We start from the raw sequence: 55891 nt of genomic DNA on the forward strand, positions 1-55891 counted from the left end.
CCTCGGTGACCTGGTGTTTTGCTCGTATTGCTCGCACGTCAAGACCTTGTTAACGCGAGTTTCGGCCACCTAACGTCACCTCGACCGCCATCCCGGCGGGTGTTCAAGGGCGAACGTGAGGTTTCCCGTGCTGACAATCCTCGGATTTGTCATGATCGCCACCTTCCTGGTGCTGATCATGATGAAGAAGATGTCGCCGATGGCGGCGCTCGTACTCATCCCCGCGCTCTTCTGCGTACTCGTCGGAAAGGGCGCGCACCTGGGCGATTACGTGGTCAAGGGGATCGGCGACCTGGCGCCGACGGCCGCGATGCTGATGTTCGCCATCGTCTTCTTCGGCGTGATGATCGACGTCGGGCTCTTCGATCCGATCGTCCGGGGCATCCTGCGGTTCTGCAAGGCCGATCCGCTGCGCATCGTCGTCGGTACGGCGGTGCTCGCCGCGATCGTCTCGCTGGACGGCGACGGCTCCACCACGTTCATGATCACGGTCTCCGCGATGTACCCGCTCTACCGGCGCCTGAAGATGAGCATGGTCGTCCTGACCGGCGTCGCCGCCACCGCCAACGGCGTGATGAACACCCTGCCCTGGGGCGGCCCGACGGCCCGCGCCGCCACCGCGCTGAAGCTGGACGCCGGCGACGTCTTCGTCCCCATGATCCCCGCCCTCGCCTGCGGCCTCGCCGCCGTCCTCGTCCTGGCGTACGTCCTCGGGCGCCGCGAGCGCAAGCGGCTGGGCACGGTCACCTTCGACGGCGCGCACGCGGTGGCCGAGGCGGCGGAGAGCGAGCAGGTCCTGGCCGGTGCGGGCACCGCGACCGGCGGCGGCGCGGCGGCCCGTACGGCACCGGTCTCCGGCGGTACGGACGCCGACGGCACCACCGACGACGGCACCACGGACGACGGTTTCCAGGGCCTGGACCCGCACCGCGCCACCCTCCGCCCCAAGCTCTACTGGTTCAACGCCGCGCTCACCGTCGCGCTGCTGACCCTGCTGATCCTCCAGACCCTGCCGATCCCGGTGCTCTTCCTGCTCGGCGCGGCCCTCGCCCTCACCGTCAACTTCCCGCGGATGAACCTCCAGCGGGAGCGCATCGCGGCGCACGCCGAGAACGTCCTGAACGTCTCCGGCATGGTCTTCGCCGCCGCCGTCTTCACCGGCGTCCTCACCGGCACCGGCATGGTCGAGCACATGGCCCGCTGGCTGGTCGGCAACATCCCGGACGCGATGGGCCCGCACATGGGCCTGGTCACCGGTGTGCTGAGCATCCCGCTGACCTACCTGATGTCCAACGACGGTTTCTACTTCGGCATCGTCCCGATCCTCGCCGAGGCCGGGGCCGCCCACGGCGTCGACCCCGTCGAGATCGCCCGCGCCTCCCTCGTCGGCCAGCCGCTGCACATGTCCAGCCCGCTGGTCCCCGCGGTCTTCGTCCTCATCGGCATGGCCCGCGTCGAATTCGGCGACCACACCCGCTTCACCATGAAGTGGGCCGCCCTCACCTCGCTCGTGGTGCTGTGCGCGGGCCTGCTGATCGGCATCATCTAGCCGGTACCCGTAAGCCCGCGCGGGCGGGTCCGCGTCCCGGACCCGCCCGCGCCCCCACCACGCAGAACGGAGACGGCGTCCCGTGACGGAACCCGCGAGGCCCGGCCGGGGCTGGCTGCTGCGGCTGGTCCTCACCTTCTCCTGCGCCCAGGGAGCGGTGAGCATGGCCCGGCCGGCCGTCTCCTACCGGGCCCTCGCGCTCGGCGCCGACGAACGCGCCATCGGCGTCATCACCGCCGTCTACGCCCTGCTGCCGCTGCTCGTCGCCGTACCGCTGGGGCGCCGCACCGACCACGGGCGGTGTGTGCCGCTGCTGGTCACCGGCGTCGCGCTGATCACCGGCGGCTGCGCGCTCAGCGGTCTGGCCGCATCGCTGCCGGTGATGGCCGCCTGGAGCGGGGTGATGGGTCTGGGCCACCTCTGCTTCGTCATCGGCGCGCAGTCGATCGTCGCCCGGCGCAGCGCCCCCGAGGACCGCGACCGCAACTTCGGCCACTTCACCATCGGTGCCTCCCTCGGTCAGCTCGTCGGGCCGGTCGCCGCCGGGCTGCTCATCTCCGGGCACTCCGGCGCGATGGCCGCGACCAGCGCCCGGGCCCTGCTGATCTCCGCCGCCGTCGCCGCCGTCTCCTACGGGGCGCTGTGGCGGCTGGAGCACCGCCCCGCGCCCGGCGGCGCGCCCGCGACGGCGGACCGGCCGGCGCCCGTCCCGGTCCTCGGCATCCTGCGCACCCGGGGCGTCGCGGCGGGCATCTTCATGAGCCTCGCGGTCCTGTCGGCCACCGACATCCTCACCGCCTACCTCCCGGTGATCGGCGAGGACCGGTCCATCGCCCCGACCACCATCGGCCTGCTGCTGAGCCTGCGGGCCGCCGCGACCATCGCCTGCCGCCTGGTGATGACCCCGATGATCCGCCTGCTGGGCCGGACCACGCTGATGGCCGGGAGCTGCGCGCTCGCCGGACTGCTCTGCGGCGGTCTGGTGCTGCCGGTGCCGGTGGCGGCGCTGGGCGTGATGCTCACGCTGCTCGGCTTCTGCCTGGGCGTGGGGCAGCCGCTGTCGATGACCACCGTCGTCCAGGCCGCGCCGGACCGGGCCCGCTCCACCGCGCTGGCGCTGCGGCTGACCGGCAACCGTCTCGGCCAGGTCGCCGCGCCCGCCGCGGCCGGTCTGCTCGCCGGACTCGCCGGTACGGCCGCCCCGTTCGTCATGCTCGGCGCCCTGCTGCTGGCCTCCGCGGGCATCGCGGGCCGTCCGCCGAAGTCGGAGAAGACCGCCGGCGCGGGCACCGGCCCGTTCGCGCCGCCCGGTACGGACCGGCCCGCCGGCGCCCCGGCGCGGGAGGAGCACCGGGGCTGAGGGCGGGCGTCCGCCGGGCTCAGACCGCCACGGCGGTCTTCGCCCCGGCGCCGTCCACGGCATCGGCGGGCGCCGCCGCGCCCACCCGCCGCAACCGCGGGAAGGTCGGTGCGGCGACCAGGAAGACCAGCGAGACGAGGACGAACGGCCAGGTGAAGGTGTGGCCGCCGGACGGGGCGAAGAGCGCCGCCATCGCCGAGCTGAGGCCGGTCGCCGCGGCCGCCGCGGCCACCGCGTAGCCCAGGCTCCAGGCGTCGGCGACGAGGAACACCCCGCACAGCGCCATCGCCACCAGCACCGCGTTGTACCCCATGGTGCCCTCGGCGACGTCGACGGCGGGTGCGCCCATCGCCCAGGCGGTGAAGATGCCCACCGCGCTGCCGACGCAGGCCATCACCCCGGCCCGGCGGCTGGCCACGAAGATGCCGACGAGGAAGATCAGGCCGACGTACCACTGCGGCATGAAGAAGATCTGCGCGAAGTCGGCGAAGAAGGCGTGCCACAGATCGGTCCAGTTGAGCGTGGTGGGGCCGCCCGCCGGGTGGGTCAGCGCGGCGAGCCCCTCACCGTTGTGCCAGATGTGCTCGAAGCCGGGCGCCGCGATCGTCATGGAACTGGCCATCAGGCAGTACGGCAGCGTGAACGTCGGCAGGTCCCAGGTGGCCAGGACGCGGGCGGCGGCGCCGGTGACGACGGTGACCACCGCGCTCCCGGCGAGCGCGAGCAGCATGGTGGAGAGGTGGTCGGCGCCGAGGAAGACGGCGAAGCCGACCGCGACCAGACAGGCGTTGAAGCCTTCCAGACCGGCGGTGATCCGGTCCCGGTCGACGCCCAGCAGCCGCGCGGTCGCGGTGCCCACCGCCGTGCCGAGCAGCCCGTAGACGCCGTACCGCCAGCCGGAGGCGAACAGTGCGGCGGTGAAGAACGCACCGGTGAGGGCGCTGGGCAGGAAGTCGACCTGTGCCTGGCCGCGGAGCACCGCCAAGGCGAAGTTCCACAGCCGCTTGCCGGGGGCGGCCGTGTCCGGTTGCGGCGCGGTGCCCTCCCTCGTGCTCTGCTGGCCCACCATGCCTCCAGATGACCGGAATGCCCCTGCCGGTCAGAGGCGGGTGCACTCTACATCTAAAGGCTGTGCGGGACGGGTGCGGGTGCGCGGGTGAACCCGCCGGTCACGGACGGTGCGGAGCGGGTCGCCCATGGTGCAGCGCCAGCCCGTCGACCAGCGCCAGCAGTCCGGCCTCGAACGCGCCCTCGTCCACCCGCCGCTGGTGCTCCGCCAGCAGATGCGCCTGCCCGAGGTGCGGATAGGCGTCCGGGTCGTACGCGCCCGGATCGTCGACGAAGCCCCGGGCGAACGAGCCGAGCGCGGACCCGGCCACGAAGTAGCGGACCATCGCGCAGACCCGGGTCGCCTGCGCCGGGGGCCAGCCCGCGTCGACCAGCCCGCCGAACGCCGCGTCGGCCATCTTCAGGCCCGCCGGGCGGCGCCCCGGACCCTGCGCGAGGAACGGCACGATGTGCGGATGCGCGGCGAGCGCCGCGCGGTAGGAGCGGGCCCAGCCCAGCAGCCCGCCCCGCCAGTCGCCGTCCGCGAAGGCGGAGACGTCGACCTGCGCGATGACCGTGTCGGCGACCGCGTCGAGCAGTTCGTCCTTGGTCGCGAAGTGGTTGTAGAGGGACGGGCCGCTCACCCCCAGCTCGGCGGCGAGCCGGCGGGTGGACAGCGCCGCCAGCCCCTCCGCGTCGATGAGCGCCAGCGCCGCACCGACGATCCGGTCGCGGCTCAGCAGGGGCTTGCGGGGACGGGCCATGCCCACATCGTAGAGGCCGCCCCACCGCTGATCAGCGGCGCGGACGGCGGTACGGACGGCGGTACGGACGGAGGAGCGGGCCGGGGCGCGGCCCGACCGATGGCGTCCGTCCGGGCGGTCCCGCGAGGCCCCGCGGATATGTGCTAAGCGTCCGCTCACCCGCGCGGTAAGGTGTGCGGTCCGTCCGTGGAGGGTCCGTGGCGGAGGAAGAACGGGGTGTGCGATGGGCACCGAGGCACGGGAGGCGGCGGGCACCGGCGACGAGTGGGCCGATGTGGTCCCGGACGCCGCACGGCGCCTGGTCCGCGCCGCCGTGGAGGCGTTCGCCGAACGCGGCTACCACGCGACCACCACCCGCGACATCGCGGGCCGCGCCGGAATGAGCCCCGCCGCGCTCTACATCCACTACCGCACGAAGGAAGAACTCCTCTACCGCATCAGCGGCATCGGTCACGAGAAGGCCCTCGCCATCATGGCCGAGGCCGCCGCCGCGGACGGCAGCGCCGCCGAACGGCTCGCCGGTGCCGTCCGCACCTTCGTCCGCTGGCACGCCGAGCACCACACCACCGCCCGGGTCATCCAGTACGAACTCCAGGCGCTCGGCCCCGAGCACTACGCCGAGATCACCGCGCTGCGCCGCCGCACCGACCGGCTGCTGCGCCAGATCATCCAGGACGGCGCGGACTCCGGTGAGTTCCGCGCCGAGGACGTGCCCGGCACCACCCTCGCCGTCCTCTCCCTCTGCGTCGACGTCGCCCGCTGGTTCACCGCCGACGGCCGCCGCACCCCCGACGAGGTCGGTGTCCTCTACGCCGGGCTGGTCCTGCGGATGGTGGGCGCGGGGGAGAGCTGACGGAAGGCGGGCACGGCACGCGCGCCCGCCTTCCGTACGCCGTGGTCAGAAGGTGAACCGGCTCACCGACTCCGCCACGCACACCGGCTTGCCGCCGCCCTCACGCTCGATCGTCACCGCCGTCGTCAGTTGCACCCCGCCGGGCACCTCTGTGACCTCCGCGATCCGCGCGGTGGCCCGCACCCGGGACCCGACCGGTACGGGTGCGGGGAAGCGGACCTTGTTGGTGCCGTAGTTGATGCCCATCGCCACGTTGTCGACGCGCATGAGCTGCGGGACGAGGGCGGGCAGCAGCGACAGCGTCAGATAACCGTGCGCGATGGTGGTCCCGAACGGACCGGCCGCCGCCTTCTCCGCGTCCACATGGATCCACTGGTGATCACCGGTGGCCTCGGCGAATTGATCGATCCGCCGCTGATCGATCTCCAGCCAGTCGCTGGGACCCAGCTCCTCGCCGACCGCGGCCCGCAGCTCGTCGAGCGATCCGAACACCCGGGGCTCAGCCATCCCGTCCGCCTCCTGATTTTTCCCGCGCCGCCCGGTCACGCCCTCCCGGACGCCCGTCGCCGCTGACCGTGTACTGGTTGCTCCCTGCGCTAAGCGCTTGCTCAGCATGCGGAGTGGCGATGCCGCTGTCAACGGAGTGGGGCCGGGGCCGGCGGTGGGGCGCGATGGGTTGCGGCGGGTTGGGGGCCCGGTCTGGCGGGTGGTCCGGGCTTGGGGGCGGTCCGGGCTCGGGGGGCGGTCCGGCCTGGCGGATGGTTCGGGCTTGGGGTGGCCCGGTCTGCGGGTGGTCCGGGCTCGAGGGTGGTCCGGCCCTGCGGATGGTTCGGGCCTGAGGTGGCCCGGCCTGCGGGTGGTCCGGCCCTGCGGATGGTTCGGGTCGGCGTACGGCCTGCCCTGGTGGGCGTGGCGGGTGAACCGGGCTGGTGGGCGGCCCGGGCCCCGGGGTGGCCCGGTCGGTGGACGGCCCGGCGGTCGGTGGGCCGGGGGCCGGGTCCTAGGGTGGGCCCGTGCCTCAGCTTCCCTTCAAGGTCCACGAACTCACCGTCGGCCAGCTCTCCGCGCGCAGCGGCGCCGCCGTCTCCGCGCTGCACTTCTACGAGACCAAGGGCCTGATCAGCAGCACCCGCACGGCCGGGAACCAGCGCCGCTACACCCGCGACACCCTGCGCCGCGTCGCCTTCGTACGTGCCGCGCAGCGGGTCGGCATCCCCCTCGCGGTGATCCGCGACGCCCTCGCCGAACTCCCCGACGGCCGCACCCCCACCCGCGACGACTGGGCCCGCCTCTCCGAAGCCTGGCGCGCCGAACTCGACGAACGCATCGGCCAACTCCTCGACCTGCGCGACCACCTGACCGACTGCATCGGTTGCGGCTGCCTCTCCCTGGAACGCTGCGCCCTCTCCAACCCGTACGACAACCTCGGCCAACAAGGCCCGGGCGCCCAGCGCTTGCGGGTGGACCGGGGAAGGGCCGAGCCGGCGGATGCGGCGGACGACTGCGCGAAGGGGGGCCCGGGACCGTGCGAGCCGGGGGCGGGGGAGGAGCGGTGAGGTGGCTCCCGGAGGCGGTGCGCTGAGCCCCGGCGTCCTCGTGGAGTGAAGGAAACCTCTGATCCGATAGGCAGGACCGCTGGTCAGAGAGGGTGCGCCCCGTGTGTGCGGGGGTGGTCCCGGTGCCGTCGGGGTCAGAGGCTCGGACGCGGAGTGCGCCCCGTGTGTGCGGGGGTGGTCCGACGAACGACGCCGTGTCCGTGTGGTACGACGCGTGCGCCCCGTGTGTGCGGGGGTGGTCCCCTCTCCGCCTTCCGCAACACACCCGCCGACGGGTGCGCCCCGCGTATGCGGGGATGGCCCGGGTGCTCAGAGTGTGAGCACCCCCGGTGGTGAGTGCGCTCCGCTCCGCGGAGGTGGCCCCAACCAGGGCTTCGGCCCGGTGGTTGTCGACTGGTGCGCCCTGCGTGTGCAGGGGCCTCGCCCCCTTACTGCTGAAGGCTCCGGTATTCCCCGCCACCGGATATGGACTCCCGCGCGTCCGCCGAGGCACCCCCGGCTCCCCGGGCCGCCCCCGGCGGAACCCCTCCCGCCCCCAACTCCAGCGCGGCCGCGACGAGTTCGGCGTTGTCCCGTGCCGGGGTCCCGTCCGGCAGCAGCAAGGTGTCCTCGATGCCGATGCGGGTGGCCAGGCCCAGACGGAGGGCGAGGCGCAGCACCGGCCAGGTGCCGCCCTCCTCGCCGTGGAGGAGTACCGGGCGGCCGTGGCGGGCGGTGCCGAGTGCGGCCAGCAGGCGCCGGGCCGTGGCCGGGGCCGTCGTCGCGTCGGTGTCGGTGACCTCGGCCAGCACCCGCAGCACCCGGGGGCGCAGCGGTGAGCGGGCGAAGCGGGCGGCGCCGGTGGTGCCGGACCATATCCCGGCCTCCACCGCCACGCCCCGGGCGAGCAGGGCGGCGGCCACCTGCTCGGCGCCGGGCTCGTGCCAGTTGACCGAGGCGTGGTCGGGCAGCAGCTCCCAGGAGCGTATCCGCGCCACCCGCCGCGCCGGGTCGGGCTCGGCCCACGCGCCCGTCGTCACCCCGACCGGGACGGACACCGCCGCGCGCAGCGCCTCCAGGACGGGGGCGACCACCCGGGGCGAGAGGGAGTCCCGCCCGCAGGGGGTCTTGGGGTGGACGTGGACGGAGGTGGCCCCGGCCGCGACCGCCTGCCGCGCGGCCTCGGCCAGCGCGGTCGGCGACAGCGGCACCGCGGCCGAATCCGCCGCGGTGCGGGCTCCGTTGAGAGCGACCTGAGTCATGCCCCGATGCTGGCACAGGGGTCTGACAACGCCGCCGCGAGGGACGGAGCCCGTACGTGCGGACAGCCGTTCAGGCGGCTATCGAGGCCCCGAAGCGCACCCCGGGCCCGGCCACCGCACCGGCCGCCGTCCCCGTACCGGCGCCCGTACCGGTGGCGCCGGCCGCGCCGGACGTGCCGCGCCGGGCCGCCGCCAGGGTCTCGCGGGTCAGCAGGGCGGCGGGGGTGATCACGCCGCAGTCCGCGCAGACCGGGCCGGCGGCGCGGCGGTCGGGGTCGGCGAGCGGGTGGAAGCGGGTGGAGCCGCACACCGGGCAGTCGTGCCGGGGGCGTCCGGACTCCATCGCCGCGATGACGGTGCGCAGTACCGCCGCGAGGGGGGCCGCCGGGTGGCGGTGCGGCGCCGCGCACGGCACGATCTCGCAGCCGCCCCAGGTGCGCCGGTGCCAGGCGTCGAGCGCGCCGGGCTGCCGGATGCCGTCCCGCTTCTCCCGGCGGCGCCGCGTGGTGCACTCCGCCTCGTACGCGAGCCACAGGGCGCGCGCCTCCTCCAGTTCGGCGAGGGCGGCCAGCAGGCGTGCCGGGTCGGGGTCGCGGTCCTGCGGGGCGATACCGGCCCGGGTGCACAGGTGGTGCCAGGTCGCGCGGTGCCCGTAAGGGGCGAAGCGCTCCAGGCATTTGCGCAGGGCGGTGCGGCGCCGTGTGGTGAGGAGCCGCGGATCGCGGACCTGCGTCGCGAAAGCTCTGAAACCGGCCATATTCATCCCACCTCCGTGGGGAGGACCCGACTGGACACGGAAGGGACGCGGCGGAAGGCCGCCCGGATCCATCGAATTTCCTTGCGGATGCCGGGTGCGGGGGCAAAAAGGGCAGGGGTTGTCCGGTGACCCGCGAGGGATACGAAAAGGTGACTGTTGTTCATCTTCCCGGGAGGAGGTAACCGGCGGTAACGTCCGGCCCACCCGCCTCCCGAGGAGCAGGAATGCGACGACGTACCGGAAGGCTCAGGACCGCCGCCGCGGCAGCCCTGTTGGCCTTGGGTGCCACGCTCTTGGCACCGCCCCCCACCGCCATCGCGGCCGACGGCCCCGATGACTCCGACTACTGCCAGGGTCAGTGCGCCGACATCCTGCCGCCGGGCGCGACGGGCAACGCGACCCTCGCCGAGATCCTGGCGAGCAAGGTCTTCGGCACCCACCCCGCGCACTCCGACGACCAACTCGCCCCGTACGGCGCCCTGGCGAGCGGCTACCCGTCGCTCACCGACGACACCCTGACCGACTTCTTCAACGACGCCTCCTTCGGCGTTCCCGAGGGCCAGGTCGCCAAGGTCACCGCACCGCGCGACGACGTCACCATCACCCGGGACAAGAAGACCGGCACCCCGCACATCAAGGGCACCACCCGCTACGGCACCGAGTTCGGCGCCGGGTACGCGGCGGGCCAGGACCGCCTCTGGCTGATGGACCTCTTCCGCCACATCGGGCGCGGTGAGCTGACCTCCTTCGCCGGCGGCGCCCTCGCCAACCAGGGCCTGGAGCAGGAGTTCTGGCCGCAGGCGCCGTACACCGAGGCCGATCTCCAGGCGCAGGTCGAGCGGATCCGGGACACCAACGGCGCCCGCGGCAAGCAGGCGATGGCCGACGCCCAGGCGTACGTCGACGGCATCAACGCCTACCGCGAGCAGTCGAAGAAGGGCCGCTACTTCCCCGGTGAGTACGTGCTGACCGGGCATGTCGACGCGGTCACCAACGCCGGGGAGATCCAGCCCTTCAAGCTCACCGACCTGATAGCTCTCGCGTCCGTCGTCGGCGGTCTCTTCGGCAACGGCGGTGGCGGCGAGGTCCCGTCCGCCCTCGCGCTGCTGTCCGCGCAGCAGAAGTACGGCGTCGAGAAGGGCACCGCGCTCTGGGAGTCCTTCCGCGAGCGCAACGACCCCGAGGCCACCAAGACCCTCCACGACGGCCAGAGCTTCCCGTACGCGGTCAAGCCCGCCAAGGCCGAGGGCGTGGCGCTGCCCGACCGCGGTTCGGTCACCCCCGAGCAACTGGTGTACGACCGCACCGGCGCGGCGGGCGACAAGAAGCCCGCCCGGGAGCCGGTCCAGGCACCCGCCAAGTACCGGAAGCTGGAAGGGCTGTTCAAGGACGGTGTGCTGCCCAAGGGGAGCTTCGACGTGACCCAGCACCGGGGCATGTCCAACGCCCTGCTGGTCTCCGGCAAGCGCACCGCCAGTGGCCATCCCGTCGCCGTCTTCGGCCCGCAGACCGGCTACTTCGCCCCGCAACTGCTGATGCTCCAGGAGATCCAGGGGCCGGGCATCAGCGCCCGCGGCGCCTCGTTCGCCGGCGTCGGCATGTACGTCCAACTGGGCCGCGGCCAGGACTACGCCTGGAGCGCCACCTCCGCCGGCCAGGACATCACCGACACCTACGCCGTCGACCTGTGCAACACCGACGGCTCCCCGGCCACCAAGGACTCGGTCGCCTACCGCTACCACGGCACCTGCGTGCCGATGGAGAAGCTGGAGCGCACCAACTCCTGGAAGCCGACCATCGCCGACCCGACGGCCGCCGGCTCGTACCGGATGCAGGTCTTCCGCACCAAGTACGGCACCGTCACCCACCGCGCCACCATCGGCGGCAAGCCCGTCGCCTACACGGCGCTGCGCTCCACCTACCGCCACGAGGCCGACTCCATCATCGGCTTCCAGATGCTCAACGACCCCTCGTACGTACGCGACGCGGCGACGTTCCAGCAGGCCGCGCAGCACATCGGCTACGCCTTCAACTGGTTCTACGCCGACTCCCGCGACATCGCGTACTACAACAGCGGCCTCAACCCCGTCCGCAATCCGAGGACCGACCCGGCGCTGCCGATCAAGGCGGCACCGGAGTACGAGTGGCGCGGCTACCGGCCGGAGAACAATCTCACCGACTACACGCCGCCCGCCGAGCATCCGCAGTCGGTCAACCAGGACTACTACGTCTCCTGGAACAACAAGCAGGCCGCCGACTACGACTCGGCGGGCTTCGGCAACGGCCCGGTGCACCGCGCCGACCTCCTCGACGACCGGGTCGCGGCCCTCACCGCCGAGGGCGGCGTCACCCGCGCCGCGCTGACCCGGGCGATGTCCGAGGCGGCCGTCACCGATCTGCGCGGTGAGGACGTACTGCCGGAGCTGCTGCGGGTGCTGCAGAGCGCGCCGGTCACCGATCCGCAGCTGAAGAAGGCGGTGCAGCGGCTCGATTCGTGGCGCCGGGACGGCTCCCAGCGCCGGGAGACCGCCGCCGGATCACACACCTACACCCACCCCGACGCGGTCCGGCTCATGGACGCCTGGTGGCCGCTGCTGGTCGAGGGGGCCTTCGCCCCGGAGCTGGGCGGCGATCTCTACAAGGCGCTGCGCGCCAATCTCGCCGTCGACGAGTCGCCGTCGGCGGGCCACGGCCCGACCGGTGCGCACGCCGGATCGGCCTTTCAGTACGGCTGGTGGAGCTATGTCGACAAGGACCTGCGCTCGGTCCTCGGTGAGAAGGTGCGGGCGCCGCTGGCCCGCCCGTTCTGCGGCAAGGGCGACCTCTCCGCCTGCCGGGACACCCTCCTCGACACCCTGCGCGAGGCGGCCGGGAGGACCGCCGAGCAGGTCTACCCGGGCGACGACACCTGCAAGGCCGGCGACCAGTGGTGCTCCGACGCGATCATCCACCGCGCCGTCGGCGGCCTGACCCACACCGCGATCAGTTGGCAGAACCGCCCCACCTACCAGCAGGTGGTGGAGTTCCCCGCACACCGCTGACCGGCGGACGCACGAAGCACACGAGCCGGTCCGGGGCACCCGCCCCGGACCGGCTCGCGTCGCGGCGGGCTCAGCCCAGTTCGCGGGTGCGGGTCTCCGGCAGCGCCAGGACACACAGCAGGGACACCACGGCCATCGCGCTGACGTACCAGCCGACCGACGCGGAGCCGAACGCCGACTGGAGCCGGGTGGCGACCAGCGGGGCGACGGCGCCGCCCAGCACCCCGCCCAGGTTGTAGGCGAGCGAGGCGCCCGAGTACCGCACCGTCGTGCCGAACAGCTCGGGCAGATACGCGCCCATCGGCCCGTACACCACGCCCATGCAGAACAGCGCGCCGCCGATGCCGAGGGCGATCAGCGCCGGCTGTCCGGTGTCCAGCAGCGGGAAGAGCACCAGGCCCCACACCACGGCGAGACCCGTACCGGCGAGGACCAGCTTGCGGCGCCCGAAGCCGTCCGAGCGGGTCGCGGCCAGCCACGTCCCCGCGGCGAGGAAGAGACAGGCGACCAGCGACAGCCCCAGCATCGTGTTCCGGGAGACGCCGAGGGTGCCGGTGGTGTACGAGAGGCAGTAGGTCGTCGCGGTGTAGAAGAGGCCGTACGCGATGATCATGCCGCCGGAGCCCAGCAGCAGCTCCTTCGGATGGCGCTTGAAGACGTCGAGCGCCGGGACCCGTCCGGCCTCCTGCGCGGCCCGCACCTTCGCGAAGACCGGCGTCTCACTGATCTTCAACCGGACGAAGAGGCCGACGCCGACCAGCAGGAACGACAGCAGGAACGGCACCCGCCAGCCCCAGGACCGGAACGCCGCGTCGTCCAGGACCGCGGACAGCAGCCAGAACACGCCGGTCGCGGCGAAGAACCCGACGGACGGGCCCAGTTGGGGGAACGCCGCGTACAGCCCGCGGCGCCGCTTCGGCGCGTGCTCGACGGCGAGCAGCGCCGCGCCGCCCCATTCACCGCCCAGCCCGATGCCCTGCACGAAGCGGAGCAGCACCAGCAGCAGCGGTGCCCAGATGCCGAGCGTGGCGTAGCCGGGCAGCAGGCCCACGAACGCCGTCGACAACCCCATCATCAGCAGCGACGCCACCAGGACGGACTTACGGCCGACCCGGTCGCCGAAGTGCCCGAAGATCAGCGAGCCCAGCGGCCGGGCGGCGAACGCCACCGCGTAGGTGGAGAACGACGCGAGGGTGGCGTTCACCGGGTCGAGCCCCGGGAAGAACGCGTCGTTGAGGACGAGGGCGGCGGCGGTGCCGTAGATGTAGAAGTCGTAGAACTCGATGGCCGTGCCGATGAAGGAGGCCACCGCCACCCGGCGCAGGCTCTCCCCGCCGCCCTCCGCGGTGGCCGCGGCATCCGCCGTTCCCGGCCCGTTCTTCGCTGGTGTCGTATCGGTTTCCACGAGCCGCATGCTCTTGGCCGGTGAGCGGTGCAGTCAATGGGTGGGACGCTTCGTCTCGAAATGCGAGACATGGAAACGTGATCCCCGGCCGCGCCCCTACGGATACCGCAGGTAGCGGCGGCGTACGGCGCGGAAGCGGGCCAGGTCGCGCTGCCAGGCGCCGACCACCTCGTCCGTCCCCGCGCCCCGGTCGATCATCGTGCGGACGGTCGCGGAGCCGGTCAGCCGGTCGATGCCGTGATCCGGCCGCCAGGCGAAGCCGCCCCACACCCGTTTCGCCGTCACCAGCAGCGCGATACCGGTCCGTACCGGGTCGAACGCCGCCCGGTCCGTGATGTGCAGTTGCACCCCGCCGACCGTCCGCCCCGCGAACTTCGAGAACGCGGGCGCGAAGTACGCCTCCCGGAACCGCACACCGGGCAGCGCGAGCCCGTTCGCCGCCGCGGCCCAGCGGTGGTCGACGCCCTCCGCGCCCAGCAGCTCGAACGGGCGGGTGGTGCCGCGCCCCTCGGAGAGGTTGGTGCCCTCGAACAGGCAGGTCCCGGCGTAGACCAGCGCGGTGTCGGGCGTCGGCATGTTCGGGCTCGGCGGTACCCACGGCAGCCCCGTCGCGTCGAAGAAGTCACCGCGCCGCCACCCGGACATCGCCACCGTCTCCAGCCGCACCGCCCGCCCCGCGTCCGCCGCCACGAACTCCCCGTTGAACAGCCGAGCCAGCTCCGTCACCGTCATCCCGTGCGCCTGCGCGATCGGTTTGCGCCCGACGAACGACGCGTACGCCGGATCGAGCACCGGCCCCGCCGCGTCCCGCCCGGTCACCGGATTGGGCCGGTCCAGCACCACGAACCGCTTGCCCGCCAGCGCGGCGGCCACCATGCAGTCGTACAGCGTCCAGATGTACGTGTAGAACCGCGCGCCGGCGTCCTGGATGTCGAAGACGACGGTGTCCACCCCGGACGCGGTGAAGATCTCCGCCAGCTCCCCGCCGCTCTTCCCGTACGTGTCGTAGACCGGCAGTCCGGTCGCCGGATCGTCGTACCGGCCCTCCGAGCCGCCCGCCTGCGCGGTGCCCCGGAAGCCGTGCTCGGGGCCGAACACGGCGCGCAGCCGCACCCGTGCGTCGGCGTGCAGCACGTCGACGATGTGGCGCAGCTCGGCCGTGACGCCGGTCGGGTTGGTGACGATGCCGACGGTGCGGCCGTCGAGGAGGCGGTAGCCGTCGGCGGCGAGCCGGTCGAAACCGGTCCGCACCGGGCGGCGGACGGGGCCGTCCGGTGGCGCGGCGGAGGCGGTGGCGGGCGCCGCGCCGGCGGCTCCGGTCGCGGCGAGACGGCCGAGCAGCAGACGTCGGGACAGGGGCATGTGCGGCCCTCCGGGAACGGTGAGCGGACAGGGTCCGTGCCGAGCGCACCGTAACCCGCCCGCGCGCCCCGGGGAACGCGCCGGACATGGCGCGTCCGGCTCTTCCGCTGCCACATACCGACTGGTTAGTCTCCTCCCGGGGGAGAGCCGAACGACGGTAGGGAGAGCCAGCGTGGAAGCCGTACGGGACAAGGCAGTTGTCGTCACCGGGGCGGGCGGGGGGATCGGAGCCGCACTGGCCCGCCGCTTCGCCGCCGAGGGTGCCCGCGTCGCCGTCAACGACCTCGACGCGGCCAAGGCGGCGAGGACCGCCGCGGAGATCGGGGGCACCGCCGTCCCCGGGGACGCCTCCGCCGTTGTCGCCGCCGCCCGTGAGGCGCTCGGCGGCGACATCGACATCTTCTGCGCCAACGCCGGCGTCGGCACCGGCGGCGGCCCCGGGGCGCCCGAGGAGGACTGGGCCCTGGCCTGGGACGTCAACGTCATGGCGCACGTCCGCGCCGCCCGCGACCTGCTGCCCGGCTGGCTGGAGCGCGGCGCCGGGCGCTTCGTCTCCACCGTCTCCGCCGCCGGCCTCCTCACCATGATCGAGGCGGCGCCCTACAGCGTCACCAAGCACGGCGCGTACGCCTTCGCCGAATGGCTGTCGCTGACCTACCGCCACCGCGGCGTCGCGGTCCACGCCATCTGCCCGCAGGGCGTCCGCACCGACATGCTCGCCGCGACCGGAGCCGCCGGGGAACTGGTCCTCACCCCCACCGCCGTCGAACCGGAAGCCGTCGCCGACGCCCTCCTCGACGCGATGGCCGAGGACCGCTTCCTCGTCCTGCCGCACCCGGAGGTCGCCGCCTACTACACCGCCCGCGCCACCGAACCCGACCGCTGGCTCGGCAGCATGAACCGTCTCCAGCAGAAGCTGGAGCAGACCGAAGGCAGGTAGCCGCCCCGGGCGCACGGCCACCCGCCACGCGCCCCCTGCCGACCGGGCCGCCCCGCGCGGCCCACCCCAGGGCGGCCGACCGCCGCCCCGTCCCTCCCCGCACGGCATCCGGCACCGGCCGGTCCCCGTACGCCACCGGCCCCGGGCCGCGTACGGCGGATCCGGTGCCCAGGACGAAAGGGCCGCATCCGATGACCTCCTACCAGGACAAGCCGTGGCTGGCGCAGCTCACCGAGGCGCAGCGCGCGCCCGCCGACCCGCCCGCCTCCCCGCTGCACGCCTTCCGTGACGCGGTCCGCCACGTACCCGAGCGCACCGCCCTCGCCTACTTCGACGCCCGCCTGACGTACGCCGAGACCGACGCGCTCTCCGACACCGTCGCCGCCCACCTCGCCGCCCGCGGCTTCCGCCCCGGCGACCGCGCCGTGGTGATGCTCCAGAACACCCCGCACTTCGTCCTCGCCGCCCTCGGCGTCTGGAAGGCCGGCGGCGTCGCCGTCCCCGCCAACCCCATGTACAAGGCGGGCGAGATGGCCCATGTGCTCTCCGACGCCGAGGTCACCGCCGTCATCTGCGCCGACCACACCTGGGACGCCTTCCTCCGCGACACCGCCGCCGCCCAGCCGTCCGTACGCATCGCCCTGACCGCCTGTGAGGCGGGGCTCCAGACCCGCGACGACACCCGGGTGCTGCGCCCGGAGCGCCTCGGCCCCCGGGAGGGCGCCGACGACCTGCTGACGGTCGCCCGCGGCGCCGCCGCCGGGCCGGTGCCCGCCCCCGGCGGACCGGCCGCCTCCGACCCCGCGCTGATCAGCTACACCTCCGGCACCAGCGGCACCCCCAAGGGCGCCGTCAACACGCACGGCAACCTCGCCTACAACGCCGAGCGGCAGCGCACCGGCCTGGGCCTGCCCGCCGGTTCCACCTACTTCGCGCTCGCCCCGCTCTTCCACATCACCGGCATGGTCACCGAACTGGCCGCCTCCTGGGCCAACCACGGCACCCTCGCCCTCACCTACCGCTTCGACCCGGGCACCGTCCTGGACGCCTTCCTGGAACACCGCCCGGCCTTCACCGTCGGCCCCGCCACCGCGTTCATGGCGCTGCTCGCCCACCCGGGCGTCACCCGCGACCACTTCTCCTCCTTCGCGATGATCGCCTCCGGCGGCGCCCCCGTCCCGCCCGCCCTGGTGGAGGCGTTCCGCGCCGGATCCGGCCGCTACCTCCACAACGGCTACGGCCTGACCGAGACCTCCGCCACCCTCTCCACCGTCCCGCCCGGCCGCGAGGCGCCCGTCGACCCGGAGTCCGGCACCCTCGCCGTCGGCGTGCCCGGCCCCGACGCCGTCGTCCGGATCGTCGACGAGAAGGGCGCCGACGTCCCGTTCGGCACCCACGGCGAGATCGTGGTCCGCGGCCCCCAGGTCGTCGCGGGCTACTGGCGGCAGCCCGACGCGACCGCCCGCGCGATACCCGGCGGCGAACTGCGCACCGGCGACATCGGCTTCATGGACGCCGGCGGCTGGCTCTACGTCGTCGACCGCAAGAAGGACATGATCAACGCCTCCGGCTTCAAGGTCTGGCCCCGCGAGGTCGAGGACGTCCTCTACACCCACCCGGCGGTGCGCGAGGCGGCCGTCGTCGGCATCCCGGACTCCTACCGCGGGGAGAGCGTCAAGGCGTACGTCAGCCTGCGGCCCGGCGCCACGGCGGACCCGGCGGAGCTGACCGGACACTGCCGTGAGCGGCTCGCCGCGTACAAATGTCCCCGGGAGGTCGAGATCCTGCCCGAGCTGCCGAAGACCACCAGTGGGAAGATCCTCCGGCGGGAGCTGCGTGACCGCACCCGCCCCGGCGGCCGCTGACCGGCTCCGGCTCCCGCGAACGACCCGCGCGACGACGAAGGAAACAGGTGACGGCGATGGCCGCAACGAAGGACGGCGACGGCACGAAGCCGGTGGCGCAGCGGTTGCTGGCCACCGCCACCCGCCTCTTCGCGGAGCGCGGCTACGACCGCACCTCCGTCCAGGAGATCGTCGACGCGGCGGGCGTCACCAAGGGCGCCCTCTACCACTACTTCGGCTCCAAGGAGGACCTGCTCCACGAGGTCTACGGCCGGGTGCTCCGCCTCCAGCAGGAGCGCCTGGACCACTTCGCCGGGGCCGACGCGCCGGTGGAGCGGCGGCTGCGCGACGCCGCCGCCGACGTCGTCGTCACCACCCTCGAAAACCTCGACGACACCAAGATCTTCTTCCGGTCGATGCACCACCTCGGCCCGGAGAAGGACAAGCAGGTACGGGCCGAACGCCGCCGCTACCACGAACGGTTCCGCGCCCTGATCGAGGAGGGCCAGCGCACCGGCGTCTTCGCCACCGACGTCCCCGCCGACCTCGTCGTGGACTACCACTTCGGCTCCGTCCACCACCTCGGCACCTGGTACCGCGAGGACGGCCCGCTGACCCCGCAGGAAGTGGCGGACCATCTGGCGGAGCTGCTGCTGAGGGCGTTGCGGCCGTAGGCCGTGTCCTGTGCGGTGAGTTTGCGGAGCCGTTTGCAGCGGCGGAGGGTTGCGGCGAGGCCGGGAAGGCGAGGTGGTTGCGGGCCCTGTAGCGGGGCCCACCGGATGGCCTTGACCTGCGAGTTTGCGCGCCTCGTGCGGGCCGGCTTCGTCCCGGGACGGCCCTCGCCGGTCAGCCGGCCCGGGGCCGGCACAGCGGTCGGTGTCCGCCGTGCCGGCCCCGGGTGGTGCTGAGGTCCGCGGTTGGTGGAGGTCAGGTCTTGTAGCGGGCGGCGGCGAAGTTGAGGTGGTTCGTCGTCGCTCCGCCCACCAGGACGATTCTGTTGGCTGTCTGGAGGGTGACGGCACGGCCGCCATCGCCCAGACCGGCGAAGTCGGTGCGCACAGCGCCGCCGATACCGAAGGTGGTGTCGGGTGTCCCGTTGGTGTTGAGCCGGTAGACCGCGAAGTCTCCGGCCACCGGGTCGGCGAAGCTCGCCAGGCCCGTGGTCTCGCCGATGAAGCCTCCTGCGACGATCTTCCCGTCGCTCTGGAGGACCAGGCCGCGCACCCCGTCGCAGAGCACCGTGGGGTTGATCTGCGTCTTGCCCGCGGTGCCGAATGCGCTGTCGAGGGTGCCCGCCGAGTCGTAGCGCGTCCAGCCGGCCTTGACGTCTCCGCTGATTCCGACGGGGTCGGTGGAGTCGGTGTCCCCGCCGAGGACGATCTTGCCGTCACTCTGCACGGTCATGGCGAACGCCAGGTCGTTGAGCCCGTTGAAGTCCGTGCGCACGAGCCCGGAGCTGCCGAATGTGCTGTCCAGGCTCCCGTCCGCGTTGAACCGCGCAAGGAGGAAGTCGTCCTGGGTGAGGGCGGTGCTGTCGAACCCGGCGACCAGGAACGCGCCCGTGCTCAGCAGGGACAGGGCGAAGAGGTGTCCCGCGTTGCCGAGGGACACGGCCTCCTTGCCCGCACCGCCCGCGAAGGTGGTGTCCAGGCTTCCGTCGGGGTTGAGCCGGATCAGGCCGGCGTTGGCGCCGGCCGCTCCGACGCCGAGGATCTTGCCGTCGGGCTGGAGGACCATTCCGCGGATGGCGTCCCCGGTGGGGCCGCTGATGTCGTAGATGGCCACGCCGCCGGAGCCGAAGCCGGCGTCGAGGGTGCCGTCCGGGTTGAAGCGGACCACCGCGATGTTGCCGGCCGCCTCGGAGCCGGCGAAGCCGCCCACCACGATCTTCCCGTCGCTCTGGATGGCGACGGCACGTGCGACGTCCTCCGCCGCGCTGAGGGAGAGGGTGACCTTGCCGCCGGTGCCGAAGGTGGTGTCCAGGCTGCCGTTACGGTTCAGCCGGGCCACTCCGAAGTCTCCGGTGCTGGCATCACCGACCCGGCCCGCCAGTACCAGCTTCGCGTCGCTCTGGAGCGCGACCGCGTTGGCGATGGAGACCGCACCGAAGTCGATGCTGACCTTGCCGCCCGTCCCGAAGGACGGGTCCAAGTCACCGGCAGCCATGGCGCACCTCATGAAATGTCATGAATATGGATCTCACAGCGAACTCCTCTTCGTCGTGTCATGCCGTGTCAGGCCGCCCCTGCGTGCGTACCGGTCGCGTAGAGCTCTGTCGCCGCGTCACCGCACACACGCGGTTCCAGAGACTGGAATGCCCGCGGTGGTGATCCTGGTGTGGTGCGGGTGCCGACGCTGCCCGTCCAGGCCGGGTGGGCCCGGAAGCGCCGTGTGGGGCGGCTGGTCATGCGGATATGCCCGCATGTCTGATCGCTAATCACCACAATCACGCAGCAAACCGCCGCAAACGCCGCCCGTTTGCGAGCGGTACATGCCAAGGGCACTGGTCGTTGGCCTTTGTGAGCCCTGGCTTCGCCGGCTTCCCGGAACGGCATTCACACGCTCAAACCGACGACCGGCGGTTCCGGGGCGTCAGCACGCGCTCGGCGGCTTCGCCGGCCTTGCCGGGGGGACGCACGCTGCCCCGGCCCTGGCTGACCCCGCGGTGGCCGGCGCCGGAGCGTGCGACCCGGGCCCTGCGACTGCTGGAAGCCGGCCGGGCGGTGCTGCTCGGCCAGGCCCTGAATGCCCGCGGTGATCTCACCGGCCTGAACCGGAAGCACCCCGATCCGGCCGCCCGGTTCGTCCGGCTGCGCGACCAGCGCGACCAGCCCGCAGACGCTTCAGATCCCGCTGACAGGGGCGAAGGCATCAACGCCCTCGCGGCGCGGCGGGAGGGCGCCGTGTGCGACCGGCGCCGACTGGCCCGCGACTTCGCCCAGAGCCCGGCTGGGCCGCCGCCGGTCGTGGAGAGCGGTGTCCTGGCTGAGCGGCTGCGGACGCCTCCACCGACGCCCCGAAGACAAGGCGGAACACTTCCTTGCCTTCGCCGGCACAGCCGCAGCCCTCATCGCCTATCGCCGCCTCACCAAATGGAACAGCGTCTTGGGCCGTGTCCTGTGGTGAGGGGAGCGTCGGCCGCCATCATGGGGCGGGGTGCGTGGAGTTGGGCCGTCCCGGACGGGGTGTGGGAGATCGCCGAGCCGCTGATCCCGCCGTCGAAGGTGCGGCCGCAGGGCGACCCGGTACTTCAAGCCCAGCGCCTGCACGCCGACACGGCGTACGAAGCCTCTCACCCGCGCAGACGGTTGGGGGGCAAGCGCGCATCGTCTGTGGCAGTCATGGGTCCCGCGGCCGTCGCGCTTCCCGCTGCCGTAGTGCCCCCACAGATGTCACAGGAACACCGGCGCTCCGCCCGGCGTTGTGGCCCCGCAGGGGGCGCATCCGACCCCTACGGAATCCGTTCGACCCCGCCCTACGGGTGGTCCGGCGCGCCCGCCCTCATGACACGCCGCACTCCCGCGCCGGCTCCGCTCCCTCCAGGAACGGCCCCGGTGCCACCGCCCCCTACAGGTACCGCTTCAGCTCCCGCCGGGCCAATGACCGCTGGTGTACCTCGTCCGGGCCGTCCGCCAGCCGCAGGGTGCGGGCCGCGGCCCACAGTTCGGCCAGGGGGAAGTCCTGGCTGACGCCGCCCGCGCCGTGGAGCTGGACCGCCTTGTCGAGGATGTCGACGACGGTGCGCGGGGTGGCGATCTTGATGGCCTGGATCTCGGTGTGCGCGCCCTTGTTGCCGACGGTGTCCATCAGCCAGGCGGTCTTGAGGACCAGCAGCCGCAGTTGTTCCACCGCGACCCGTGCGTCCGCGATCCACTCCTGTACCACGCCCTGCTGGGCCAGCGGCTTGCCGAACGCCTCGCGGGAGACCGCGCGGCGGCACATCAGCTCGATGGCGCGCTCCGCCATGCCGATCAGCCGCATGCAGTGGTGGATCCGGCCGGGGCCCAGCCGTGCCTGGGCGATGGCGAAGCCGCCGCCCTCCTCGCCGATGAGGTTCGCCGCGGGCACCCGGACGTTCTCGAAGAGCACCTCGGCGTGGCCGCCGTGGTAGTGGTCCTCGTAGCCGTAGACCTGCATGGCGCGCTTGACGGTCAGGCCGGGGGCGCTGCGGGGGACGAGGATCATCGACTGCTGGCGGCGGATGTCCGCGCCGTCCGGGTCGGTCTTGCCCATGACGATGAAGATGCGGCAGTCCGGGTGCATCGCGCCGGAGATGTACCACTTGCGGCCGTTGATGAGGTAGTCGCCGGAGCCGTCGGTGGCCTTCTCGATGCGGGTCTCGATGTTCGTCGCGTCCGACGAGGCGACATCCGGCTCGGTCATCGCGAACGCCGAGCGGATCTCCCCGGCCAGTAGCGGCTCCAGCCACTCCTTGCGCTGCGCCGCGTCGCCGAACTGCGCCAGTACCTCCATGTTGCCGGTGTCGGGCGCGGCGCAGTTCAGCGCGGTCGGCGCGAGCTGCGGGCTGCGGCCGGTGATCTCGGCGAGCGGGGCGTACTGGAGGTTGGTGAGCCCGGCGCCCAGTTCCGCGTCGGGCAGGAAGAGGTTCCACAGCCCCTGCCGCCGCGCCTCGGCCTTCAGCTCCTCCACCACCGGCGGCGTCTGCCACGGCGAGGCCAGTGCGGCGCGCTGTTCGTGTGCCGTCGCCTCCGCGGGCAGGACGTGCTCGTCCATGAAGGCCAGCAGCCGCGCGCGCAGCTCCTCGGTACGGGCGTCGAATGCGAAGTCCATGGGTGCCTCAGCCTTCCTTGAGGGTGGTGAGTCCGTGGTGGATGAAGACCGGCACGAGTTCGCCGATCCGGTCGAACCCGGCGCCGACGGTCTGCCCGAGCGTGTACCGGTAGTGGATGCCCTCCAGGATCACCGCGAGCTTGAACCACGCGAACGCGGTGTACCAGGCGATCGCGGAGGTGTCCCGCCCGGAGCGCTCCGCGTAGCGGGCGATCAGCTCCTCCGGCGCCGGGTGGCCGGGCGCGCCGCTCGTGGTGGAGACCGGCGATTCGGCGAGCCCCAGGTCGGAGCTGTACATCGCCAGCAGTCCGAGGTCGGTCAGCGGGTCGCCGAGGGTGGACATCTCCCAGTCGAGGACGGCCGTGGGGGCGTCGTCCGCGCCGATCAGTACGTTGTCGAGCCGGTAGTCGCCGTGGACGACGGCGGGCGCGGGCGAGGCGGGCAGTGCCCGGCCCAGCCCCTCGTGCAGCGTCTCGATGCCCGGCAGGTCGCGGCCCCGGGAGGCGGCCAACTGCTTTCCCCAGCGCCGCAGTTGGCGTTCCAGGAAGCCGTCCGGGCGCCCGAACCCGGTCAGTCCGACGGCCTCCGGGTCGACGGCGTGCAGCTCGACGAGGGTGTCGACGAGCGACAGCACCACCGCCCGGGTCCGCTCGGCGCCCAGCGGCCGCAACTGCTCCGCGGTCCGGTACGGCACGCCCTCGACCAGCTCCATCACGTAGAACGGCGCGCCGATGACGGACGCGTCCTCGCACAGCAGCAGCGTTGCGGGGACCGGTACCGGCGTGGGGTGCAGGGCGCTGATCACCCGGTGTTCGCGGGCCATGTCGTGCGCGGTGGCGAGGACGTGGCCGAGCGGCGGGCGGCGCACCACCCAGGAGGAGGTGCCGTCGGTGACGCGGTAGGTGAGGTTGGACCGCCCGCCCTGGATCAGCTCCGCGCGCAGCGGGCCGGCCGTCAGGCCCGGCCGTTCGCGCTCCAGGTGGCGGCGGAGCGCCTCCGGGTCGAGTCCGGGCGGCGCCTGCGCGTCCGTGCCCGGCGGGGGAGGGGTGCCCTTGCTCATGTGGCCTCCATGCGGAGTGGACGGTTGGTCAGGCCCTCGCCGGTGAGGTCGAGGATCCGGCGGTCGGACGGTGCGGTGCGGTGGCGGCGCCGGGCGTGCCCGGGGGCCGTCGCCGGGCACCCGCGTACGATCATGCCGACTAGTCGGTATGGAGTCCAGTGCCCCGGCGTGGGGGATGGGTCACGCGCCACCGAGGTGGCGGAAAAGCACGGCCCCGGCACACGGACGGCGGGGCGCGGCCGGTACCGGTCGGCCGGGCCCGGACCGGCGACCCCCGGCACACGGACGGCGGGATACGACGGGGGCGCGGGGCAGTACGCCCCGCGCCCCCGGTCGCCTCCCGCGCCCCCGGTCGCCTCCCGCGCCCCCGGTCGCCTCCCGCGCCCCCGGTCGCCTCCCGCGCCCCCGGTCGCCTCCCGGCCCCCGGTCGCCTCCCGCGCCCCCGGTCGCCTCCCGGCCCCCGGTCTCCTCCCCGGCGTGCCCCGGTCACCTCCCGGCGCGCCGCCCGCTCAGGCGTGGCAGGCCACCGGCACCCCGCCGTTCATCACCGTCATGTCACCGAACCCGGCCCGGACGTCCAGCGGCGCACCGGGCTCGGCGCCCTCCAGCTCCGCGTACGCCCGGTGCAGATTGGCCACCAGCCGCTCGCTCTCGGCCAGCTCCGCGAACGGCCCGAGATCGGCGCCGCGCGCCGCCTCCAGCGGGGTCAGCCCGGCCGCGTGACTGCGCCGCGCCAGCTCGTCGGTGAACCGCAGGTACGCCTCGACGGTGTCGTACACCTCGGGTCCGGTCACCGGCCCGTGGCCCGGCACCACCGTCGTCGCGTCCAGCGACCGCAGCAGCTCCAGCGCGCGCAGCGACCCGGCCAGCGACCCCATGAACACGAACGGTGTACCGCCGTTGAAGACCAGGTCGCCGGTGAAGACGGTGCGCTGCCGCGGCAGCCACACCACCGTGTCGCCCCGGGTGTGCGCGACGCCCGGGTGGATCAGCCGCACCTCGGTGTCGCCGACGTACAGCGTCAGGCTGTCGGTGTACGTCAGCGACGGCGGCGTCAGCACGATGTCGCCGAAGTCGGTCTGCGGCCACACCGCCTCCAACTGGTGCCCGGCCGCGAGGAGTTCGCTGCGGCACTCGGTGTGCCCGATGATCGTGGCCGCCGGGGCGAAGACGGCGTTGCCGTAGGTGTGATCGCCGTGGTGGTGGGTGTTGACGACGGTACGCGGCGCGGGCGCCCCGCTCTCCGCGATCCGCCGGGCCAGCAGCCGCGCCCGGCGCTCGGTCGCGGCGGTGTCCACCAGCAGCGTCGTGGCGCCGTCGGTCACCACCCCGGCGTTGTTCAGGCACCAGCCGCCGTCCGGCTGGATGAACGCCGAGACACCCGCGGCCACCTCGGTCAGCCCCGGCTCCTCGGGGACGGCGTCGGACACGGGACGGGAGGTTCGGGACATGGAAGGCTCCTCGGTATGACGGATTCCGCCGCCGCCCGGAGACCCGGCACCGGACCATGGCACCCCCTCCGGTACGGCGGCCGCGTCACCGTACCGCCGCACCTCAGGCCCCCGGCCCGCCGCCCACGCGCAACGCCACGACCTGACGCAAGGGACGGGAGAGCGCGCCGGACCTGGCCGTTCTTCCGCCTCCGACCCGTACGGAGCGAGGCCCCGGCCGCCCGGCACGAGCCCCGCCCGGCGCGGCCCCCTCACCCTCCGCCGACCACCACCCCGCCCAGCACCGCCACCGCGACCGTGCACAGGGCGGCGAGGCCCGCGCAGCGCGCGTCCAGGGCCGCCGGGCGGCCGGTGGCCAGTGCCCGCATCCGGCGGTGTGCCGTCAGGCCGAAGAGCAGCCAGGCCACTCCCGTCAGCGCCACGGCGCCGATCGCCGCCGCGCCCGGTGCCGTGCCCTGGGCCAGCCGCCGGACGGCCAGCGCCACCACGACCGTGCAGGAGAGCGTGGTGCGCCGCCAGGCCAGCCGGGTGCGTTCCGGCTGGAGCCCGGGGTCCCGCGCCGCGCCCCCGCTCACCGCGTCCAGCCGACCGCGACCAGCACCACCATCGCGGCGGCCAGCGCCCCCACGACCAGCGCCAGCAGCGACGGGAAGCGCGTCATCGGCAGATCCTCGCCGCGCCGCATCGCCCGCTCGCACCGCACCCAGTGGTGCACCGCCCGCACCCCGCACAGCGCCCCGGCCGCCAGCAGCACCACCGTGAACGCCGTCCGCAGCCCCGGATGCAGCCGCGGCAGGAACTGATCCACCGCGAAACCGCCGCCGACCAGCGCGAGCCCGGTCCGCAACCACGCCAGCAGGGTCCGCTCGTTCGCCAGCGAGAAGCGGTAGTCCGGGGTGCGGCCCTCCGCACCGATCCGCGCGGGCGACCACCACAGCCGCACCGCCTCCCGCACCGGCCGCCCGCCGCCCGGCCCCGTCGCTCCGCCCCTGGACTCCCCGACCTCCGCCATCAGCGGCCCCCGCCGGCGCGCCACTCCGTGAGCCGCCGGTACGCCGCGAGCCCGTCCGGTGTCCACTGCCACTCGGTCAGCCGCCGCGTCAGCTCCTCCTCGGTGACGAAGGCGTGCCAGGCCACCTCCGACTCCTGCGGCGCCACCGGCAGCGCGCACCGCACCTCGTACACCGCAGACCACCACTGGCCGCCGTCCCCCTCGTAGAGGAACGAGAAGCGGTGCTCGGGCCGGTCGAGCCCCCGGACGCCCAACTCCTCCTCGGCCTCCCGCAGCGCCGCGTCGTCGTAGCTCTCCCCGGCGCCCACCACCCCGCCGACGAACATGTCGTAGAACCCGGGGAAGACCAGCTTCCGGTCCGTCCGGCGGTGGACGAAGATCCGGTCCTCCAGGTCCCGGACGAGGATGAACGCGCAGCGGTGCCGCAGCCCCCGGGCGTACACCTCGCCGCGTGGCGCCCGGCCCACCACCCGGTCCTGTTCATCGACGATGTCGAGCACTTCGTCCGCGTCGAGCGGTTGCTGATCGGTCATACCGCCATGCAACCACCGGCCCGCCGCCTCCGGGCCGCCGGGCCCGCCGCCTCAGTGCGGTGCGAGCGTCCGCGCCCGGGGGTGCGGCCCCGACCCCGGCGGCATCGCCGGATGACGGCCGATCAGCACGATCCCCACCACGATCGCAACGATCCCGGCCGCCTGCCAGGCCAGCGCGCCCGGCGTCATCCGCAGCCGGTCGCCGAGGAACCCGACCCCGCACGCGATCCCGGCCAGCGGCTGCGCCGCCGTCAGCGCCGGCAGCGACAGCCGCAACGGCGCCGTCTCGAACGCGCTCTGCACCAGCACCAGCGCCGTCACCCCGAGCGCCACCACCGCGTACGGCTGCCAGCTCGTCGCCACCGCCGCCCAGCCGCCGGCGGTGAACCGGTCCCCGCTCATCCGCGTCAGCGCGTCCTGCAGCCCGTAGAGCAGCCCCGCCGCGGTGCCCAGCAGCGCCGCCTCCAACGCCATCCACACCCGCTTCGCGACCGCGGTCAGCAGCAGCGCCGTACCCAGGACCACACCGATGATCAGCCACTGCCGCAGCGGATCGGCGGTCGCCTGCCCGCCGTGCGGCCGCCCCGCCACGATGAACGCGGTCACCCCGCCCGCCAGCAGCCACAGCCCGGCCCACCCGCTGCGCCCCAGCCGCTGCCTGGTCAGCCACCGCGACAGCGCCATCGCGAACAGCAGATTGGTCGCCAGCAACGGCTCGACCAGCGTGATGTCACCCATCCCCAACGCGACCGCGCCCAGCGCCATCCCGCAGACCATCAGCCCGATCCCGGCCAGCCAGCGCGGCATCCGCGCCAGATCGAGCAGCAGCCGCAGTGAGAGGAAGTCCTTCATCGGCGCGTGCTGCGCCGCCGCCTGCTGGAAGACGAACCCCAGCCCCAGACAGCAGGCCGCACCGACGGACAGCACGATCACAGTCACGGACAAGGACATACACCTCATATCAGGCGGCATGGAGGTGAACCCGAGGATATCCACCCACCCCCGCCCCCGCCCCGGCCTCGGCCCCACCGACCCCCGCGCGCCGTTCCATCCGGCCCGCCCCGAGCCCTCCGCAAGCCCCGCCCGTCCCCGTACGACGCACGCGGACGCTCCGCCCCACCGCCCTGCCGCAAGCCGCCGCACTCGGCCCGCATCCGCCTAAGCTCCGCCCGTCCCCGTACGGGACCCGCACGCGGAAGCTCCGGCCCGCCCGTACGCACCACCCGCCCCGGCTCGCCCCGCCAACCCGCCGCACATCGTCCGCACCGGACCGGCCCCTCCGCGAGCCCCGCCCGTCCCCGTGCACCCCGCCCGCAGGCACCCCGCCCCCGGCCCCGCACCGCCCCCACCCTCCGTGCTGACCGGTCGGTAGGACTGTTGACGCCCGTACCGGCCTGCGCGGAGGATCGGATCACCACGGCGTCCGGGGCGTCCGGCACGCCCCGGTGAGGAGAGCTGACGATGGCGTACGACGCTGATGTGATCGTGATCGGAGCGGGCCTGGCCGGCCTCGCGGCCACCGCGGAACTGGCCGACGCGGGACGGAAGGTGATCCTGCTCGACCAGGAGCCCGAACAGTCCCTCGGCGGTCAGGCCCACTGGTCCTTCGGCGGCCTCTTCCTCGTCGGCTCACCCGAGCAGCGCCGCCTGCGCATCCGCGACAGCCACGACCTGGCCTGGCAGGACTGGCTCGGCACCGCCGGATTCGACCGCCCCGAGGACCACTGGCCCCGCAAATGGGCCGAGGCGTACGTCGACTTCGCCGCCGGGGAGAAACGCTCCTGGCTGCACCGGCAGGGCGTCCGGTTCTTCCCCGTCGTCGGCTGGGCCGAACGCGGCGGCTACGACGCCACCGGCCACGGCAACTCCGTCCCGCGCTTCCACATCACCTGGGGCACCGGGCCCGGCCTCGTCGCCCCCTTCGCCCGCCGGGTCCGCGAGGGCGCGGCCCGCGGCCTGGTCGACCTCCGCTTCCGCCACCGCGTCACCGGCCTGACCAGCACCGCGGGCGCCGTCGACACCGTCAGCGGCGACATCCTCGTCCCCTCCGACGCCGAACGCGGCACACCCAGCAGCCGCGAGACCGCCGGCACCTTCACCCTTCGCGCCCAGGCTGTGATCGTCACCTCCGGCGGCATCGGCGGCAACCACGACCTGGTCCGCGCCAACTGGCCCGAACGGCTCGGCACCCCGCCGCGCCACATGCTCTCCGGCGTCCCCGCCCACGTCGACGGCGCGATGCTCGGAGTCGCCGAGAAGGCCGGCGCCCGCCTCATCAACCGCGACCGGATGTGGCACTACACCGAGGGCATCGACAACTGGAACCCGATCTGGCCGAAGCACGGCATCCGCATCCTCTCCGGCCCGTCCCCGCTCTGGCTCGACGCGACCGGCAAACGCCTGCCGGTGCCGCTCTTCCCCGGCTTCGACACCCTCGGCACCCTCGACCACATCATGCGCACCGGCCACGACCACACCTGGTTCGTCCTCACCCGCAAGATCATCGAGAAGGAGTTCACCCTCTCCGGCTCCGAACAGAACCCGGACCTGACCGGCAGATCCATCCGCGACGTCCTCGGCCGCGCCCGCGGCGGCACCCCCGGCCCCGTCCAGGCGTTCCTCGATCACGGGACCGACTTCCTCACCGCCCGCACCCTGCCCGCCCTGGTCCGCCAGATGAACGACCTGACGGGCGAACCGCTGATCGACGAGGCCGCGCTCACCCGCGAGGTCGTCGCCCGCGACCGCGAGATCGCCCACCCCTTCACCAAGGACCTCCAGGTCACCGCCGTGCGCGGCGCCCGCAAGTTCCTCGGCGACCGCCTCATCCGCACCGCCGCCCCGCACCGCCTGCTCGACCCCAAGGCCGGCCCGCTCATCGCCGTACGGCTGCACATCCTCACCCGCAAGACCCTCGGCGGCCTGGAGACCGACCTCTCCTCCCGCGTCCTGACCGACGACGGCACCCCCCTGCCCGGCGTCTACGCGGCGGGCGAGGCCGCAGGCTTCGGCGGGGGCGGCGTCCACGGCTACCGCTCCCTCGAAGGCACCTTCCTCGGCGGCTGCCTCTTCTCCGGCCGCACCGCGGGCCGCGCGGCAGCACGCGCACTCGCCTGAACGGACCCCTCCCGCTGCGCCCGCCCCGGCCGGTGACAGGCCCGCTCCGAGGCGCTCCGGCCGGGGGCGCGAGCTTTCCCGAACGAGCCCTCCCGGCGCGCCCGGCGGCCCGGCGGGCCCTCTCCGGAGCCCCGGCCGGGCCGCGGCACGCACCGTCCTGACCCGCGGATACGTGACGGGGCCGCACCGGCTTCCCGCCCGTACGGCCCCGTCGCGTATCCCCGGCGCACACCGTCCTGAACGGCGCCGCCGCAGCGACGGAACACGCGGTACGGAGCGGAGCACCGGGCGCGGACGGGGCCTCCGGGAAGGGCAGGCCGCCGAGCCTCCGGACGAGGGCGGCCCTCCAGGCCTCCGGGCAAGGCCGCCCGCCCCGCTCACTCCTCCAACGCCGCCCGTACCCGCCGCGACACCGTGAACGTGTACAGATCGAGCACCCCGGGCGGCTCGGCCAGACCGGGCCCGCCGGCCCGTATCCACGCGGCGATGTCCGCCAGCGCGTCCTCGTCGTTGACCAGCCCCAGCCACACCGGACGCCCGCCCGCCGCCCGCCCGGCGGCCGACGGCTGCACCACGACCACGTTCGCCTGATCGCAGACGTCCAGGCACTCCGAGGCCCGCACCGGCGCGGCGCCCCCGAGCGCCGCCCGCAGCCGCGGGATCTGCCCGGCATGATCGACGCCGGGAACCTTCGCCCCGTCACCACAGCAGCAACCACGGCAGACGGTGACCCGGCACGGAGTCTCGGCGGCCACCCGCCCGGAACGCTTGGAAGTCATCCGGCTCATGCTACGTGCGCCCCGGACCGCGGCCCCGGCCCCACCGCCCCTTCCCGCACGCACCGCCACCGGGCGGCACCGGACAACCTCGGACGGAAGGGACCGGAACCGCACTCCGAAGCCGCTCACCGCACCGCCACCGGCGGCACCGCACCACCTCGGACGAACGAAGGCCGGAACCGTGACCCCGAAGCCGCACCGCCACCGGGCGGCGCCGCACACCCCTGGACGAAGAGGGGCCGGAACCGCACCCCGACGCCGGTCACCGCACCGCGGACCCGCTCAGAAGTGCCGCACCAATTCCCCGAACGCCCCGAGCCGCAGCACCTTCCCGTCCGCCGGATCCAGCTCCGCGTGCTCCAGCACCCACGTCCGGTCGTGCGGGATGAACACCGCGTTCAGCCCCGCCGACCGGGCCGGAAGGATGTCCGACCGCGGCGAGTTGCCGATCATCCACGCCTCCTCCGGCGCCACCCCGTACTCCCGCACCAGCCCCGCGTACGTGGCCGCCTCCTTCTCCGGCACGATGTGCACGCCCCGGAAGTGCCCGCCCAGCCCGGACGCGGTGACCTTGCGCCGCTGCTCCTCAGCCTCGCCCTTGGTGAGCAACAGCAGCTCATGGCGTCCGGCCAGCTCCGCCAGCGTCCGCTCCACCCCGTCGAGCAGCTCCACCGTCCCGCCGTCGAACGCCGCCGCCCACCCGGCGATCCGCGCCGCCTCCCGCGCGTTCGCCTCCCGCCCCCGCAGCCGCGCCAGACACTCCCCGAGGCTGCGCAGAAAGACCTTGCTGCCGTACCCGTACGTCACCGCGTTCGCCGCCTCGATCCCGTCGAGCACCGCCCGCACCTCGTCCCGCCCGAGCCCGGGACGCTCCATCCAGTCCAGGAACTCCTCGATGACCCGCTCGAAGATCACGTTGTTCTCCCACAACGTGTCATCCGCATCAAAGATCAGCACCCGCCCACCCTTCCCCGCACCACTCCACCAACGGCGCGCAGGTTACGGGGGCGGGCCCTGCGGACGCATCGGAATTACCCGGGTGCGCCCGCACCGCCGTCACCGCCCGGAAAAGCAAAAAGACCCCAGTTGAACTGGGGTCTTAGCTGGTGTCCGAGGGGGGACTTGAACCCCCACGCCCGATAAAGGGCACTAGCACCTCAAGCTAGCGCGTCTGCCATTCCGCCACCCGGACAAGGTGTCTGCCGTTGCGACCTGGGCCGTTCCGACAGAGAAAACAATAGCAAACCTTTCGGGGTGCTCGATCACCCTCATGCCGCACCCGGCGCGCGCCTGTGACCAGGGCATGTCGGCAGCATTGCGGCCTTGGGCGGAGCCCGGCCGGGGTGGAGGATGGCGGTGGACCCCGCCGCGGGCGGCTCCTCGGGGGAGCGCGCCGCGGCCGCGAACCCAAGGAGGCAGCGTGAGCGAGTCACAGCCGGCCCGTACGGTCACCGGCGAGGACGAGGTCGTCGACCTGTGCCGGGACCTGATCCGGATCGACACCAGCAATTACGGCGACCACTCCGGCCCCGGCGAGCGCGTCGCGGCGGAGTACGTCGCGGAGAAGCTCGCGGAGGTCGGGCTGGAGCCGCAGATCTTCGAATCCCACCCGGGCCGGGCCTCGACGGTCGCCCGTATCGAGGGTGAGGACAGCTCCCGCCCGGCCCTGCTCATCCACGGCCACACCGACGTCGTCCCGGCCAACGCCGACGACTGGACCCACCACCCGTTCTCCGGCGAGATCGCCGACGGGTGCGTCTGGGGCCGCGGCGCCGTGGACATGAAGGACATGGACGCGATGACGCTGGCGGTCGTCCGCGACCGGATGCGCTCCGGCCGCAAGCCGCCCCGCGACATCGTCCTGGCCTTCCTCGCCGACGAGGAGGCCGGCGGCACCTACGGCGCCCGTCACCTCGTCGACAACCACCCCGGCCTCTTCGAAGGTGTCACCGAGGCGATCAGCGAGGTCGGCGGCTTCTCGTTCACCGTCAACGAGAACCTGCGGCTCTACCTCATCGAGACGGCGCAGAAGGGCATGCACTGGATGAAGCTCACCGTGGACGGCACCGCCGGCCACGGCTCGATGATCCACCGCGACAATGCCATCACCGAACTCTCCGAGGCCGTCGGCCGGCTGGGCCGTCACGAGTTCCCGGTACGCGTCACCAAGACCCTCCGCCACTTCCTGGACGAACTGGGCGACGCGCTGGGCACCGAACTCGACCCGGAGAACATGGAGGACACCCTGGCGAAGCTCGGCGGCATCGCCAAGCTCATCGGCGCCTCCCTCAAGAACACCGCCAACCCCACCCAGCTCGGCTCCGGCTACAAGGTCAACGTCATCCCCGGCCAGGCCACCGCCCATGTCGACGGCCGTTTCCTGCCCGGTTACGAGGAGGAGTTCCTGGCCGATCTCGACCGGCTCCTCGGCCCCCGCGTCAAGCGCGAGGACGTCCACGCCGACAAGGCCCTGGAGACCAGCTTCGACGGAGCCCTGGTCGACGCGATGCAGTCGTCGCTGCTCGCCGAGGACCCGATCGCGAAGGCCGTGCCGTACATGCTCTCGGCCGGGACCGACGCCAAGTCGTTCGACCGGCTCGGCATCCGCGGCTTCGGGTTCGCGCCGCTGAAGCTGCCGCCGGAGCTGGACTTCGCGGGCATGTTCCACGGCGTCGACGAGCGGGTGCCGGTGGACGGGCTGAAGTTCGGCGTCCGGGTGCTGGACCGCTTCATCGACGCGAGCTGAGCCCCTCTCAGATAGGGGGAACTGCCCAACATCTAGGGGTTTTTCGCTGGAAAGAGTGAATGCTGTGCCTTGTTCGTAGCTTGACCGCCCTCCATCTCGTTGCAGGCTGTGCGGTCCGCGGCTGGGATCGCACTGCCAACGTAGGAGGATTTACATGATCAAGAAGGTCGTCGCTGCCGCGGCGCTCACCGGTGGATTCGTGCTCGCCGGCGCGGGCCTGGCCGTTGCCGACTCGGGAGCCAAGGGTGTCGCCGTCGGCTCCCCGGGCGTGGTTTCCGGCAATGTGATCCAGGTGCCGGTGCACATCCCGGTGAACGTCTGCGGCAACACGGTCTCCGTGATCGGGCTGTTGAACCCCGCCTTCGGCAACACCTGCATCAACGACTGAGGTCGCATCTGCACCCGTAAGGGTCCGATCCGGTCGGCTCCGGAACGCCTTCCGCGTTCCGGAGCCGCTGGGGATTTCGGCGGGCGGTGCGCTCCCGCGTCCGTCCGCATCCGCAAGGCACAAGGCAGGGGAACAACCTATGAGACAGGTCGCACGCAAGGGCCTGATCACCGTGGCGGCCGCAGGCGGCATCCTGGCCGCCACCGTCGGCTACGCACACGCCGACGCGGGCGCTCAGGGAGGCGCGGCACGCTCACCCGGTGTCGCATCCGGCAACTCCGTGCAGGTCCCGGTCCACGTACCGGTCAACGCCTGTGGCAACACCGTCAACGTCGTCGGTCTGCTGAACCCCGCGATGGGCAACAGCTGCGTCAACGGCTCCGGTGCCCACGGCACTTCACCGGGCGCCGGCCAGTCCGACCAGGGCGGCAAGCCCGCAGGTCAGGGCGGGGAGCAGGGCAACGGGCACGGCAGCCCGTCGCATGGCTCGTCGGCCGAGGGCGGCGCCACCGGTTCGCCGGGTGTGGCGTCCGGCAACAACGTCCAGGTGCCGGTCGACATCCCGGTCAACGCCTGTGGCAACAGCATCGACGTCATCGGCGCGCTCAACGGCGCGTCCGGCAACGAATGCGGCAACGACGCGGTCCCGACCCGGCCGGCTCACCCGGCCGAGCCGGGGACGCCGGAGAAGCCGTCGCAGCCGTCGGAGCCGCAGCACCCCGGTGAGCCGGTGAAGGAGCACCCCTCCACGCCGGGACCGCGGCCGCAGACGGAGTCGCACGCCAAGATCGTCACCACTCCGGGGCCGGTGCGTGAGCTCGCGCACACCGGTGCCGGATCGATCGGGTACGCGGCCTCGGCCAGCGCCGGGCTGATGCTCGGTGGCGCCCTGCTCTACCGCAGGGCACGACGCGCCGCACGCGACTGAGCAGCGTCTTCACGGCATCGCAGAACGGAGCGGGCCCCGCCACACCGGCGGGGCCCGTTTCGTATGTCCGTCAGCGCTCGCGTGTCCGTGAGCGGTCGCGCGGCGCCGTTGTGTCCGGCCGGCGCGCGGGGGTGGGGGCGCAGCCCGTAGGGCGGCCCGGCGCGTCCCGGTGGGCGCGGCGTAGCGGCGGTGCGCACCGTCACCGGGCCGTGGGCGCGGTCACCAGGTGGCCCGGAGCTGGCGGATGATCCGGCGGCGCAGCCGCACCTTGCGGCTGCCGTCGGGGTTCAGGCGCAGGCGGTCCAACTCCCAGTGTCCGTACTCGGCGTGGTCGGTCAGCAGGCGTGTGGCGGCCTTACGGGAGACCCCCCGCGGCACGTACACATCGCAGAATTCGTATTCCGGCATCGCATCTATTGTGCGGGACCGGCCCCGGTACGGATAGCGTCTGCCTCATGTCTGATGCTGCGCAGCCTTCCGCTGCCGAGGTACGTGCCGCCGCCGAGGCGGTCAAAGCCGCACTGGACCGTCACCTCGACGCGGTGGAACGCCGCTCGGGGCAGGACGATCCCGCCGTCTACGCCGCGTTCGACGAACTCGCCGCCGCGGCAGAGGTCTACGACGAGCTGCTCTACGACACCTACGACGAAGTCACCCCCTTCGAGATCCCCGGAAGTGACCACCTCCCCGCCTACCAGGGGCCGGAGGAACCCAATGCGCTGAGCGTGCTGATCCGCCGGGACTACGCGGTCGCCGACCCGCAGCGGCTGCTCCATCAGGCACAGCGCGTCGCCGATCTCGATCCGGACTCCGCGGACGACGACGGCCGTGCCCCGGGGGAGGGCCGTGGCGCGGCGGGCTCCAGCGTGTACGCGGCGCTCGGGGTCCTCTTCGGTGAGTTCGAACCGGACGAAATCGCCTCCCGGCACAAGGAGTTCGGCCTGGAGGAGGGCGACTCCACACTCTGGGTCGCGGCGGCCGACGATCCGGCCGAGCCGGGGGAGTGGCTGTCGGAGCCGTTCGAGGACATCGATCCGCAGCAGGTGGTCTGCCGGTTCGACGTCAGCTCGGTCTTCGACGAGGAGCTGGAGGAGGACGAGGGGGACGGCCGCGGGCGGCACGAGCGGGGCCGCTGAGCGCCCGGCTCGGGTGCGCGGCGTCCTGGCGAGGCCCCTAGCGCCCGCCCTGATCCGGCCGATCCGATCCGGTCGATCCGGTACTGCCCTGGTCCGTCGGGAACGCAGGTGTTCCCGACGGACCGGGGCAGCGGTGTGTCCGGGGTGGCCGCGCCGGTGTGCCGGGTGCGGCGCGGCCGGCTGGTTGGGGAGGGGCAGGGCTGCGGTGCTGGTGCCCGCCTGGCCGACGGGGCGCCGTCCGGGACGTACGGAGCGGGTCGGACGGCGTTGTACGCCCCGGGCGTGGCGCCCGGGCCCGGGGCGGGTGTGTCAGTCCAGAGGGGGCGTCTCCGCCGGGGGCTCCGCGTTCTGCTGCTGGAGGAGGGCGCGGAGGCGGGTGGTGCGTTCCTTGGCCGGGATGTCGGCGACGGCGCGGGGGAGGGCCTGGTCGACGCCCTGGACCACCGACAGGTGGCGTTCGCCGCGGCTGAACGCGGTGTAGACCCATGCGCGGTTCAGCCCCTGGGCGGCGTCGCCGGGCAGGACGACGACGGCCGCGGGCCAGCGCATCCCGGTCGCCTGGTGGGCGGTGAGCGCCCAGCCGTGCCGGACCGCGCCCGCCTCGACGCGGGCGCGGTCGATCACGAGGGCCGTGCCGCCGCAGTCGAGCCGCAGCCCTTCGGCGTCCGCTCCGGTGACCGTGGCGGGCACGGTGCGCCCCGGGGCGGGGGAGTAGGCGACGCGGTCCCCGGGGTCGAAGCCGCCGAACCGGCCGGGGCCCGGATTGAGGCGTTCCTTGAGTGCGGCGTTGAGCGCGCGGGTGCCGGCCGAGCCGCCGTGGCCGACGGTGATGACCTGTGTGTCCCGCGGCGGTACGCCCAGCGCCCGGGGCACCGAGTCGGCCACCAACTGGACCGTGCGGTGTACCGCCTCCGGGGCGTCCCGTACGGGGACGATCACCACCTCCTTGCCGGGCGCCTCCACCGGGTTCAGCTCCCCGATGCCGATGCCGGAGACCAGCTCCCCGACCGGGCCGGGGTCCGGGGTGCGGGAGGCGATCTGGGGGCAGCAGCGGGCGGCCAGCAGGTCGGCGAAGAGGCGGCCGGGCCCGGCGGACCAGAGCACCCCCGGGTCACCGCTGAGCACCAGCCGGACCCCGTCGGCCAGCGACTCGATGAGCACCGCCGCGGTCTCCAGATCGAGCTGCGGGGCGTCGAGGACGACCAGCAGGTCGAGGGCGAGCGCGCCGTCCGCGTCCCGGCCCGGCCCTTCCTGACCGGACAGCAGTCCGGCGACGGTGACCGCGGCCTCCGCGTCCTGGCCGGTGAGCTGGGCGGCCAGCCGGGCGCGGCCGTTGCCGGTGTGGGTCGCGGCGTACGCGCGCAGCCCCAGGGCGCGGGCGGCGGCGACCAGCGCGGCGGGCTCGGCGCGGGCCGCCTCGGCGCCGGTGTGCGCCACCAGGCCGCTGCCGGCCACCGCCCGGATCAGCTCACCCGCGGAGGGGGAGGGCGCCGCCGAAGCCGCCGCCTCCCACGCGGCGGCGGACGGCCGCGCCGGTCCGGCGGGAGCGTTCTCGCCGCTGCCGTCGCCATCGCTGGAGGCGGGGGTGGTGCCACCGTTCACCGCGGGGGTGCCGCTGCCGTCGTCGGTGCCCTCGGAGTCTGCCGCCTCACCGCTCTGGGAGGCGGGCGCAGCTTCCGTCCCGCCTCCGGAGCCGTCCCCGGCCTCCGGTCCGGCCTCCTGGGCCTCCGGCGTCGTCCCGGCGTCCGCCTGACCGGCCTCCGGCCCGACCGCCTCCACGGCCTCCGGCCCGGCGGCTGCCGTGGCGATCCCGGCCTCGGCCTCCGGGGCTTCCGGCTCGGCCCCCGGGGCCGCCTCCCCGGCTGCCGCCGCGGCCCCGGGCTCGGTCTCCGTGGCCGCCGGAGCCTCCGCCCCGGCCACCTCTGCCTCGTCGGCCCCGGCCTCCGTCCCGTCCGGCGCCGCACCCCGCGCGCCGTCTCCCGCCGCCTCGAACGTGGAGAGCAGCCGGGCGAGACCCTCGGCGACGCTCTCCTCGGCCATGGCGTAGCGGTCGAGGCCCAGGAGTACCCGGACGGGGGCCTCCTCCTCGTCGTCCGGGGCGTGGTGTGCGGGGCCGGGGGTGTCGAGGGGGTCCTGGAAGACGAGGGCGGCGCCTTCGGCGAGGGCGTGCTGGAGCGCTTCGTCCGGGTCCGGTACGGCCCGCTGGGCGAGCGCCGCCCGCAGCGCGGGGGCCTCCAGCGCGGAGTGTCCGGCCAGCGCGGCCTGCTCCAGCAGCCAGCCGACGAGGGCGACGGCGCGCCGCTCGTCGCCCGGCCCGCAGGCGGCGCCGAGCAGCGCCCGGGCGAAGGTGTCGGCCTGCTCGGGCCGCACACCGGGCACCGCGAGGAGCTGCCACGGGTCCTCGCGCAGCGCCTCCCCGGCCCGCTCCCCGAGGACCTCGGCCGCCTTGCCCGCCAGCGCCTCCGGGGCGCCGCCGGCCGCCAGCACCTGGCGTACGCCGTCGATGCCCTCGGCGGTGGGCGGCAGCGGGCGGGGCGGCGCGGCCGGCTCCGGCCGCCGCTCCCCGGAAGGGGCCGCCGCCCGCGCCGGGGCGCCGCCCGGCATCTCCGGGGCGCCCTGCGGGGGCCGCCCACCGCCCGCCGGGCCCGCCGGGGAGGGTGCCGCCGTGGGCCGGGCGGCCGGGACCCGCGGCGCTTCGGTGAAGAACGACGCGGCGGAGCGCTCACCGCTCTCCACCGCCCGCACGGCGGCCGCCAGCGCCGCCGCCGTGGCCTTCCCGCCCGGAGCCGGGAGGCCGGACCCCGCGCCACCGGAGCCCCGCGCCCCCTCGGAGCCTCCCGCTCCCTGCTGCGCCTCGCCCGTACCGGCAGCCTCCGCCCGGCTGCCTGAGGAAGCCGTCTCCGCCCGCTCATCAGCGGTCCGGCTCCCCGGAGAAGCCGTCTCCTCCGGGGAGTCCGACAGTGCTTCCTCCTCCGGGCCGCCCGGGGAACCCGCATCCGCCCGCTCACCCGGGGCAGCCGCCTCCGCCGGGCCCCCGGGCACGGCCGGCTCCGGGGCCGCCTCCGCGGGGGCGGGCGGGGTGCCGGGCGCGGCCTTCTGCTCGGGCGCGGTCTCGCCGGCGGGGCGGTCGGTGTTCACAGCGTGCTCCAGTGGTGATCGGAAATGGTGGTGGGCCGGGCCGGGACGCCGTCCGGCGCCCGGATGATCTCGTCAGGAAGCGTAAGCGCCGCCACTGACAACGCCGCCGCACGCGGCGCCGTCGTACGCGCGCCCAGGGCCGGGCCACCCGCGGGCCTGCCCCGGCGCGGGCCGACACGCCGGTCCGTACCGGCGCGGGCCACTGCTTCGCACGGCTCTCCCATGCCGCCGAGGTTAGGTGCCGCGGGCCGCGCGCAGGGGGCCTGTGGACAACCCGCTCATGACGGCGGGCGGCGGCGCGCGCTAGAGTCCCCGCGACGTGACGTTACTGATCGGTAAGGGGAGCGGCATGAGGCTTGGCATCAACCTCGGGTACTGGGGCGCCGGGATGGACGGCGACAACCTCGCCGTGGCGCAGGAGGCGGACCGGCTCGGCTACGCGGTCTGCTGGGCCGCCGAGGCGTACGGATCCGACGCCCCCACCGTCCTGTCCTGGGTCGCCTCCCGCACCGAGCGGATCGACGTCGGCTCGGCGATCCTGCAGATCCCGGCCCGTACCCCCGCGATGACCGCGATGACCGCGGCCACCCTCGACTCGCTCTCCGGCGGCCGCTTCCGGCTGGGTCTCGGCGTCTCCGGACCGCAGGTCTCCGAGGGCTGGTACGGCGTGAAGTTCGACAAGCCGCTGGCCCGCACCCGCGAGTACGTCGACATCGTCCGCAAGGCGCTCTCCCGTGAGCGTCTGTCGTACGAGGGCGCGCACTGGACGCTGCCGCTGCCCGACGGTCCGGGCAAGCCGCTCAAGCTCACCGTCCATCCGACCCGTGAGCGCATCCCGCTCTACGTCGCGGCGATCGGCCCGAAGAACCTGGAGCAGACCGGTGAGATCGCCGACGGCGCGCTGCTGATCTTCCCCTCCGCCGAGCACCTGGAGGAGACCGCGCTCGCGCCCCTGCGGGCGGGCCGCGCCAAGGCGGGGCTGACGATGGACGGCTTCGACGTCTGCCCGACGCTGCCGCTCGCCGTCGGCGACGACGTCGACGCGCTGGCCGACATGTTCCGCCCGTACACCGCGCTGTACGTCGGCGGCATGGGCAGCCGCAAGCAGAACTTCTACAACAAGCTCGCCACCCGTATGGGATACGGCAAGGAGGCCGCCGAGATCCAGGACCGGTATCTGAGCGGCGACAAGGACGGCGCGGCCGCCGCCGTCCCGCGGCGGTTGATCGACCAGACCTCGCTGCTCGGGCCCGTCGAGCGGATCGCGGAGCGGATGCAGGCGTACGCCGCCGCGGGCGTCACCACGCTGACGCTGGCGCCCGCCGGATTCACCCTGGACGAGCGGATCGCCGCCCTGCGCGCGGGCACCGAGGCGCTGGAGAAGGCCGGGCTCGCCTGAGACGGCAAGCCGCCCGGTGCACGGGCACCGGGCGGCTTGCGGACCGCGGCCGTGGTGGGGGCTCGGGGGGCCTCCCCGCCACGGCCGTCACCGGAGACAACGCCGTGCCGTCCGCCCGGTTACGTCCCGGTTCCTTCGCACGGAGGAACGATCCTTCGCCTCCGGTTGCCGGGGCCGCCGCCCCGCCCTTGACTTTTCCTCCAGGCATGTCCTTCGGAGGTGGCGCTGATGCTCTCGGCCCGGAGCCTGTTCCAGGAAATCCTCGACGACGACGAGGCGTACCGGCTCTTCTGCTCCATCGCCGCGGGCGGGGAGGCCCAGGGCGGCTGGGAGAACGGGCGGATCGCCGCCCTCATGCCCGACAACCGGCGCGACCTGGCGCCGAAGGCCGCCCGGCACGGCGCCGACGAGGACAAACACGGCCGGATCTTCCGCGCCCTGCTGCGCAAACGCAACCTGGAGGCGGCCACCGTGCCCGCCGCCGCCGACTACACCATGCTCCTGGAACGCCGCGGTATCGGCCTCGCCCACGACCGGCTGCGCGCCGCCGAGCCGCTCACCGAGGAGGACGTCATCACCTACCTCGCGCACAGCCGGGTCACCGAGCAGCGCGCGTCCGAGCAGATGCGGCTGCTGTGCAAGCACTTCGCCGACCACCCCGAGCTGGGCCGCGCGGTCCGGATGATCTCCCACGACGAGGACAACCACCTCGCCTACTGCCACGAGGAACTGCTCCGCCTCGCCCGCGACGGCCACGGCCGCACCATCCAGCGGATCCTGCGCGACTGCGCGCTCGCCGAGATCGCCGTCCACCGCGACGTCAGCCTCGCCGTCATGGACCGTATGGGCCGCATCCTCGGCTGGCCCGCCCCCAAGGCGGCCCTGCTCACCGCCGGTATCCACCTGCTCTACGGCTACGAACGCCTCATCGGCTGGCGGCGGATGGTCAGCCTCACCATGCCCGAGCGGCGCGACGCCCTGGGCGGGCCGGTCACCGAGTACGCCTGAGCCGGGCGCCCGCGCCCGCGCCCCCCGCGCCGCCGTTCACAGCCAGCCGCGCCGCTTGAACAGCCGGTACAGCGAGAACTCGATGACGGCCATCGCCAGCAGCACCCCGGCGTAGCCGTAGCGCCAGCCCAGCTCCGGCATGCTGTGGAAGTTCATGCCGTAGACGCCGGCGATCAGGGTGGGCACGGCGGCCAGCGCCGCCCACGCGGAAATCTTGCGCATGTCGTCGTTCTGCCGTACCCCCATCTGCGCCAGATGCGCGGAGAGGATGTCGGACAGCAGCCGGTCCAGGGCGTCCACCGAGTCGTTGGCGCGCGCCAGATGGTCGCTGACGTCGCGGAAGAAGGGCCGCGAGCCGTCGTGCACGAACGGCACGCCGTTCCCCTGGAGGCGCGCCATCGGCTCGGTCAACGGGCCCGTGGCGCGCCGGAATTCCATCACCTGGCGTTTGAACGCGTAGATCTCGGCGGCGGTGTTCCGGCTCTCCGAGCGGTCCGGGGAGAAGACCTCGGCCTCCAGGTCCTCCAGATCCGTCTGGAGTTCGCCGGCCACCTCCATGTAGTGGTCGACCACCGCGTCGCTGACCGCGTAGAGGACCGACGTCGGGCCGTGCCGCAGGATGTCCGGCTGGTGCTCCAGACGCCGCCGTACGGCCGCCAGCGGGCCGGTCTCGCCGTGCCGGACGGTCACCACGAAGGCGTCGCCGACGAAGACCATCAGCTCCGTGGCGGTCACGGTGGCCGCCGCGTCGTCGTAGGCGACCGGTTTGAGCACCAGGAACAGCGAGTCGTCGTAGACCTCCAGCTTCGGCCGCTGGTGCGCCTTGAGGGCGTCCTCGACGGCCAGCGGGTGCAGCCCGAACTCACCGCTGATCCGCTCGAACTCCGCCGGTGTCGGCTCGTGGACGCCCAGCCACAGGAAGGCGTGGCCGCGCTCGCGGCGGGCCTCCCGGAGCGCGGTCGGGAAGTCGTCGGGCAGCTCCGTGCGGCGCCCGTCCCGGTAGATGGCGCAGTCCACGATCACACCAGGCATTCTCGCTCCGGTCCCGTACTCCTGCCAGGGAACGTAGGGTGGCCGCCATGCCCACGCTGATCCTGGTGCGGCACGGCCGCTCCACCGCCAACACCTCCGGCGTCCTCGCGGGCCGGACACCCGGAATCGCCCTGGACGAGCGCGGTACGGCGCAGGCCGCGGCGCTCCCCGCCCGGCTGGCGGAGGTGCCGCTGGCCGCCGCCGTCACCAGCCCGCTCCAGCGCTGCCGCCAGACGCTCCGTCCGCTGCTGGACGCCCGCCCGGAGCTGGTGCTGCACGCCGAGGACCGCATCAATGAGTGCGACTACGGCGACTGGTCGGGCCGCAAGCTCGCCGAGTTGAGCGGCGAACCGCTGATGGAGGTCGTCCAGCGGCACCCGTCGGCCGCCGCCTTCCCCGGGGGCGAGTCGATGCGGGCCATGCAGGCGCGCGCGGTGGACGCCGTGCACGACTGGAACGCCCGGATCGAGGCGGCGCACGGCCCGGACGCGACGTATCTGATGTGCTCGCACGGCGACGTCATCAAGGCGCTGGTCGCCGAGGCGCTCGGCCTCCATCTCGACCTCTTCCAGCGCATCTCCGTCGAGCCCTGCTCGGTCACCGCGATCCGCTACACCCGGCTGCGGCCCTTCCTCGTACGCCTCGGCGACACCGGGGACTTCGGCGGGCTGATGCCTCCGCCGGACGCGGCGGGCGCCGGGGACGCCGGTGAGGCGGCCGTGGGCGGTGGTGCGGGAGCACCGTGATCAGCGGGCGCAGTAGGGTGGTGCGACGGCGCTGTCCGTGACACCTCTGTGAACCGTGCCGTGAGCGCACTGACCGCACTGAACCCAGGGGCCGCAGCGACCGCTCAGCCCCCGCAGTCGAGCAATCGGAGCAGGACCTTGTCCCGTCAGGTGTTCTTCTACGACGCGCCGGACCGCTTCGTGGCCGGTACGGTCGGGCTGCCTGGCCGCCGGAGCTTTTTCCTCCAGGCCACCGCGGCCGGCCGGACCACCAGCGTCGCCCTGGAGAAGACGCAGGTCGCCGCGCTCGCCGAACGGATCGACGAGTTGCTGGACGAGGTGGTGCGGCGCAGCGGCGGCAACGCCCCGGTGCCCGCCGTCGCGCCCTCGGAGCTGGCCGACACCGCGCCGCTGGAGACGCCGGTGGAGGAGGAGTTCCGCGTCGGCACGATGGCGCTCGCCTGGGACGGCGAGGACGAGCGCATGATCATCGAGGCGCAGGCGCTGGTCGAGCTGGACGCCGACAGCGAGGAGGACCTCGCCGAGGCCGAGGAGCGGCTGCTCCAGGACGACGAGAACGGCCCGCCGATGCTGCGGGTGCGGATGACCGGCACCATGGCGCGCGCCTTCGCCAAGCGCGCCCTGGAGGTGGTGAACGCCGGACGCCCGCCGTGCCCGCTGTGCAGCCTGCCGCTCGACCCCGAGGGCCATGTCTGCCCGCGCCAGAACGGCTACCGGCGGGACGCCTGACCATGGAACCCACCGCAGAACCGGCGCTCCCCGGCCCCGTCTCGCCGCCCGACGGCCCGGCCGGCGCGGACCGGGACACCGGCCGCGAGGCCGTCCCGGCGGCCCTCCCGGACGACGAGGACCTTCAGGCGGCCTTCCTGAACGAAGGGGAGCTGACCGTCCGCGGCCGGATCGAGGAGGCGTCCAACGCGGTCCTCTTCTGCACCGTCACCCACGACGGCCGGACCGCGGACTGCGTCTACAAGCCCGTCGCCGGGGAACGGCCGCTGTGGGACTTCCCCGACGGCAACCTCGCCCAGCGGGAGGTCGCCGCGTACGAGATCTCCCGGGCGACGGGCTGGGGCCTGGTCCCCGTCACGGTGCTGCGCGAGGGGCCGTACGGGCCCGGCATGGTGCAGCGGTGGATCGAGGTGCCCGGCGAGGAGGAGATACCGCCGCTGCTGGCGCTGGTCGAGGGCGACGAGCCCGGACCGGGCTGGAAGGCGGTCGGGTTCGCGGAGACCGGGCAGGGGCGCCCGGCGCTGCTGGTCCACGCCGACGACGCGCGGCTGCGGCGGCTGGCGGTGCTCGACGCGGTGGTCAACAACGGTGACCGCAAGGGCGGCCATCTGCTTCCGGGGCCCGGCGGGCGGCTCTTCGCCATCGACCACGGTGTGACCTTCCACACCGACGACAAGCTCCGCACCCTGCTGTGGGGCTGGGCCGGGGAGCCGCTGCCCGCCGAGGCGGTCACAGTGCTGGAGGGGCTCCGCGCCGAGTTGGCGGCGGGCCGCCCGCTCGCCACCCGGTTGGCCGCACTCCTCACCGCCGCCGAAACCGCCGCACTGCGCGCCCGTGTTGCCGCTCTGCTGGCCTCCGGCCGGCACCCCGAGCCCGGCGGTGACTGGCCGCCGATCCCCTGGCCGCCGGTCTGACACGGCCTCGTGGCCCGGCGCGCGGCGTGCCCCGGGGGAGCGTGGACCGGCGCGTGAAGCACGTTCCGGTATCGAACGCAAGAACGCCTATCAGGCCAATACCGGCCCTCCGGTTCGTATGCGGAACCAGCATCCGGTTAGGCTCAGGACATGCATGCATGGCCCGCTTCTGAGGTCCCCGCCCTGCCCGGTCAGGGCCGCGACCTGAGGATCCACTCCACTGCGACCGGCGGACGGGTGACCCTCGACCCCGGTCCCGTCGCCCGTATCTATGTCTGCGGCATCACGCCGTACGACGCCACCCACATGGGGCACGCGGCGACCTACAACGCGTTCGACCTCGTGCAGCGCGTGTGGCTCGACACGAAGCGCCAGGTTCACTACGTGCAGAACGTCACGGACGTCGACGACCCGCTGCTGGAGCGGGCCGTCGCCACCGGGGACGACTGGACGGCGCTCGCCGAGCGCGAGACCGCGCTGTTCCGCGAGGACATGACGGCCCTGCGGATGCTCCCGCCCCGCCACTACATCGGAGCTGTCGAGGCGATACCCGGCATCGTCCCGCTCGTCGAACGGCTCCGCGACAACGGCGCCGCCTACGAGCTGGACGGTGACATCTACTTCTCCGTCGAGTCCGACACCCACTTCGGTGAGGTCTCCGGGCTCGACGCCGCGGCGATGCGGCTGCTCTCCGCCGAACGCGGCGGCGACCCGGAGCGGGAGGGCAAGAAGAACCCGCTCGACCCGATGCTGTGGATGGCCGCCCGCGACGGCGAGCCGAGCTGGGACGGCGGCTCGCTGGGCCGTGGCCGCCCCGGCTGGCACATCGAGTGCGTGGCCATCGCCCTGGAACACCTCGGCATGGGCTTCGACGTCCAGGGCGGCGGCTCCGACCTGGCGTTCCCGCACCACGAGATGGGCGCCTCGCACGCCCAGGCACTCACCGGCGAGCACCCGTTCGCCAAGGCGTACGTCCACGCCGGGATGGTGGGCCTGAACGGCGAGAAGATGTCGAAGTCCAAGGGCAACCTGGTCTTCGTCTCGAAGCTGCGCCGCGACGGCGTCGACCCGGCCGCGATCCGGCTGTCGCTCCTGTCCCACCACTACCGCAGCGACTGGGAGTGGACCGACGCGGTGCTGACGGAGGCCGTCGACCGGCTGGCCCGCTGGCGCGCCGCCGTCTCCCGCCCCGACGGCCCGCCCGCCGAGGCGCTCCTCGAAGAGGTCCGCACGGCCCTCGCCGATGACCTGGACACCCCCACGGCGCTGGCGGCCGTCGACCGCTGGGCCGCCGCCCAGGAATCCGGCGGCGGCAGCGACGAGGGCGCGCCGGGCCTGGTCTCGCGGACGGTGGACGCACTGCTGGGCGTCGCCCTGTAACCACCCACCGACCCCGAAGGGGCGCCTCCGCATCGGCGGGGGCGCCCCTTTCCGTATGCGGGACCGGTGGCGCGGGCCCGGGACGGCGGTGGGAGCGGGACGGGCGGGGCGCTGAGCGCGGCGACCGTGACCGTCCCGCCGTGGGCCCCGCGGCGGGGACCTGAGCGCGGGGGGAGTTGCGGGGCGCGCCCGTCCCCGTATTCCGCCCCGGGCCGCGCCCGCCTGCGTACACCGTCCGACCCGCCGGCCTCGCGGATACGCCGGGTGCGCCGGACCGGGGGAACGCCGACGGGCGGGGCCGGGCCGCCGTGGCCCCGCCCCGCCCCGCCCGTCGGCGTGTGGCGTCGCGCCTACCGTCCGTCGGCCTCCGGGCCGTCCGGCGGGTCGGCTCCGGCGTCCTTCGGGTCCCGTGGCTCCCGGGGGAGACGGGGGAAGGAGCGGCCGGAGCCGGTCTGCGGGTCCCGGCGGCGCAGATAGCGCTCGAATTCGCGGGCGATGGCCTCGCCGGACGCCTCCGGCAGGTCCGCGGTGTCCCGCGCCTCCTCCAGCGTCTGGACGTACTCGGCGACCTCGCTGTCCTCGGCCGCGAGCTGGTCCACGCCCAGTTGCCAGGCGCGGGCGTCCTCGGTCAGCTCGCCCTGCGGGATGCGGATGCCGAGCAAGTCCTCCAGGCGGTTCAGGAGCGCCAGGCTGGCCTTCGGGTTGGGCGGCTGCGAGACGTAGTGCGGCACCGCGGCCCAGAGGCTGACGGCGGGCACCCCGGCGTGGGTGCATGCCTCCTGGAGGATGCCGACGATGCCGGTGGGGCCCTCGTAGCGGGACTCCTCCAGATCCATGCGGGTGGCCAGGTCGGTGTCCGAGGTGACGCCGCTGACCGGCACCGGCCGGGTGTGCGGGGTGTCGCCGAGCAGCGCGCCGAGCACCACCAGCATCTCCACGCCCAGCTCATGGGCGAAGCCGAGGATCTCGTTGCAGAACGAGCGCCAGCGCATGCTCGGCTCGATACCGCGGACCAGCACCAGATCGCGGCGGCGGCCCTTGCCGTCGGAGTCCTCGACGCGGACGACGGACAGCCGCGTGGTGGGCCAGGTGACCTTGCGGACGCCGTCCTCCAGGAAGACGGTCGGACGGTTGACCTGGAAGTCGTAGTAGTCCTCGGCGTCGAGCGCGGCGAAGACCTTGCCCTGCCATTCCCGGTGCAGATGAGCCACGGCGGCGGAGGCGGCGTCGCCGGCGTCGTTCCAGCCTTCGAACGCGGCCACCATCACCGGGTCGATCAGCTCGGGAACACCCTCCAGCTCGATCACCCAGCGCCTCCTTCCGGCCGGTCGTCCGCCGCTGAGCGGCGCCGGCACCCCGTTTCCTTGCGTGCGCCCCCCAGCCTACGGGGTCCGTGGCGCCCGGCCGCAGCCCCTGTGCACGAATGGGTGCGCATTCATCCGAGGTGTTCGGAAGGGTCTTCGAGCCACTTCCGTACGGGGTCTGGACGGTGCCGCGCGGGCGACGCTATACATCGGATGACCGGGAAAGGTCCGATCTCCTTCGTCCTCGCACTTGTGTCTTCCCGCCACGACGACCCGAGGGGCGTGCGCATGGCCGTCACCGACACCGTCACCGAGCTGGAGGTCCACGACGTCCGCTTCCCCACCTCGCGGCAGCTCGACGGCTCGGACGCCATGAACCCCGACCCCGACTACTCCGCCGCCTACGTCGTCCTGCGGACCTCCGGCGGCCCGCCCGGACACGGCTTCTGCTTCACCATCGGCCGCGGCAACGACGTGATGGCCGAGGCGATCCGCGCCCTCGCGCCGTACGTCGTCGGCACCCCCGCGCCGCTCACCGCGGACGCGCTCGGCGCGCTGCACCGCACCCTCACCCACGATTCGCCGCTGCGCTGGCTCGGCCCGGAGAAGGGTGTGATGCACATGGCGGCGGGGGCGGTGGTCAACGCCGCCTGGGATCTGGCGGCGACCCGCGCCGGGCTGCCGGTCTGGGAGTTCCTGGCCACCATGACCCCCGCGGAACTGGTCGCGCTCGTCGACTTCCGCTACCTCACCGACGCCCTCACGCCCGGCGAGGCGCTGGCCATCCTGCGCGCCGCGGAGCCGGGACGGGCGGCGCGTACCGCCCGGCTGCGGGCCGAGGGCTACCCCGCGTACACCACGTCACCGGGGTGGCTCGGCTACGACGACGGGAAGCTGGTGCGGCTCGCCGAGGAGGCGGTCGCCGACGGCTTCCGGCAGATCAAGCTGAAGGTGGGCGCGGACCTCGGCGACGATCTGCGCCGGATGCGGCTGGCCCGCGCCGCCGTCGGACCGGCGGTACGCATCGCCGTCGACGCCAACCAGCGCTGGGACGTGCCCGAGGCGGTCCGCTGGATGACCGCGCTCGCGCCGTACGCGCCGTACTGGATCGAGGAGCCCACCAGCCCCGACGACATCCTCGGCCACGCCGCCGTGCGCGCCGGGCAGCCGGTGAAGGTCGCCACCGGTGAACACGCCGCCAACCGCGTGGTGTTCAAACAACTGCTCCAGGCGGGCGCCGTCGACTTCGTGCAGATCGACGCGGCGCGGGTCGCCGGGGTCAACGACAATCTCGCGATCTTGCTGCTCGCCGCCAAGTACGGGGTGCCGGTCTGCCCGCACGCCGGCGGCGTCGGGCTGTGCGAGCTGGTCCAGCACCTGGCGATGTTCGACTACGTGGCGGTGTCCGGGAGTTGGGAGGACCGGGTCATCGAGTACGTCGACCACCTCCACGAGCACTTCACCGACCCCGCCGTCGTCGAACGCGGCCGCTACCGCGCCCCGGCCGCGCCCGGCTTCTCCGCCCGGATGAAACCCGCCTCGCTCACCGCCCACCGCTTCCCCGACGGCCCGGTCTGGCGTGCTCCCGGCGCCCCCGGGCCGCGCGGACCCCAGGAGGTCACCGCATGAACCGGTTACCGGCCGACTTCGCCGGACAGGGCGCCCTCGTCACCGGCGGCGGCTCCGGCATCGGCGCGGCCACCGCCGCCCTGCTGCTGGCCCGCGGCGCCCGCGTCGCCGTCCTGGACCGCGACCCGTCCGGCGCCCCCCACGGCGCGGTCCGCCTCACCGCCGACGTCACCTCCGACACGGAGGTCCGCGCCGCCGTCGAGACGGCGGTCCACGCCATCGGCGGCGCCCTGCACACCGTCGTCGGCAACGCCGGGACCGGCGCCGTCGGCACCGTCGAGGACAACGACAACGCCGAGTGGGCGCGGGTGCTGGACGTCAACGTCCTCGGGCTGGTGCGCACCGCCCGCGCCGCGCTGCCGTACCTGCGCCGCGCCGCCGTCACCGCGCCCGGCCGGGTCTCGCTCGTCCACACCTGCTCGATCGCGGCCACCGCCGGACTGCCGCAGCGCGCCCTCTACAGCGCCAGCAAGGGCGCGGTGCTGTCGCTGACGCTGGCGATGGCCGCGGATCTGCTGCCCGACGGGATCCGGGTCAACTGCGTCAACCCCGGCACCGCCGACACGCCCTGGGGCGGCCGGCTCCTGGAGCGGGCGGACGATCCGGCGGCGGAGCGGGCCGCGCTCTGTGCCCGGCAGCCGATGGGCCGGCTGGTGACCGCCGAGGAGGTCGCCGCCGCCCTCGTCCACCTCGCCTCCCCGGGCGCCTCCGCCGTCACCGGCACACAACTCGCCGTCGACGGCGGCATGCAGGGACTGCGCCCGCGCCCCGCCACCTGACCGCCGCCCGGCCCGCCCCACCACGACGGAGGATGAGCATGAGACCGCGTCCCACCACCGCCTCGGCCTGCGCCGTGCTGCTGGCCGTCGCCGCACTCGCCGGCTGCAACCGCGGCAGCGACGCCGCCGCCGGGCGGATCGGTATCGACGTCCCGCGCACCGACACCGACTTCTGGAGCTCCTACCAGCGCTACCTGGAACGCGGCATCGACGAGGACAAGGTCCCCGCGCTGCCGCTGTCCACCTCCCAGAACGATGTCGCCAAGGTCGTCTCCAACGTCCAGGCCCTCACCGACCAGGGCGCGAAGGCCGTCGTCATGGCCCCGCAGGACACCGGCGCTCTCACCACCGCCCTGACCCGCCTGGCGGCCCGGAAGATCCCCGTCATCAGCGTCGACACCCGCCCCGACAAGGGCGCCGTCTACATGGTCGTACGGGCCGACAACCGCGCGTACGGCGAGAAGTCCTGCGACTACCTCGGCCGTAAGCTCGGCGGGCACGGGCGCGTCGCCGAACTCCAGGGCGACCTCAGCTCCGTCAACGGGCGGGACCGCTCCGAGGCGTTCGCCGCCTGCATGAAGAAGAAGTACCCGAAGATCACCGTGCACGAGCTGGCCACCGACTGGAAGGGCGAGGTCGCCTCCGCCAAGCTCCAGAGCCTGCTGGCCCAGCACCCGGACCTCGACGGGCTCTACCTCCAGGCCGGCGGCGCGTTCCTCCAGCCGGTCCTCGCCCTCCTCAAGCAGGAGAAGCGCCTGCGGCCCGCGGGCAGCCCCGGCCACCTCACCGTCATCTCCAACGACGGCATCCCCGACGAACTCACCGCCATCCGCGCGGGTCAGATCGACGCCACCCTCTCCCAGCCCGCCGACCTCTACGCGCAGTACGCCCTCTTCTACGCGCGCGCCGCCCTGGCGAAGAAGACGTTCCGGCCCGGCCCGACCGACCACGGCTCCACCATCGTGAAGATCCCCAACGGTCTGGAGGATCAGCTCCCGGCGCCCCTCGTCACCAAGGAGAACGCCGACGACCCCGCGCTCTGGGCCAATCAACTGGAGAAGAAGTGAGCGCGCGGGGCGGGCCGCCCGGGGACGGCGGCAGCGCTCCCGGCGGCCCCGCCGCCGCGCCCGGTGCCGGACGCCCGCCCGGTGAGCGCCCCGCGTCCGGCGCCCCGCCCGCCACAGGTCCCGCCCCGCCCGCCGTACGCGCCGAGAACATCGGCAAACGCTACGGCCCGACCGTCGCCCTCGACGGCGTCGGGCTGACCGTCCGGCCCGGCGAGGCCCACGCCCTCGTCGGGCGGAACGGCGCCGGGAAGTCCACGCTGGTGTCGGTCCTCACCGGTCTGGTGCGGCCGGACACCGGCACCGTCACCTTCGCCGGGCGGCCGGCGCCCCGCCCCGGCGACACCGCCGCCTGGCAGCGCCGGGTGGCCTGCGTCCACCAGCGGTCCATGACCGTCCCGGACCTGACCGTCGCGGAAAACCTCCACCTGGGGCAGCTACCGCGCGGCCGGCTGCGCTGGCGGGCCCTGCGCGCCCGCGCCCGCGAGGTGCTGGCGGAGTACGGCGTCGACGTCGACCCGGCCGCCCGGATCCGGGAACTCGGCGTGGAGCAGCGGCAGTTCGTGGAGATCGCCCGCGCGCTGACGCACGGCGCCCGGCTGATCGTCCTCGACGAGCCGACCGCCCGCCTCGACGCCGCCGGGATCGACCGGCTCTTCACCGAGCTGCGCGCCCTGCGCGCACGGGGCGTCGCCTTCCTCTTCATCTCGCACCACCTCCAGGAGGTCCACGCGCTGTGCGACACGGTCACCGTGCTCCGGGACGCCCGGCACGTGCTGACCGCGCCCGTCGCCGGCCTCTCCCGGGACGCCCTGGTCGAGGCGATGACGGGGGAGCGGCCGTCCGCCGCCGCCCGCCGCCCGGCGTCCGGCCCGCCCGGCGCCGAGGTGCTGCGCACCGAACGCCTCGCCCTGGACGGCCACTTCGCCCCCGTCGGCCTGACCGTACGGGCCGGGGAGGTGGTCGGTCTGGCGGGCGCCGCCGGGAGCGGGGCCACCGCCCTCGCCGAGACGCTGGCCGGACTGCGGGCCCCCGGCGGTGGCCGGATCACGGTCGGCGGCCGCCCGGTCCGCACCGGCTCCGTCCCGCACGCGCTGGCCGCCGGGATCGGCTACGTACCGGAGGACCGCCACCGCGAGGGGCTGGTCGCCACCCGCAGCGTCGCCGAGAACGTGACGCTGACCGTGAGTGACCGGCTGGGCCCGGCCGGGACCGTACTGCCGTCCCGGGCCCGGGAGTTCGCCCGCCGGATGATCACCGCGCTGGACATCAAGACGGCCGGGCCCGGGGCGCCGGTGACCGGGCTCTCCGGCGGCAACCAGCAGAAGGTCGTCATCGCCCGCGCCCTGGCCCGCGACCCCCGGGTGCTCGTCGCGGTCCGGCCCACCAACGGCGTCGACATCAAGTCCAAGGAGGCGCTGCTCTCCGCCGTACGGCAGGTCGCGGACGAGGGCGCCTGCGCACTGCTCGTCTCCGACGAACTGGACGACCTGCGGATCTGCGACCGGGTCCTGACGCTCTTCCACGGCCGGGTGACCGGCGAGTTCGCCGCCGGATGGCGCGACGGGGAACTGGTCGCGGCGATGGAGGGGATGGGGGCGCCGGGCGGCGGAGCTTTGGCGGGTGGCGGCGCGGCTTCCGGTGGCGCGGCTCCCGGCGGGCCGGCAGCGTCCGGCGGCCCGGCGGGGCTTGGTGGCTCGGCGGGGCCCGGCGGCCCGGCAGCGTCCGGCGGCCCGGCGGGGCTTGGTGGCTCGGCGGGGCCCGGCGGCCCGGCAGCGTCCGGCGGCCCGGCGGGGCCCGGCGCTCCGACTCCGTCCGGCACTCCGGCGGGGCCCGGCGCTCCGACTCCGTCCGGCCTCCCCGACGGTCCCGGTGCTCCGGCCGGGCTCCCCGATGGCTCCGGTGCTCCGGGCGTGCCTCCCGCCCCCGGCGGCGGTTCCGCCGACCCGTCCCCGCCCGGCCCCGGAAGTTCCGCGCACCCCTCGCCCCACGCACCGGAAGGAACCGCGCCATGACCGAGACCGCAGCGCCGCCCGACGTACCGGCGGTGGCCCCGGCGTCCGGGCGGCGTGCCCGGACGGCGGGGCCGGGCCGCTGGCGGGACTTCTCGCTCGTCCCGGTGATCGTCGTCCTGGGCGTCATCGGCTTCGTCGTCTCGCCCGCCTTCCTCACCCGCGACAACCTCGTCGGCGTCGTCCAGCAGTCCACCGAACTGGGGCTGCTCGTACTCGGCGAGGCGTTGATCCTGATCAGCGGCCGGATGGACCTCTCGCTGGAGTCGACCATCGGGCTGGCGCCGGTCGTCGCGCTCTGGCTGGTGACGCCCGCGCACGGCGACCGTTTCACCGGCCTGGGCGCCCTCCCCGCCTGGTCCGCCGTCCCGCTCTGCCTCGCCGTCGGCGCCGCGATCGGCGCCGTCAACGGCTTCCTCATGCTCAAACTCCACGTCAACGGCTTCATCGCCACGCTCGGCATGCTCACCGCGCTCCGCGGCCTCCAGGTCGGGATCTCCGAGGGCCGCTCCATCGGTGATGTCCCGCCCTCCTTCGCCTACCTCGGCGGCGCCGTCTGGCTCGGCGTCCCCGCCGCCGTCTGGATCTGCCTCGCCCTCTTCGCCGCCGGGGGCGCCGCCCTCGGCTATCTGCGGCACGGGCGGGCGCTGTACGCGGTCGGCGGCAACCCGGAGGCGGCCCGCGCCGCCGGTATCCGCGCCGACCGGCTCACCTGGACCGTCCTCGCCCTCGGCGGACTCCTCGCCGCGTTCGCCGGGATCCTCTACACCGGCCACTACGGCGCGGTCTCGGCGAGCCAGGGCAACGGCTGGATCTTCCAGGTCTTCGCCGCCGCGGTGATCGGCGGTATCAGCCTCAAGGGCGGCCGCGGCACCCTCTTCGGCGCGCTGACCGGCGTCCTCGCCCTCCAACTCGTCATCAACGTCATGACGCTGGCCGGGGTGCCGCCGCTGTGGACGCAGTTCCTCAACGGCGCGATCATCATCGTCGCGCTGGTCATCTCCCGGTTCGCCGGCGGCGGCAAACAGGACTGACGAGGAGCCGGACGCCATGACCCCACCGCCCCGCGGCCCGCGCCGCCTCGGCCGCACCGCCGTCACCGTCCCGCCCCTCGGCCTCGGCTGCGCCCCGCTCGGCAACCTCTACCGCGCGGTGGACGAGGACGACGCCCGCGCCACCGTCCGCGCCGCCCTCGCCGCGGGCGCCACCCACTTCGACACCGCGCCCCACTACGGCGTCGGCCTCGCCGAGGAACGCCTCGGCCGGGCGCTGCGCGGCCACGACCGCGCCGGATACACCCTCGCCACCAAGGTCGGCCGCCGTCTGCGGCCGCTCGCACCGGGGGAGACGCCCGCGGGGGAGGGCTTCGTCGCCACCCCCGCCCGCGCCCGGACCTGGGACTTCACCCGCGACGGCATCCGCGCCACCCTCGACGCCTCACTGGCCCGCCTCGGCACGGACACCGCCGACATCGTCTATCTGCACGACGTCGAGAACCATCTGCCCGAGGTGTACGCCACCGGCTACCCGGCCCTCGCCGAACTCCGCGCCGAGGGACGCGTCGGCGCCATCGGCTTCGGCATGAACCGCAGCGACGTCCTGGCCCGCCTCGTCGCCGACCTCGACGTGGACGTGGTGCTCTGCGCCGGCCGCTGGACCCTCCTGGAGCGCACCGCCCTCGACGACCTGCTGCCGGTCTGCGCCCGCCGCGGAGCCTCCGTCATCGCCGGCGGCGTCTACAACTCCGGCCTGCTCGCCGACCCGGCGCCCGGCGCCCCGTACGACTACACGCCCGCCCCGCCGCACCTGGTGGCCCGCGCCCGCGAACTCGCCGCGGTCTGCGCCGCGTTCGGCGTGCCGCTCAAGGCCGCCGCGCTCCGCTTCCCGTTCGCCCACCCGTCGGTGGCCGGGGTGGTCGCCGGCGCGGCGGACGCCCGGGAGGCCACCGAGAACGCCGCGCTCTTCGGCCACGACATCCCCGACGCGCTCTGGCCCGCCCTCGTCGACCGCGGACTGCTCGACGCCGACGTACCGCTGCCGCCGGACACGCCCTGAACCACCCGGCCGGGCGCGTCCGAAGCCCCGCCGGGCGCGCCCGGCGCCGCGGGGGAGCCGGACGCCCCGCCCCGGCCCGCCAGGCCCGCCAGAACCCCCCACCCCGGAGACCCGATGCGCATCGACGCCCACCACCACCTGTGGGACCTCGCCCGCCACCCGCAGCCCTGGATGACCGGACCCTGGGCCGACCCGCTGCGCCGCGACCACACCCTCGCCGAGCTGATCCCGCAGCTCGCCGCCCACCGCATCGACGCCACCGTCCTCGTCCAGTCCTCGTCGTCCACGGCGGAGACCGCCGACCTGCTGGCCGTCGCGGCCGGACCGGGGCCGGTGCGGGGCGTCGTCGGCTGGGCCGACCTCACCGATCCGGAGCTGCCCGCGACGCTGGCCGGGCACCCGCCCGCGCTGGTGGGCCTGCGCCACCAGGTCCAGGACGAACCGGACCCGGACTGGCTGGTCCGCCCCGACGTCCTGCGGGGCCTGCGCGCCGTGGCCGCCGCCGGACTCGTTTACGACCTGCTGGTCACCCCGCGCGAGCTGCCCGCCGCGCTCGCCGCCGCCCGCGCCGTGCCCGAGCTGGCGTTCGTCCTGGACCACGCGGGCAAACCGGCGATCGGCGGCGGCGGTGACGCGGGCTGGGCCGCCGCCCTGACCGCCCTCGCCGCCCTGCCGCACGTCAACTGCAAACTCTCCGGCCTGGTCACCGAGGCCGCCCCCGCGCACCGCCGGCCCGACCGGCTCCTGCCGTACGCCCGGCACGTCCTCGACACGTTCGGCCCCGGCCGGGTCCTCTTCGGCTCCGACTGGCCGGTCTGCACCCTCGCCGCCGACTACGCCACCGTCCACGCCCTCGCCGAGACCGCCACCGTCCACCTCACCCCCGCCGAACGCGCCGCCGTCTTCGGCGGCACGGCGACCCGCGTGTACGGACTCGGGGAACCGGACGCCCGGACGGACTGAGGGCGCCACGGGGCCGGAACCCGGCGCGGGAGGGCCCCGCCCCTCACAGCGTCGAGCGCAGCCACTGCTCCACGCTCGC

General features: G+C 74.1%; 49 protein-coding genes, 1 tRNA gene and 1 pseudogene (1 of these 51 running past the window's edge). 27 read left to right on the forward strand and 24 right to left on the reverse strand.

Annotated features, from left to right (window positions below; genetic code table 11):
* Positions 1-127: 127 nt before the first annotated feature.
* The gene (locus ACGH2B_RS23310) at positions 128-1549 is read left to right on the forward strand and encodes a CitMHS family transporter (protein WP_399093223.1); all 1422 of its coding nucleotides are present in this window, start codon (positions 128-130) and stop codon (positions 1547-1549) included.
* An 82-nt stretch (positions 1550-1631) separates the two neighbouring features.
* Positions 1632-2909, forward strand: a complete 1278-nt coding sequence (locus ACGH2B_RS23315; RefSeq protein WP_399093226.1) for an MFS transporter — start codon at positions 1632-1634, stop codon at positions 2907-2909.
* A gap of 19 nt (positions 2910-2928) precedes the next feature.
* Here the strand turns inward: ACGH2B_RS23315 and ACGH2B_RS23320 are convergent, their stop codons facing one another.
* Both ACGH2B_RS23320 and ACGH2B_RS23325 read right to left on the reverse strand, forming a co-directional pair.
* Positions 2929-3978, reverse strand: coding sequence for an urea transporter (locus ACGH2B_RS23320; RefSeq protein WP_399093229.1), 1050 nt, complete (start codon positions 3976-3978; stop codon positions 2929-2931).
* 100 nt (positions 3979-4078) lie between these two features.
* Positions 4079-4720 carry a TetR/AcrR family transcriptional regulator gene (locus tag ACGH2B_RS23325; RefSeq protein WP_399093232.1) on the reverse strand — a complete coding sequence of 214 codons (642 nt, stop codon included), beginning with the start codon at positions 4718-4720 and terminating at the stop codon, positions 4079-4081.
* A gap of 223 nt (positions 4721-4943) precedes the next feature.
* On the opposite strand from ACGH2B_RS23325, the gene ACGH2B_RS23330 reads away from it, so the two are divergent.
* Positions 4944-5573 (forward strand): TetR/AcrR family transcriptional regulator, encoded by a 630-nt coding sequence (locus tag ACGH2B_RS23330; RefSeq protein ID WP_399093235.1) that lies wholly within the window; start codon positions 4944-4946, stop codon positions 5571-5573.
* Between the two features lie 45 nt (positions 5574-5618).
* Here ACGH2B_RS23330 and ACGH2B_RS23335 read toward each other — a convergent pair whose 3' ends face one another.
* Positions 5619-6080, reverse strand: coding sequence for a MaoC family dehydratase (locus ACGH2B_RS23335; RefSeq protein ID WP_399093238.1), 462 nt, complete (start codon positions 6078-6080; stop codon positions 5619-5621).
* Positions 6081-6586: 506 nt separating this feature from the next.
* Between ACGH2B_RS23335 and soxR the strand changes: the two genes are divergently transcribed.
* Entirely contained in the window at positions 6587-7129 is a 543-nt protein-coding gene (gene soxR, locus ACGH2B_RS23340) for a redox-sensitive transcriptional activator SoxR (RefSeq protein WP_399093241.1), read from the forward strand.
* A gap of 428 nt (positions 7130-7557) precedes the next feature.
* On the opposite strand, the gene ACGH2B_RS23345 is transcribed toward soxR, so the two are convergent.
* On the reverse strand, positions 7558-8370 hold the full coding sequence (locus ACGH2B_RS23345; RefSeq protein WP_399093244.1) for a 3-keto-5-aminohexanoate cleavage protein: 813 nt from the start codon (positions 8368-8370) through the stop codon (positions 7558-7560).
* Positions 8371-8440: 70 nt separating this feature from the next.
* The gene (locus tag ACGH2B_RS23350; RefSeq protein WP_399093247.1) at positions 8441-9127 is read right to left on the reverse strand and encodes a hypothetical protein; all 687 of its coding nucleotides are present in this window, start codon (positions 9125-9127) and stop codon (positions 8441-8443) included.
* A gap of 224 nt (positions 9128-9351) precedes the next feature.
* Between ACGH2B_RS23350 and ACGH2B_RS23355 the strand changes: the two genes are divergently transcribed.
* On the forward strand, positions 9352-12168 hold the full coding sequence (locus ACGH2B_RS23355; RefSeq protein WP_399093250.1) for a penicillin acylase family protein: 2817 nt from the start codon (positions 9352-9354) through the stop codon (positions 12166-12168).
* A 70-nt stretch (positions 12169-12238) separates the two neighbouring features.
* On the opposite strand, the gene ACGH2B_RS23360 is transcribed toward ACGH2B_RS23355, so the two are convergent.
* The gene (locus ACGH2B_RS23360; protein ID WP_399093253.1) at positions 12239-13573 is read right to left on the reverse strand and encodes an MFS transporter; all 1335 of its coding nucleotides are present in this window, start codon (positions 13571-13573) and stop codon (positions 12239-12241) included.
* A 96-nt stretch (positions 13574-13669) separates the two neighbouring features.
* The gene (locus ACGH2B_RS23365; RefSeq protein ID WP_399093256.1) at positions 13670-14935 is read right to left on the reverse strand and encodes an exo-beta-N-acetylmuramidase NamZ domain-containing protein; all 1266 of its coding nucleotides are present in this window, start codon (positions 14933-14935) and stop codon (positions 13670-13672) included.
* A 172-nt stretch (positions 14936-15107) separates the two neighbouring features.
* On the opposite strand from ACGH2B_RS23365, the gene ACGH2B_RS23370 reads away from it, so the two are divergent.
* The 3 genes from ACGH2B_RS23370 to ACGH2B_RS23380 all read left to right on the forward strand — a co-directional run bounded on the left by ACGH2B_RS23370 (position 15108) and on the right by ACGH2B_RS23380 (position 18393).
* Positions 15108-15875 carry an SDR family oxidoreductase gene (locus ACGH2B_RS23370; protein ID WP_399093259.1) on the forward strand — a complete coding sequence of 256 codons (768 nt, stop codon included), beginning with the start codon at positions 15108-15110 and terminating at the stop codon, positions 15873-15875.
* Between the two features lie 191 nt (positions 15876-16066).
* A complete protein-coding gene (locus ACGH2B_RS23375) occupies positions 16067-17740 on the forward strand; it encodes a class I adenylate-forming enzyme family protein (protein ID WP_399093262.1) in 1674 nt (557 codons plus the stop codon).
* Positions 17741-17796: 56 nt separating this feature from the next.
* On the forward strand, positions 17797-18393 hold the full coding sequence (locus ACGH2B_RS23380) for a TetR/AcrR family transcriptional regulator (RefSeq protein ID WP_399093265.1): 597 nt from the start codon (positions 17797-17799) through the stop codon (positions 18391-18393).
* A gap of 253 nt (positions 18394-18646) precedes the next feature.
* On the opposite strand, the gene ACGH2B_RS23385 is transcribed toward ACGH2B_RS23380, so the two are convergent.
* Positions 18647-19885 carry a hypothetical protein gene (locus tag ACGH2B_RS23385; RefSeq protein WP_399093268.1) on the reverse strand — a complete coding sequence of 413 codons (1239 nt, stop codon included), beginning with the start codon at positions 19883-19885 and terminating at the stop codon, positions 18647-18649.
* 980 nt (positions 19886-20865) lie between these two features.
* On the opposite strand from ACGH2B_RS23385, the pseudogene ACGH2B_RS23390 reads away from it, so the two are divergent.
* Positions 20866-20958, forward strand: a pseudogene (locus ACGH2B_RS23390) (IS5/IS1182 family transposase); the annotation flags it as partial.
* A 328-nt stretch (positions 20959-21286) separates the two neighbouring features.
* On the opposite strand, the gene ACGH2B_RS23395 reads toward ACGH2B_RS23390, so the two are convergent.
* The 8 genes from ACGH2B_RS23395 to ACGH2B_RS23430 all read right to left on the reverse strand — a co-directional run bounded on the left by ACGH2B_RS23395 (position 21287) and on the right by ACGH2B_RS23430 (position 27517).
* On the reverse strand, positions 21287-22510 hold the full coding sequence (locus ACGH2B_RS23395) for an acyl-CoA dehydrogenase family protein (protein WP_399093271.1): 1224 nt from the start codon (positions 22508-22510) through the stop codon (positions 21287-21289).
* 7 nt (positions 22511-22517) lie between these two features.
* Positions 22518-23570 (reverse strand): phosphotransferase family protein, encoded by a 1053-nt coding sequence (locus ACGH2B_RS23400; protein WP_399093274.1) that lies wholly within the window; start codon positions 23568-23570, stop codon positions 22518-22520.
* Positions 23567-23704, reverse strand: a complete 138-nt coding sequence (locus tag ACGH2B_RS23405; protein WP_399093277.1) for a hypothetical protein — start codon at positions 23702-23704, stop codon at positions 23567-23569. The genes ACGH2B_RS23400 and ACGH2B_RS23405 overlap by 4 nt, the downstream gene beginning before the upstream one ends.
* A 375-nt stretch (positions 23705-24079) precedes the next feature.
* The gene (locus ACGH2B_RS23410) at positions 24080-25021 is read right to left on the reverse strand and encodes an MBL fold metallo-hydrolase (protein ID WP_399093280.1); all 942 of its coding nucleotides are present in this window, start codon (positions 25019-25021) and stop codon (positions 24080-24082) included.
* Positions 25022-25272: 251 nt separating this feature from the next.
* Positions 25273-25596, reverse strand: a complete 324-nt coding sequence (locus tag ACGH2B_RS23415; protein WP_399093283.1) for a DUF202 domain-containing protein — start codon at positions 25594-25596, stop codon at positions 25273-25275.
* Positions 25593-26033, reverse strand: a complete 441-nt coding sequence (locus ACGH2B_RS23420) for a YidH family protein (protein ID WP_399093286.1) — start codon at positions 26031-26033, stop codon at positions 25593-25595. The genes ACGH2B_RS23415 and ACGH2B_RS23420 overlap by 4 nt, the downstream gene beginning before the upstream one ends.
* The gene (locus tag ACGH2B_RS23425) at positions 26033-26566 is read right to left on the reverse strand and encodes an NUDIX hydrolase (RefSeq protein WP_399093289.1); all 534 of its coding nucleotides are present in this window, start codon (positions 26564-26566) and stop codon (positions 26033-26035) included. Before ACGH2B_RS23425 ends, ACGH2B_RS23420 begins: the two co-directional genes overlap by 1 nt.
* A gap of 51 nt (positions 26567-26617) precedes the next feature.
* Positions 26618-27517, reverse strand: a complete 900-nt coding sequence (locus ACGH2B_RS23430) for a DMT family transporter (protein WP_399093292.1) — start codon at positions 27515-27517, stop codon at positions 26618-26620.
* A gap of 510 nt (positions 27518-28027) precedes the next feature.
* Here ACGH2B_RS23430 and ACGH2B_RS23435 point away from each other — a divergent pair.
* A complete protein-coding gene (locus ACGH2B_RS23435) occupies positions 28028-29683 on the forward strand; it encodes an FAD-binding dehydrogenase (protein ID WP_399093295.1) in 1656 nt (551 codons plus the stop codon).
* A gap of 377 nt (positions 29684-30060) precedes the next feature.
* On the opposite strand, the gene ACGH2B_RS23440 is transcribed toward ACGH2B_RS23435, so the two are convergent.
* From ACGH2B_RS23440 to ACGH2B_RS23450, 3 genes are all read right to left on the reverse strand, one after another.
* Positions 30061-30462, reverse strand: coding sequence for a (2Fe-2S) ferredoxin domain-containing protein (locus tag ACGH2B_RS23440; protein ID WP_399093298.1), 402 nt, complete (start codon positions 30460-30462; stop codon positions 30061-30063).
* Between the two features lie 282 nt (positions 30463-30744).
* Complete coding sequence (locus tag ACGH2B_RS23445) at positions 30745-31419, reverse strand: HAD family hydrolase (RefSeq protein ID WP_399093301.1); 675 nt, start codon at positions 31417-31419, stop codon at positions 30745-30747.
* 147 nt (positions 31420-31566) lie between these two features.
* Positions 31567-31654 (reverse strand) — tRNA-Leu (locus ACGH2B_RS23450).
* 228 nt (positions 31655-31882) lie between these two features.
* Here ACGH2B_RS23450 and ACGH2B_RS23455 point away from each other — a divergent pair.
* The 3 genes from ACGH2B_RS23455 to ACGH2B_RS23465 all read left to right on the forward strand — a co-directional run bounded on the left by ACGH2B_RS23455 (position 31883) and on the right by ACGH2B_RS23465 (position 34524).
* A complete protein-coding gene (locus tag ACGH2B_RS23455) occupies positions 31883-33208 on the forward strand; it encodes a M20/M25/M40 family metallo-hydrolase (protein WP_399093304.1) in 1326 nt (441 codons plus the stop codon).
* A gap of 154 nt (positions 33209-33362) precedes the next feature.
* Positions 33363-33596 carry a chaplin gene (locus ACGH2B_RS23460; RefSeq protein WP_399093307.1) on the forward strand — a complete coding sequence of 78 codons (234 nt, stop codon included), beginning with the start codon at positions 33363-33365 and terminating at the stop codon, positions 33594-33596.
* A 139-nt stretch (positions 33597-33735) separates the two neighbouring features.
* Positions 33736-34524, forward strand: coding sequence for a chaplin (locus ACGH2B_RS23465; RefSeq protein ID WP_399093310.1), 789 nt, complete (start codon positions 33736-33738; stop codon positions 34522-34524).
* 219 nt (positions 34525-34743) lie between these two features.
* Here the strand turns inward: ACGH2B_RS23465 and ACGH2B_RS23470 are convergent, their stop codons facing one another.
* Entirely contained in the window at positions 34744-34932 is a 189-nt protein-coding gene (locus tag ACGH2B_RS23470) for a DUF5703 family protein (RefSeq protein WP_006607658.1), read from the reverse strand.
* 47 nt (positions 34933-34979) lie between these two features.
* Here ACGH2B_RS23470 and ACGH2B_RS23475 point away from each other — a divergent pair, with 47 nt between their 5' ends.
* Positions 34980-35660, forward strand: coding sequence for a hypothetical protein (locus ACGH2B_RS23475; protein ID WP_399093313.1), 681 nt, complete (start codon positions 34980-34982; stop codon positions 35658-35660).
* A 309-nt stretch (positions 35661-35969) separates the two neighbouring features.
* On the opposite strand, the gene ACGH2B_RS23480 is transcribed toward ACGH2B_RS23475, so the two are convergent.
* Entirely contained in the window at positions 35970-38798 is a 2829-nt protein-coding gene (locus ACGH2B_RS23480; protein ID WP_399093316.1) for a helix-hairpin-helix domain-containing protein, read from the reverse strand.
* 349 nt (positions 38799-39147) lie between these two features.
* Between ACGH2B_RS23480 and ACGH2B_RS23485 the strand changes: the two genes are divergently transcribed.
* Together ACGH2B_RS23485 and ACGH2B_RS23490 are read left to right on the forward strand one after the other, a co-directional pair.
* Positions 39148-40197 carry an LLM class F420-dependent oxidoreductase gene (locus tag ACGH2B_RS23485; protein WP_399093319.1) on the forward strand — a complete coding sequence of 350 codons (1050 nt, stop codon included), beginning with the start codon at positions 39148-39150 and terminating at the stop codon, positions 40195-40197.
* A gap of 228 nt (positions 40198-40425) precedes the next feature.
* Positions 40426-41205, forward strand: a complete 780-nt coding sequence (locus ACGH2B_RS23490) for a ferritin-like domain-containing protein (RefSeq protein ID WP_399093322.1) — start codon at positions 40426-40428, stop codon at positions 41203-41205.
* 36 nt (positions 41206-41241) lie between these two features.
* Here ACGH2B_RS23490 and corA read toward each other — a convergent pair whose 3' ends face one another.
* On the reverse strand, positions 41242-42237 hold the full coding sequence (corA, locus tag ACGH2B_RS23495) for a magnesium/cobalt transporter CorA (protein ID WP_399093325.1): 996 nt from the start codon (positions 42235-42237) through the stop codon (positions 41242-41244).
* Between the two features lie 47 nt (positions 42238-42284).
* Between corA and ACGH2B_RS23500 the strand changes: the two genes are divergently transcribed.
* The 4 genes from ACGH2B_RS23500 (at position 42285) to mshC (ending at position 46006) form a co-directional block, all read left to right on the forward strand.
* Positions 42285-42983, forward strand: a complete 699-nt coding sequence (locus ACGH2B_RS23500; RefSeq protein WP_399093328.1) for a histidine phosphatase family protein — start codon at positions 42285-42287, stop codon at positions 42981-42983.
* A gap of 138 nt (positions 42984-43121) precedes the next feature.
* Complete coding sequence (locus ACGH2B_RS23505) at positions 43122-43712, forward strand: DUF3090 domain-containing protein (protein WP_399093331.1); 591 nt, start codon at positions 43122-43124, stop codon at positions 43710-43712.
* 2 nt (positions 43713-43714) lie between these two features.
* The gene (locus ACGH2B_RS23510; protein ID WP_399093334.1) at positions 43715-44626 is read left to right on the forward strand and encodes an SCO1664 family protein; all 912 of its coding nucleotides are present in this window, start codon (positions 43715-43717) and stop codon (positions 44624-44626) included.
* A gap of 150 nt (positions 44627-44776) precedes the next feature.
* On the forward strand, positions 44777-46006 hold the full coding sequence (gene mshC / locus ACGH2B_RS23515; RefSeq protein WP_399093337.1) for a cysteine--1-D-myo-inosityl 2-amino-2-deoxy-alpha-D-glucopyranoside ligase: 1230 nt from the start codon (positions 44777-44779) through the stop codon (positions 46004-46006).
* 350 nt (positions 46007-46356) lie between these two features.
* Here the strand turns inward: mshC and ACGH2B_RS23520 are convergent, their stop codons facing one another.
* Complete coding sequence (locus tag ACGH2B_RS23520; RefSeq protein ID WP_399093340.1) at positions 46357-47313, reverse strand: PAC2 family protein; 957 nt, start codon at positions 47311-47313, stop codon at positions 46357-46359.
* A 285-nt stretch (positions 47314-47598) separates the two neighbouring features.
* On the opposite strand from ACGH2B_RS23520, the gene ACGH2B_RS23525 reads away from it, so the two are divergent.
* The 7 genes from ACGH2B_RS23525 (at position 47599) to ACGH2B_RS23555 (ending at position 55812) form a co-directional block, all read left to right on the forward strand.
* Positions 47599-48939: an enolase C-terminal domain-like protein gene (locus ACGH2B_RS23525; RefSeq protein WP_399093343.1), complete on the forward strand. Its 1341-nt coding sequence runs from the start codon at positions 47599-47601 to the stop codon at positions 48937-48939.
* On the forward strand, positions 48936-49718 hold the full coding sequence (locus tag ACGH2B_RS23530; RefSeq protein WP_399093346.1) for an SDR family NAD(P)-dependent oxidoreductase: 783 nt from the start codon (positions 48936-48938) through the stop codon (positions 49716-49718). Before ACGH2B_RS23525 ends, ACGH2B_RS23530 begins: the two co-directional genes overlap by 4 nt.
* A gap of 38 nt (positions 49719-49756) precedes the next feature.
* Positions 49757-50785, forward strand: a complete 1029-nt coding sequence (locus tag ACGH2B_RS23535; protein ID WP_399093349.1) for a sugar ABC transporter substrate-binding protein — start codon at positions 49757-49759, stop codon at positions 50783-50785.
* A 149-nt stretch (positions 50786-50934) separates the two neighbouring features.
* On the forward strand, positions 50935-52797 hold the full coding sequence (locus ACGH2B_RS23540; protein WP_399097254.1) for a sugar ABC transporter ATP-binding protein: 1863 nt from the start codon (positions 50935-50937) through the stop codon (positions 52795-52797).
* Entirely contained in the window at positions 52794-53828 is a 1035-nt protein-coding gene (locus ACGH2B_RS23545) for an ABC transporter permease (RefSeq protein ID WP_399093352.1), read from the forward strand. Before ACGH2B_RS23540 ends, ACGH2B_RS23545 begins: the two co-directional genes overlap by 4 nt.
* Before the next feature lie 16 nt (positions 53829-53844).
* On the forward strand, positions 53845-54849 hold the full coding sequence (locus tag ACGH2B_RS23550; RefSeq protein ID WP_399093355.1) for an aldo/keto reductase: 1005 nt from the start codon (positions 53845-53847) through the stop codon (positions 54847-54849).
* 114 nt (positions 54850-54963) lie between these two features.
* Positions 54964-55812, forward strand: coding sequence for an amidohydrolase family protein (locus ACGH2B_RS23555; RefSeq protein WP_399093358.1), 849 nt, complete (start codon positions 54964-54966; stop codon positions 55810-55812).
* Positions 55813-55855: 43 nt separating this feature from the next.
* On the opposite strand, the gene ACGH2B_RS23560 is transcribed toward ACGH2B_RS23555, so the two are convergent.
* Positions 55856-55891 carry the 3' end of a FadR/GntR family transcriptional regulator gene (locus ACGH2B_RS23560; RefSeq protein WP_399093361.1) on the reverse strand. The gene runs 636 nt beyond the window's last position, so only the last 36 of its 672 coding nucleotides appear in the window; its start codon lies beyond the right edge, outside the window; its stop codon occupies positions 55856-55858.

It is taken from the genome of Streptomyces sp. BBFR2, from assembly GCF_044497305.1.
Taxonomy (GTDB): Bacteria; Actinomycetota; Actinomycetes; order Streptomycetales; family Streptomycetaceae; genus Streptomyces.

What these genes read in the sequence shown, in the direction of transcription:
- ACGH2B_RS23510 (WP_399093334.1), top strand. Translation starts at nt 43,715, where the DNA reads ATGGAACCCACCGCAGAACCGGCGCTCCCCGGCCCCGTCTCGCCGCCC.
- ACGH2B_RS23405 (WP_399093277.1), bottom strand. Translation starts at nt 23,704, where the DNA reads ATGATCGTACGCGGGTGCCCGGCGACGGCCCCCGGGCACGCCCGGCGC.
- ACGH2B_RS23410 (WP_399093280.1), bottom strand. Translation starts at nt 25,021, where the DNA reads ATGTCCCGAACCTCCCGTCCCGTGTCCGACGCCGTCCCCGAGGAGCCG.
- ACGH2B_RS23485 (WP_399093319.1), top strand. Translation starts at nt 39,148, where the DNA reads ATGAGGCTTGGCATCAACCTCGGGTACTGGGGCGCCGGGATGGACGGC.
- mshC (WP_399093337.1), top strand. Translation starts at nt 44,777, where the DNA reads ATGCATGCATGGCCCGCTTCTGAGGTCCCCGCCCTGCCCGGTCAGGGC.
- ACGH2B_RS23430 (WP_399093292.1), bottom strand. Translation starts at nt 27,517, where the DNA reads ATGTCCTTGTCCGTGACTGTGATCGTGCTGTCCGTCGGTGCGGCCTGC.
- ACGH2B_RS23525 (WP_399093343.1), top strand. Translation starts at nt 47,599, where the DNA reads ATGGCCGTCACCGACACCGTCACCGAGCTGGAGGTCCACGACGTCCGC.
- ACGH2B_RS23555 (WP_399093358.1), top strand. Translation starts at nt 54,964, where the DNA reads ATGCGCATCGACGCCCACCACCACCTGTGGGACCTCGCCCGCCACCCG.
- ACGH2B_RS23535 (WP_399093349.1), top strand. Translation starts at nt 49,757, where the DNA reads ATGAGACCGCGTCCCACCACCGCCTCGGCCTGCGCCGTGCTGCTGGCC.
- ACGH2B_RS23345 (WP_399093244.1), bottom strand. Translation starts at nt 8,370, where the DNA reads ATGACTCAGGTCGCTCTCAACGGAGCCCGCACCGCGGCGGATTCGGCC.
- ACGH2B_RS23350 (WP_399093247.1), bottom strand. Translation starts at nt 9,127, where the DNA reads ATGGCCGGTTTCAGAGCTTTCGCGACGCAGGTCCGCGATCCGCGGCTC.
- ACGH2B_RS23330 (WP_399093235.1), top strand. Translation starts at nt 4,944, where the DNA reads ATGGGCACCGAGGCACGGGAGGCGGCGGGCACCGGCGACGAGTGGGCC.
- ACGH2B_RS23400 (WP_399093274.1), bottom strand. Translation starts at nt 23,570, where the DNA reads ATGAGCAAGGGCACCCCTCCCCCGCCGGGCACGGACGCGCAGGCGCCG.
- ACGH2B_RS23435 (WP_399093295.1), top strand. Translation starts at nt 28,028, where the DNA reads ATGGCGTACGACGCTGATGTGATCGTGATCGGAGCGGGCCTGGCCGGC.
- ACGH2B_RS23545 (WP_399093352.1), top strand. Translation starts at nt 52,794, where the DNA reads ATGACCGAGACCGCAGCGCCGCCCGACGTACCGGCGGTGGCCCCGGCG.
- ACGH2B_RS23365 (WP_399093256.1), bottom strand. Translation starts at nt 14,935, where the DNA reads ATGCCCCTGTCCCGACGTCTGCTGCTCGGCCGTCTCGCCGCGACCGGA.
- ACGH2B_RS23375 (WP_399093262.1), top strand. Translation starts at nt 16,067, where the DNA reads ATGACCTCCTACCAGGACAAGCCGTGGCTGGCGCAGCTCACCGAGGCG.
- ACGH2B_RS23530 (WP_399093346.1), top strand. Translation starts at nt 48,936, where the DNA reads ATGAACCGGTTACCGGCCGACTTCGCCGGACAGGGCGCCCTCGTCACC.
- ACGH2B_RS23500 (WP_399093328.1), top strand. Translation starts at nt 42,285, where the DNA reads ATGCCCACGCTGATCCTGGTGCGGCACGGCCGCTCCACCGCCAACACC.
- ACGH2B_RS23355 (WP_399093250.1), top strand. Translation starts at nt 9,352, where the DNA reads ATGCGACGACGTACCGGAAGGCTCAGGACCGCCGCCGCGGCAGCCCTG.
- ACGH2B_RS23550 (WP_399093355.1), top strand. Translation starts at nt 53,845, where the DNA reads ATGACCCCACCGCCCCGCGGCCCGCGCCGCCTCGGCCGCACCGCCGTC.
- ACGH2B_RS23425 (WP_399093289.1), bottom strand. Translation starts at nt 26,566, where the DNA reads ATGACCGATCAGCAACCGCTCGACGCGGACGAAGTGCTCGACATCGTC.
- ACGH2B_RS23420 (WP_399093286.1), bottom strand. Translation starts at nt 26,033, where the DNA reads ATGGCGGAGGTCGGGGAGTCCAGGGGCGGAGCGACGGGGCCGGGCGGC.
- ACGH2B_RS23320 (WP_399093229.1), bottom strand. Translation starts at nt 3,978, where the DNA reads ATGGTGGGCCAGCAGAGCACGAGGGAGGGCACCGCGCCGCAACCGGAC.
- ACGH2B_RS23335 (WP_399093238.1), bottom strand. Translation starts at nt 6,080, where the DNA reads ATGGCTGAGCCCCGGGTGTTCGGATCGCTCGACGAGCTGCGGGCCGCG.
- ACGH2B_RS23460 (WP_399093307.1), top strand. Translation starts at nt 33,363, where the DNA reads ATGATCAAGAAGGTCGTCGCTGCCGCGGCGCTCACCGGTGGATTCGTG.
- ACGH2B_RS23470 (WP_006607658.1), bottom strand. Translation starts at nt 34,932, where the DNA reads ATGCCGGAATACGAATTCTGCGATGTGTACGTGCCGCGGGGGGTCTCC.
- ACGH2B_RS23490 (WP_399093322.1), top strand. Translation starts at nt 40,426, where the DNA reads ATGCTCTCGGCCCGGAGCCTGTTCCAGGAAATCCTCGACGACGACGAG.
- ACGH2B_RS23325 (WP_399093232.1), bottom strand. Translation starts at nt 4,720, where the DNA reads ATGGCCCGTCCCCGCAAGCCCCTGCTGAGCCGCGACCGGATCGTCGGT.
- ACGH2B_RS23440 (WP_399093298.1), bottom strand. Translation starts at nt 30,462, where the DNA reads ATGACTTCCAAGCGTTCCGGGCGGGTGGCCGCCGAGACTCCGTGCCGG.
- ACGH2B_RS23380 (WP_399093265.1), top strand. Translation starts at nt 17,797, where the DNA reads ATGGCCGCAACGAAGGACGGCGACGGCACGAAGCCGGTGGCGCAGCGG.
- ACGH2B_RS23385 (WP_399093268.1), bottom strand. Translation starts at nt 19,885, where the DNA reads ATGGCTGCCGGTGACTTGGACCCGTCCTTCGGGACGGGCGGCAAGGTC.
- ACGH2B_RS23465 (WP_399093310.1), top strand. Translation starts at nt 33,736, where the DNA reads ATGAGACAGGTCGCACGCAAGGGCCTGATCACCGTGGCGGCCGCAGGC.
- ACGH2B_RS23475 (WP_399093313.1), top strand. Translation starts at nt 34,980, where the DNA reads ATGTCTGATGCTGCGCAGCCTTCCGCTGCCGAGGTACGTGCCGCCGCC.
- corA (WP_399093325.1), bottom strand. Translation starts at nt 42,237, where the DNA reads ATGCCTGGTGTGATCGTGGACTGCGCCATCTACCGGGACGGGCGCCGC.
- ACGH2B_RS23395 (WP_399093271.1), bottom strand. Translation starts at nt 22,510, where the DNA reads ATGGACTTCGCATTCGACGCCCGTACCGAGGAGCTGCGCGCGCGGCTG.